The organism is Mycobacterium sp. (assembly GCF_049647605.1).
In the GTDB taxonomy this organism is placed as follows: domain Bacteria; phylum Actinomycetota; class Actinomycetes; order Mycobacteriales; family Mycobacteriaceae; genus Mycobacterium.
Window position 1 is genome coordinate 1 of record NZ_JBARXZ010000178.1, and the last position, 56,345, is coordinate 56,345.

55 protein-coding genes and 1 pseudogene (1 of these 56 running past the window's edge) are annotated in these 56,345 nt (G+C 65.5%); 39 read left to right on the forward strand and 17 right to left on the reverse strand.

Annotated features, from left to right (window positions below; all coding sequences use genetic code 11):
• Window positions 1–115: 115 nt before the first annotated feature.
• Window positions 116–973 (forward strand): carboxylating nicotinate-nucleotide diphosphorylase, encoded by an 858-nt coding sequence (gene nadC / locus WBB07_RS22640; RefSeq protein ID WP_526310950.1) that lies wholly within the window; start codon window positions 116–118, stop codon window positions 971–973.
• Window positions 974–1,062: 89 nt separating this feature from the next.
• Here the strand turns inward: nadC and WBB07_RS22645 are convergent, their stop codons facing one another.
• The 3 genes from WBB07_RS22645 to rhtB form a co-directional block, all read right to left on the reverse strand.
• Window positions 1,063–2,151, reverse strand: coding sequence for a PrsW family intramembrane metalloprotease (locus WBB07_RS22645; RefSeq protein WP_526310765.1), 1,089 nt, complete (start codon window positions 2,149–2,151; stop codon window positions 1,063–1,065).
• A complete protein-coding gene (locus tag WBB07_RS22650) occupies window positions 2,148–2,738 on the reverse strand; it encodes a hypothetical protein (protein WP_526310767.1) in 591 nt (196 codons plus the stop codon). The genes WBB07_RS22645 and WBB07_RS22650 overlap by 4 nt, the downstream gene beginning before the upstream one ends.
• Window positions 2,739–2,978: 240 nt before the next feature.
• Window positions 2,979–3,611, reverse strand: a complete 633-nt coding sequence (gene rhtB, locus WBB07_RS22655) for a homoserine/homoserine lactone efflux protein (protein ID WP_526310769.1) — start codon at window positions 3,609–3,611, stop codon at window positions 2,979–2,981.
• Window positions 3,612–3,924: 313 nt separating this feature from the next.
• Between rhtB and hisD the strand changes: the two genes are divergently transcribed.
• From hisD to hisI, 8 genes are read left to right on the forward strand one after another with little or no spacing between them, the layout of a single operon-like run.
• Complete coding sequence (hisD, locus tag WBB07_RS22660) at window positions 3,925–5,253, forward strand: histidinol dehydrogenase (protein ID WP_526310771.1); 1,329 nt, start codon at window positions 3,925–3,927, stop codon at window positions 5,251–5,253.
• Window positions 5,250–6,386: a histidinol-phosphate transaminase gene (locus tag WBB07_RS22665; protein ID WP_526310773.1), complete on the forward strand. Its 1,137-nt coding sequence runs from the start codon at window positions 5,250–5,252 to the stop codon at window positions 6,384–6,386. Before hisD ends, WBB07_RS22665 begins: the two co-directional genes overlap by 4 nt.
• Window positions 6,383–7,006 carry an imidazoleglycerol-phosphate dehydratase HisB gene (gene hisB / locus WBB07_RS22670; RefSeq protein WP_526310775.1) on the forward strand — a complete coding sequence of 208 codons (624 nt, stop codon included), beginning with the start codon at window positions 6,383–6,385 and terminating at the stop codon, window positions 7,004–7,006. The genes WBB07_RS22665 and hisB overlap by 4 nt, the downstream gene beginning before the upstream one ends.
• A 17-nt stretch (window positions 7,007–7,023) precedes the next feature.
• A complete protein-coding gene (gene hisH, locus WBB07_RS22675) occupies window positions 7,024–7,677 on the forward strand; it encodes an imidazole glycerol phosphate synthase subunit HisH (protein ID WP_526310777.1) in 654 nt (217 codons plus the stop codon).
• A gap of 17 nt (window positions 7,678–7,694) precedes the next feature.
• A complete protein-coding gene (priA, locus tag WBB07_RS22680) occupies window positions 7,695–8,423 on the forward strand; it encodes a bifunctional 1-(5-phosphoribosyl)-5-((5-phosphoribosylamino)methylideneamino)imidazole-4-carboxamide isomerase/phosphoribosylanthranilate isomerase PriA (RefSeq protein ID WP_526310951.1) in 729 nt (242 codons plus the stop codon).
• Entirely contained in the window at window positions 8,420–9,226 is an 807-nt protein-coding gene (locus tag WBB07_RS22685; RefSeq protein WP_526310779.1) for an inositol monophosphatase family protein, read from the forward strand. The genes priA and WBB07_RS22685 overlap by 4 nt, the downstream gene beginning before the upstream one ends.
• Window positions 9,223–10,014, forward strand: a complete 792-nt coding sequence (hisF, locus tag WBB07_RS22690; RefSeq protein ID WP_526310781.1) for an imidazole glycerol phosphate synthase subunit HisF — start codon at window positions 9,223–9,225, stop codon at window positions 10,012–10,014. The genes WBB07_RS22685 and hisF overlap by 4 nt, the downstream gene beginning before the upstream one ends.
• On the forward strand, window positions 10,011–10,355 hold the full coding sequence (gene hisI / locus WBB07_RS22695; protein ID WP_526310783.1) for a phosphoribosyl-AMP cyclohydrolase: 345 nt from the start codon (window positions 10,011–10,013) through the stop codon (window positions 10,353–10,355). Before hisF ends, hisI begins: the two co-directional genes overlap by 4 nt.
• Window positions 10,356–10,374: 19 nt before the next feature.
• On the opposite strand, the gene WBB07_RS22700 is transcribed toward hisI, so the two are convergent.
• A complete protein-coding gene (locus WBB07_RS22700; RefSeq protein ID WP_526310785.1) occupies window positions 10,375–10,836 on the reverse strand; it encodes a peroxiredoxin in 462 nt (153 codons plus the stop codon).
• Here WBB07_RS22700 and WBB07_RS22705 point away from each other — a divergent pair.
• The 6 genes and pseudogenes from WBB07_RS22705 to lgt all read left to right on the forward strand — a co-directional run.
• On the forward strand, window positions 10,835–12,406 hold the full coding sequence (locus tag WBB07_RS22705) for an anthranilate synthase component I (RefSeq protein ID WP_526310786.1): 1,572 nt from the start codon (window positions 10,835–10,837) through the stop codon (window positions 12,404–12,406). The two genes, WBB07_RS22700 and WBB07_RS22705, sit on opposite strands and share 2 nt — an antisense overlap.
• A gap of 43 nt (window positions 12,407–12,449) precedes the next feature.
• Window positions 12,450–13,127, forward strand: a complete 678-nt coding sequence (locus WBB07_RS22710) for a TIGR02234 family membrane protein (RefSeq protein WP_526310953.1) — start codon at window positions 12,450–12,452, stop codon at window positions 13,125–13,127.
• Window positions 13,128–13,248: 121 nt separating this feature from the next.
• Window positions 13,249–14,067 (forward strand): indole-3-glycerol phosphate synthase TrpC, encoded by an 819-nt coding sequence (gene trpC / locus WBB07_RS22715; RefSeq protein WP_526310788.1) that lies wholly within the window; start codon window positions 13,249–13,251, stop codon window positions 14,065–14,067.
• A 31-nt stretch (window positions 14,068–14,098) separates the two neighbouring features.
• Window positions 14,099–15,370: a tryptophan synthase subunit beta gene (gene trpB, locus WBB07_RS22720; protein ID WP_526310790.1), complete on the forward strand. Its 1,272-nt coding sequence runs from the start codon at window positions 14,099–14,101 to the stop codon at window positions 15,368–15,370.
• Complete coding sequence (gene trpA / locus WBB07_RS22725) at window positions 15,367–16,185, forward strand: tryptophan synthase subunit alpha (protein WP_526310792.1); 819 nt, start codon at window positions 15,367–15,369, stop codon at window positions 16,183–16,185. The genes trpB and trpA overlap by 4 nt, the downstream gene beginning before the upstream one ends.
• Window positions 16,186–16,196: 11 nt before the next feature.
• A pseudogene (gene lgt / locus WBB07_RS22730) lies at window positions 16,197–17,040 on the forward strand (prolipoprotein diacylglyceryl transferase); the annotation flags it as partial.
• Window positions 17,041–18,251: 1,211 nt separating this feature from the next.
• Here the strand turns inward: lgt and WBB07_RS22735 are convergent.
• Entirely contained in the window at window positions 18,252–18,746 is a 495-nt protein-coding gene (locus tag WBB07_RS22735) for a DUF427 domain-containing protein (protein ID WP_526310794.1), read from the reverse strand.
• A gap of 68 nt (window positions 18,747–18,814) precedes the next feature.
• On the opposite strand from WBB07_RS22735, the gene WBB07_RS22740 reads away from it, so the two are divergent.
• The 7 genes from WBB07_RS22740 to WBB07_RS22770 all read left to right on the forward strand — a co-directional run bounded on the left by WBB07_RS22740 (window position 18,815) and on the right by WBB07_RS22770 (window position 29,662).
• A complete protein-coding gene (locus tag WBB07_RS22740; RefSeq protein WP_526310796.1) occupies window positions 18,815–19,384 on the forward strand; it encodes an NINE protein in 570 nt (189 codons plus the stop codon).
• Entirely contained in the window at window positions 19,374–19,796 is a 423-nt protein-coding gene (locus WBB07_RS22745) for a DUF2752 domain-containing protein (RefSeq protein ID WP_526310798.1), read from the forward strand. The genes WBB07_RS22740 and WBB07_RS22745 overlap by 11 nt, the downstream gene beginning before the upstream one ends.
• Window positions 19,797–19,991: 195 nt before the next feature.
• Window positions 19,992–24,578 carry a glutamate synthase large subunit gene (gene gltB / locus WBB07_RS22750; RefSeq protein ID WP_526310800.1) on the forward strand — a complete coding sequence of 1,529 codons (4,587 nt, stop codon included), beginning with the start codon at window positions 19,992–19,994 and terminating at the stop codon, window positions 24,576–24,578.
• On the forward strand, window positions 24,571–26,073 hold the full coding sequence (gene gltD / locus WBB07_RS22755) for a glutamate synthase small subunit (RefSeq protein ID WP_526310802.1): 1,503 nt from the start codon (window positions 24,571–24,573) through the stop codon (window positions 26,071–26,073). Before gltB ends, gltD begins: the two co-directional genes overlap by 8 nt.
• A gap of 144 nt (window positions 26,074–26,217) precedes the next feature.
• A complete protein-coding gene (gene pyk / locus WBB07_RS22760; protein WP_526310804.1) occupies window positions 26,218–27,636 on the forward strand; it encodes a pyruvate kinase in 1,419 nt (472 codons plus the stop codon).
• A 22-nt stretch (window positions 27,637–27,658) separates the two neighbouring features.
• Window positions 27,659–28,534, forward strand: a complete 876-nt coding sequence (locus WBB07_RS22765) for an acyl-CoA thioesterase II (RefSeq protein WP_526310806.1) — start codon at window positions 27,659–27,661, stop codon at window positions 28,532–28,534.
• 186 nt (window positions 28,535–28,720) lie between these two features.
• The gene (locus WBB07_RS22770; RefSeq protein WP_526310808.1) at window positions 28,721–29,662 is read left to right on the forward strand and encodes a manganese catalase family protein; all 942 of its coding nucleotides are present in this window, start codon (window positions 28,721–28,723) and stop codon (window positions 29,660–29,662) included.
• Window positions 29,663–29,682: 20 nt separating this feature from the next.
• Here WBB07_RS22770 and WBB07_RS22775 read toward each other — a convergent pair whose 3' ends face one another.
• Entirely contained in the window at window positions 29,683–30,165 is a 483-nt protein-coding gene (locus WBB07_RS22775) for an SRPBCC family protein (RefSeq protein ID WP_526310810.1), read from the reverse strand.
• Window positions 30,166–30,212: 47 nt separating this feature from the next.
• Complete coding sequence (locus tag WBB07_RS22780; protein WP_526310955.1) at window positions 30,213–31,172, reverse strand: LysR family transcriptional regulator; 960 nt, start codon at window positions 31,170–31,172, stop codon at window positions 30,213–30,215.
• 84 nt (window positions 31,173–31,256) lie between these two features.
• On the opposite strand from WBB07_RS22780, the gene WBB07_RS22785 reads away from it, so the two are divergent.
• Entirely contained in the window at window positions 31,257–32,126 is an 870-nt protein-coding gene (locus WBB07_RS22785; RefSeq protein WP_526310812.1) for an EamA family transporter, read from the forward strand.
• On the opposite strand, the gene WBB07_RS22790 is transcribed toward WBB07_RS22785, so the two are convergent.
• Complete coding sequence (locus WBB07_RS22790; RefSeq protein ID WP_526310814.1) at window positions 32,007–33,062, reverse strand: YhjD/YihY/BrkB family envelope integrity protein; 1,056 nt, start codon at window positions 33,060–33,062, stop codon at window positions 32,007–32,009. The two genes, WBB07_RS22785 and WBB07_RS22790, sit on opposite strands and share 120 nt — an antisense overlap.
• Before the next feature lie 96 nt (window positions 33,063–33,158).
• Window positions 33,159–34,655 carry an MFS transporter gene (locus WBB07_RS22795; RefSeq protein ID WP_526310816.1) on the reverse strand — a complete coding sequence of 499 codons (1,497 nt, stop codon included), beginning with the start codon at window positions 34,653–34,655 and terminating at the stop codon, window positions 33,159–33,161.
• A gap of 93 nt (window positions 34,656–34,748) precedes the next feature.
• Between WBB07_RS22795 and WBB07_RS22800 the strand changes: the two genes are divergently transcribed.
• Window positions 34,749–36,239: an FGGY-family carbohydrate kinase gene (locus WBB07_RS22800; protein WP_526310818.1), complete on the forward strand. Its 1,491-nt coding sequence runs from the start codon at window positions 34,749–34,751 to the stop codon at window positions 36,237–36,239.
• 3 nt (window positions 36,240–36,242) lie between these two features.
• On the opposite strand, the gene WBB07_RS22805 is transcribed toward WBB07_RS22800, so the two are convergent.
• Window positions 36,243–37,265 carry a sugar-binding transcriptional regulator gene (locus WBB07_RS22805; protein ID WP_526310820.1) on the reverse strand — a complete coding sequence of 341 codons (1,023 nt, stop codon included), beginning with the start codon at window positions 37,263–37,265 and terminating at the stop codon, window positions 36,243–36,245.
• Between the two features lie 170 nt (window positions 37,266–37,435).
• Here WBB07_RS22805 and eltD point away from each other — a divergent pair, with 170 nt between their 5' ends.
• From eltD to WBB07_RS22855, 10 genes are all read left to right on the forward strand, one after another.
• On the forward strand, window positions 37,436–38,524 hold the full coding sequence (gene eltD / locus WBB07_RS22810; RefSeq protein WP_526310822.1) for an erythritol/L-threitol dehyrogenase: 1,089 nt from the start codon (window positions 37,436–37,438) through the stop codon (window positions 38,522–38,524).
• Between the two features lie 15 nt (window positions 38,525–38,539).
• Window positions 38,540–39,958 carry an extracellular solute-binding protein gene (locus WBB07_RS22815; RefSeq protein WP_526310824.1) on the forward strand — a complete coding sequence of 473 codons (1,419 nt, stop codon included), beginning with the start codon at window positions 38,540–38,542 and terminating at the stop codon, window positions 39,956–39,958.
• 14 nt (window positions 39,959–39,972) lie between these two features.
• The gene (locus WBB07_RS22820; protein WP_526310826.1) at window positions 39,973–40,929 is read left to right on the forward strand and encodes a carbohydrate ABC transporter permease; all 957 of its coding nucleotides are present in this window, start codon (window positions 39,973–39,975) and stop codon (window positions 40,927–40,929) included.
• A 2-nt stretch (window positions 40,930–40,931) separates the two neighbouring features.
• Complete coding sequence (locus tag WBB07_RS22825; protein ID WP_526310828.1) at window positions 40,932–41,810, forward strand: carbohydrate ABC transporter permease; 879 nt, start codon at window positions 40,932–40,934, stop codon at window positions 41,808–41,810.
• Entirely contained in the window at window positions 41,810–42,931 is a 1,122-nt protein-coding gene (locus tag WBB07_RS22830; protein ID WP_526310830.1) for an ABC transporter ATP-binding protein, read from the forward strand. The genes WBB07_RS22825 and WBB07_RS22830 overlap by 1 nt, the downstream gene beginning before the upstream one ends.
• Window positions 42,928–44,058 (forward strand): ABC transporter ATP-binding protein, encoded by a 1,131-nt coding sequence (locus tag WBB07_RS22835; protein WP_526310832.1) that lies wholly within the window; start codon window positions 42,928–42,930, stop codon window positions 44,056–44,058. The genes WBB07_RS22830 and WBB07_RS22835 overlap by 4 nt, the downstream gene beginning before the upstream one ends.
• Window positions 44,055–45,794, forward strand: coding sequence for a dihydroxyacetone kinase family protein (locus tag WBB07_RS22840; RefSeq protein ID WP_526310834.1), 1,740 nt, complete (start codon window positions 44,055–44,057; stop codon window positions 45,792–45,794). The genes WBB07_RS22835 and WBB07_RS22840 overlap by 4 nt, the downstream gene beginning before the upstream one ends.
• Window positions 45,794–46,258 carry a ribose-5-phosphate isomerase gene (locus WBB07_RS22845; RefSeq protein WP_526310836.1) on the forward strand — a complete coding sequence of 155 codons (465 nt, stop codon included), beginning with the start codon at window positions 45,794–45,796 and terminating at the stop codon, window positions 46,256–46,258. Before WBB07_RS22840 ends, WBB07_RS22845 begins: the two co-directional genes overlap by 1 nt.
• 322 nt (window positions 46,259–46,580) lie before the next feature.
• The gene (locus WBB07_RS22850) at window positions 46,581–47,027 is read left to right on the forward strand and encodes an MmpS family transport accessory protein (protein WP_526310838.1); all 447 of its coding nucleotides are present in this window, start codon (window positions 46,581–46,583) and stop codon (window positions 47,025–47,027) included.
• Entirely contained in the window at window positions 47,024–49,906 is a 2,883-nt protein-coding gene (locus tag WBB07_RS22855; RefSeq protein ID WP_526310840.1) for an MMPL/RND family transporter, read from the forward strand. Before WBB07_RS22850 ends, WBB07_RS22855 begins: the two co-directional genes overlap by 4 nt.
• Here the strand turns inward: WBB07_RS22855 and WBB07_RS22860 are convergent.
• The 3 genes from WBB07_RS22860 to WBB07_RS22870 all read right to left on the reverse strand — a co-directional run bounded on the left by WBB07_RS22860 (window position 49,903) and on the right by WBB07_RS22870 (window position 51,940).
• Window positions 49,903–50,370, reverse strand: a complete 468-nt coding sequence (locus WBB07_RS22860; RefSeq protein ID WP_526310842.1) for a hypothetical protein — start codon at window positions 50,368–50,370, stop codon at window positions 49,903–49,905. The genes WBB07_RS22855 and WBB07_RS22860 overlap by 4 nt on opposite strands.
• Window positions 50,371–50,421: 51 nt before the next feature.
• Window positions 50,422–51,420 (reverse strand): agmatinase, encoded by a 999-nt coding sequence (gene speB, locus WBB07_RS22865; RefSeq protein WP_526310957.1) that lies wholly within the window; start codon window positions 51,418–51,420, stop codon window positions 50,422–50,424.
• A gap of 106 nt (window positions 51,421–51,526) precedes the next feature.
• Complete coding sequence (locus WBB07_RS22870) at window positions 51,527–51,940, reverse strand: acyl-CoA thioesterase (RefSeq protein ID WP_526310844.1); 414 nt, start codon at window positions 51,938–51,940, stop codon at window positions 51,527–51,529.
• A 155-nt stretch (window positions 51,941–52,095) separates the two neighbouring features.
• On the opposite strand from WBB07_RS22870, the gene WBB07_RS22875 reads away from it, so the two are divergent.
• From WBB07_RS22875 to WBB07_RS22885, 3 genes are read left to right on the forward strand one after another with little or no spacing between them, the layout of a single operon-like run.
• A complete protein-coding gene (locus WBB07_RS22875) occupies window positions 52,096–52,659 on the forward strand; it encodes a hypothetical protein (protein WP_526310846.1) in 564 nt (187 codons plus the stop codon).
• A gap of 19 nt (window positions 52,660–52,678) precedes the next feature.
• On the forward strand, window positions 52,679–53,092 hold the full coding sequence (locus tag WBB07_RS22880) for a VOC family protein (RefSeq protein WP_526310848.1): 414 nt from the start codon (window positions 52,679–52,681) through the stop codon (window positions 53,090–53,092).
• A 20-nt stretch (window positions 53,093–53,112) separates the two neighbouring features.
• Complete coding sequence (locus WBB07_RS22885) at window positions 53,113–53,961, forward strand: LLM class flavin-dependent oxidoreductase (RefSeq protein ID WP_526310850.1); 849 nt, start codon at window positions 53,113–53,115, stop codon at window positions 53,959–53,961.
• Here the strand turns inward: WBB07_RS22885 and WBB07_RS22890 are convergent.
• On the reverse strand, window positions 53,958–54,149 hold the full coding sequence (locus WBB07_RS22890; protein WP_526310852.1) for a hypothetical protein: 192 nt from the start codon (window positions 54,147–54,149) through the stop codon (window positions 53,958–53,960). The two genes, WBB07_RS22885 and WBB07_RS22890, sit on opposite strands and share 4 nt — an antisense overlap.
• Before the next feature lie 51 nt (window positions 54,150–54,200).
• The gene (locus WBB07_RS22895) at window positions 54,201–54,446 is read right to left on the reverse strand and encodes a hypothetical protein (RefSeq protein ID WP_526310854.1); all 246 of its coding nucleotides are present in this window, start codon (window positions 54,444–54,446) and stop codon (window positions 54,201–54,203) included.
• Between the two features lie 214 nt (window positions 54,447–54,660).
• Between WBB07_RS22895 and WBB07_RS22900 the strand changes: the two genes are divergently transcribed.
• On the forward strand, window positions 54,661–55,140 hold the full coding sequence (locus tag WBB07_RS22900; RefSeq protein WP_526310856.1) for a hypothetical protein: 480 nt from the start codon (window positions 54,661–54,663) through the stop codon (window positions 55,138–55,140).
• On the opposite strand, the gene WBB07_RS22905 is transcribed toward WBB07_RS22900, so the two are convergent.
• Together WBB07_RS22905 and WBB07_RS22910 are read right to left on the reverse strand one after the other, a co-directional pair.
• The gene (locus WBB07_RS22905; RefSeq protein WP_526310858.1) at window positions 55,103–56,023 is read right to left on the reverse strand and encodes an AraC family transcriptional regulator N-terminal domain-containing protein; all 921 of its coding nucleotides are present in this window, start codon (window positions 56,021–56,023) and stop codon (window positions 55,103–55,105) included. The genes WBB07_RS22900 and WBB07_RS22905 overlap by 38 nt on opposite strands.
• A complete protein-coding gene (locus tag WBB07_RS22910; RefSeq protein WP_526310860.1) occupies window positions 55,986–56,171 on the reverse strand; it encodes a hypothetical protein in 186 nt (61 codons plus the stop codon). The genes WBB07_RS22905 and WBB07_RS22910 overlap by 38 nt, the downstream gene beginning before the upstream one ends.
• A gap of 5 nt (window positions 56,172–56,176) precedes the next feature.
• On the opposite strand from WBB07_RS22910, the gene WBB07_RS22915 reads away from it, so the two are divergent.
• On the forward strand, window positions 56,177–56,345 hold the beginning of the coding sequence (locus WBB07_RS22915) for an aldo/keto reductase (protein WP_526310862.1). Its footprint extends 914 nt past the window's final position; 169 of the gene's 1,083 nt are visible here — the first part of the coding sequence; it begins with the start codon at window positions 56,177–56,179; the stop codon falls past the right edge of the window.

Sequence of the window (56,345 nt, forward strand, 5' to 3'; positions counted from 1 at the left end):
GGGGTTCGCACCACCGCGCGGACCAACCTCTGCTCGATGACACGCAGGCCCACAGCACGGTGGTGCGTCTCATCGACGGTGAACCCGTCGTCGACACCACGGTGGTGACATGCTGATGGCGCTCACCGAACACGAACTCTCCGAAGCGCGGATCGCGATCAACCGGGCCCTCGACGAGGACCTGCGTTACGGCCCCGATATCACCACGCTGGCAACGGTTCCCGCGGACGCGCGCACCACGGCGGCCCTGATCACCCGCACCGACGGAGTGGTGGCGGGTATCGACATCGCCTTGCTGGTCCTCGACGAGGTACTCGGAGCCGACGGCTACCGGGTGCTCGGCCGCGCCGACGACGGTGACACGTTGCTGCCCGGGGATGCGTTGCTGACCATCGAATCCGAAACCCGTGGCCTGCTCACCGCCGAGCGGACCATGTTGAACCTGGTCTGCCATCTGTCCGGGATCGCCACCGCCACAGCACAATGGGTCGAGGCGGTGCGTGACACCGACACCAAGATCCGCGATACCCGCAAGACCCTGCCCGGCCTGCGCGCGCTGCAGAAGTACGCGGTCCGCGTCGGTGGCGGCGTCAATCATCGCCTGGGTCTCGGTGATGCCGCGCTGATCAAGGACAACCATGTGGCCGCTGCGGGATCGGTGGTGGCGGCGCTTCGAGCGGTCCGTGCCGCCGCACCGGATCTCCCCTGTGAAGTCGAAGTCGACTCGCTGGAGCAGCTGGACGCAATCCTGGACGAGGATGTCCAACTGGTCCTGCTGGACAACTTCGCTGTTTGGGAAACCCAAATCGCCGTGCAGCGGCGCGATTCCCGGGCCCCTGATGTGCTGCTGGAGTCCTCAGGCGGGTTGTCACTGGATGCCGCGGCGGCGTACGCCAGCACCGGAGTGGACTATCTCGCGGTGGGCGCGCTCACCCATTCGGTGCGAGTGCTCGACATCGGGTTGGACTTCTGACACACCCACAACGTCAGCAATGACTCAGCAATGACACTGCCGCCCCGGTAGACCGATCATCGGCTCCCCGGGGCGGCAGTTTTTGTCGATCAGGCGGTTTGGATGACGTCGAGGGCGCGTCTCTGGCGCCTGCGCACCGTCTTGGCCGCCGCCCACCCACCGGTGCTGCGAGCAGTCCGGCGCAGCGCACGCCGGCCCCGCCGCGTCAACAACGAATCGAGAAGTGCGGCATCAAAATCGGCCAGGAACGTGGTGCGGCCCGCCTCGATGCGTTCGTGCACCCAGTCACGTTCGTGGCGCATCAGCAGCAGCACCGGAACGAAAAAGATGACGACGTTGAGAACCACCTTGATCAGGATGGCGAGGTTGTCGGAGTCCACGAAATTGGGTGCATCCCAGAGGAAGTGCATGAGCCAGGCACTGGCCATCAGGCTGAAGGCCAGCAGCAGTCGTTTGGGCCATGACCACTGGCCCCGTTTGTGGAACCAGGGCAGCAGCACCATCACCCCCATGGTCGCCAGGGCTGTGTACGCCCAGTGCGCCGGCACGGCGGTCAGGAACCGGATCAGCAGTTCATCGTGCACGGCGGCGTAGTCGGAGTCCAGGCTCCCGAGTGCGTCATTGGCCGCATAGTCGAGATCTTCGGTGAGGTCGAAGCCGAAGCCGACGAACATCCCGAGCATCATGGCTTGCGACAGCCGGTTGAACACCGGCGCGCACAGCACCAGCACCACCAGCGCGCACATGGCCTTCGAGGCTTCCTCGATCAGTGGGGCCGACAGTGCGGCCGACCAAGCGGCCATGGTCTCCGGATCGAGCCAGCGGGACCAGATTCCGTCCATGGCACCATTGCCCATGCCGGCCATGGTGATGGCGATGGTGCCCCCCAACGCCATTCCGGCAATGAGGATCTGCGGGTATGCCCGCCCGCTGCGATAGGGATCGAACTGGAACATCAGCCACAACAGCAGCACCACAAAGGCGCCCCACAGCCACCACAGCTCGATCTGCGTCGCAAATGTTGCACCGATCGCCGAGCCGCGGTCCGAGGACAGCGTCAAGACCCCGATGACCAACGTGAGGCCGTACAACCAGAACACTGCCGACTTCGGCCGATAGATCGGAGATGTGTTGTCGGGTTTCGCCGCAGCCTTGACTTCGGCCTGGGTGGCGGTCATTCGGACACCGTCACGATCAGCGGGGCCACTTCGGCCATCGATGGGGCGGGTTCGCCGCCGTCCTCGATGTTGCTCAACGCCATCATCTCCACCACCAGGTTGTCATTGGCGAGGTAAGCGCACGTCCCGCTCATGCCCTCGAGGATGGCCACGCATGTCTTCCCCGACAATGCGCCGTCCGCGGCCTCGACCCGGCCGCCGTCGAATGCCGAGTTGATTCCACTGATGCGGTTGGCGCGCATCAGCCGGTCGGTGACGATGTCGGTGTCGCGACCGGCGCGGTCATAGACCTGGATCATGATCATCTGGTTGGGGCCGTGCAGGGTTGCGCTGTCGCCGTTGTTCTCGGGAATCCAGTCATCGGGCACGCTCACCTCGATGGCTGTCCCGGCGGTGGTGAACAGGTCCACCACTCCGTCGCCGTCATCGGCGGCACCGTCTGTCGCCCACTCCCGCTCCGGCAGCGCGACGTCGATGATCTGTGGCACCACCGGGATTGCCAGCAAGGCAAAACCCAGGGCCACGGCTGCTGATTTGTGTGTCAGCCGCTGATATTTGGCCTCATCGGCCTCGTGGACAACCGCCATCGAACAGACTCCCCGAATACATCGCGACATGTAAGCGCCCGTCAATTTGGCGCAGCCGAGCCGACAATAGGTGATCAGGTGGGTAATTGCGGATGAAAACACCGAGATTTGCGGTGAACTTATCCCTACTCGGCGGTGTGCTCGTGCCTCGCACACCTTGACTCAGGCGGGGTTGGTTTCGCCTGAGCTCGGCGGTGTGCTCGTGCCTCGCACACCTTGACTCAGGCGGTACCCCGGGACTCAGGCGGTACCCCGACGGACGAGGGACAACACCACCGCCGCGGTGGCGAACAACCCGGAGAAGGTTCGATTCACGGCGCGCTGTTGGCGTGGGCTTCTCAACCACCCCAGCACCCGCGCCGCCAACCCGGCATATCCGCCCATCACAACCAGGTCGACGACCACCATGGTCACGCCGATGGTCAGGTATTGGGGCAGCAAGGGGGCCGTCGGCACCACAAACTGTGGCAGGACGGCCAGCAGGAACACCAGTCCCTTCGGGTTGCTCAGGTTGACCAGCGTGCCGCGGATGACCATGGCCAGGGCGCCTGACTCACCGGCCGGGCCGAGTTGCGTGCGCAGGTCGACGGTGGCGCTGCGCCACTGCCGGACCGCCAAGTAGATGAGGTAGGCCACGCCCAGCCATTTGATGACGTTGAACGCGAGCACGGAGTTGGCCAGCGCGGCACCCAGGCCCACCGCAACCAGGGTGAGCTGCACCATCAGTCCGATTTGCAGCCCGAGGATGCTCCAGTAGCTGCGGCGCAGGCCGTGGGTCAATCCGGTGGCCATGGACAAGATCGCCCCGGCGCCCGGCGACACACTGATCGCGATCGACGCGCCGACGAACGCCAACCAAACTTGCCATTCCATCGCCAGAGTGTGGCAGCCGCTCCGACGTAGTTCAATCGAGTTTGACCGAGCTGGACGGGGCGGCGGCCGTCGAGTGGCTCTGTCGGCGGACAAACTTGGCGACGGCGTTGCTGAACTGGCCGGGTGGCTCCGAACGTCGCGGTGGGGCGCGTTCTTGCTGTCGGCGGAGTTTGCGGTTGCTCCGGCCGGGCTGCCGCACCGCGCCCAGGAACGCCAACCGGGAGTGTCCTGCAACGCAGGAGCGTGGCTGGCGGGTGACAGCGCAGTTCAACCAATTTTTATTCAGGTGCACCGATCAGGGAGAATCGGGGAGATGGCCAGCTTCGAGATGCCCCGGATCGACCTGCGGAACCGAACCCTGTCCGCGGCACAGTTACGTGCGGCCCTGCCGCGCGGCGGTGTCGACGTCGACGCCGTGGTTCCCAAGGTTCGCCCCATCGTCGACGACGTAGCCCACAACGGTGCCGAGGCGGCGCTGCGCTACGGCGAGCAGTTCGACGGTATCCGGCCGGTTACGGTTCGCGTTGCGGCGGCGGCGCTGCAGCAGGCGTTGCGTGACCTCGATCCCGCTGTTCGGGCCGCGCTGCAGGTGGCAATCGATCGCACTCGGGCGGTGCACGCCGATCAGCGTCGCACCGACACCACCACCGAGCTGGCGCCGGGGGCGACTGTCACCGAACGTTGGGTGCCCGTCGAACGTGTCGGGTTGTACGTGCCCGGCGGCAATGCCGTCTACCCGTCGAGCGTGATCATGAATGTGGTGCCGGCCCAGACCGCGGGCGTCGACTCGCTGGTGATCGCCAGCCCGCCGCAGGCCCAGTTTTCCGGGCTGCCGCACCCGACCATCCTGGCCGCGGCCGAACTGCTCGGCGTCGAGGAAGTGTGGGCGGTCGGCGGTGCGCAGGCGGTTGCCCTGCTGGCGTACGGCGGCACCGACACCGACGGCGCGGAGCTGCCGCCGGTCGACATGGTCACCGGACCCGGAAACATCTACGTCACCGCCGCCAAGCGGATCTGCCGGTCGCAGGTCGGGATCGACGCCGAGGCCGGCCCCACGGAGATCGCGATCCTGGCTGACCACACTGCCGATCCGGTGCACGTGGCCGCCGACCTGATCAGCCAGGCCGAACACGACGAGATGGCGGCCAGCGTGCTGGTCACCCCGAGTGCCGATCTCGGAGTTGCCGTCGACGCCGAACTCGCAGTACAGCTGCAGACCACGGTGCACCGGGAACGGGTTCTGGCCGCGCTGCTGGGTAAGCAGTCGGCGATTGTTCTGGTCGACGATGTCGAAACCGGTATCCGTGTGGTGAATTCGTACGCCGCAGAACATCTCGAGATCCAGACCGCCGACTCGCACGCCGTGGCCGACCAGATCCGTTCGGCGGGTGCCATCTTCGTCGGCGCCTGGTCGCCGGTGAGCCTCGGTGACTACTGCGCGGGTTCCAACCACGTCCTGCCGACTGCGGGTTGTGCCCGGCATTCCAGCGGGTTGTCGGTACAGACGTTCCTGCGGGGCATCCACGTTGTCGACTACACCGAGGCCGCACTCAAAGACGTGTCCGGCCATGTGATCACCCTCGCCGAGGCAGAGAATCTGCCCGCCCACGGCGAAGCTGTACGGCGGAGGTTCGAACGGTGAGTGTGCCTGGATCGCGGATCGGCCTGGCCGATCTGCCGCTGCGCGACGACCTGCGCGGGAAGTCCCCGTACGGGGCTCCGCAGTTGGTGGTGCCGGTGCGGTTGAACACCAACGAGAACCCGCATCCACCGACACAGGAGCTGATCGACGACGTCGCCGCCTCGGTACGTGAGGCGGCGAGCGAGCTCCACCGCTACCCCGACCGTGATGCGGTCGCGCTGCGCACCGATCTGGCCGCCTACGTGGCGGCGCAGACATCGGTACCGGTGACCGTCGAGAATCTCTGGGCAGCAAACGGTTCCAACGAAATCCTGCAACAGCTGCTGCAGGCCTTCGGCGGGCCGGGCCGCAGCGCCATCGGTTTTGTGCCGTCGTACTCGATGCATCCGATCATCTCCGACGGCACCCAGACCCAATGGCTGCAAGCCGCCCGTAGCGACGATTTTGGTCTCGACATCGAAGTGGCTGTGGCGGCGATCGAATCCCGGTCACCCGATGTGGTTTTTGTGGCGAGCCCGAACAATCCGTCGGGACAGAGTGTGCCGCTCGATGACCTGCGCCGGCTACTGGCCGCGATGACGTCGGGGGTGTTGATCGTCGACGAGGCGTACGGCGAGTTCTCGTCGCAGCCCAGTGCTGTCGCGCTGATCGACGAGTTCCCCGCCCGACTGGTGGTGACCCGGACGATGAGCAAGGCGTTCGCTTTTGCCGGTGGCCGGTTGGGTTATCTGGTTGCGGCCCCGGCACTCATCGACGCGATGCTGTTGGTGCGGCTGCCCTATCACCTGTCGGTGGTGACCCAGGTCGCGGCCCGCGCGGCACTGCGGCATGCCGACGACACGTTGGGCAGTGTTGCGACTCTGATCCGCGAACGGCAGCGGGTCGCAGAAGCGCTGACCAGCATGGGATTTCGGGTGATCCCCAGCGATGCCAACTTCGTGTTGTTCGGTGAGTTCGCGGATTCCGCAGCCACCTGGCAGCGCTACCTGGACGCCGGGATCCTCATCCGCGACGTCGGGATCCCCGGTTACCTGCGGGCCACCACCGGGCTGTCCGCCGAAAACGATGCGCTGCTGGCAGCCAGCGCCGATCTCGCCGCCACCGAACTGGCCCAGCCGCTAGGAGCATCATGACCAATACCCTGACCGCCAGACGTGCCCGTGTGCAGCGCACCACCCGGGAGTCCGACATCGTCGTCGAACTGGACCTCGATGGCACCGGACAGGTGCAGATCGATACCGGGGTTCCGTTCTTCGACCACATGCTGACCGCGCTGGGAAGCCACGCCAGCTTCGATCTGACGGTGCGTGCCACCGGCGACGTCCACATCGAGGCGCACCACACGGTTGAGGACACCGCCATCGTGCTCGGGCAGGCGCTCGGTGAGGCGCTGGGGGAGAAGAAGGGAATCCGCCGGTTCGGCGACGCCTTCATCCCGATGGACGAGACGCTGGCCCACGCCTCCGTCGATGTGTCGGGCCGTCCGTACTGTGTGCACACCGGTGAGCCGGAGTTCATGCAGGCGTACACGATCACCGGCTCCAGCGTGCCGTATCACACGGTGATCAATCAGCACGTTTTCGAGTCGCTGGCGTTCAATGCGCGTATTGCTTTGCACGTCCGCACCATCTACGGTCGCGATCCGCACCACATCACCGAGGCCGAGTACAAGGCCGTCGCCCGCGCGTTGCGCGAGGCTGTCGAGTATGACCCGCGGGTCAGCGGAGTGCCCTCCACCAAAGGCACACTGTGACAGAGCCTCCCACTGACATGCGTCCCACCGACATGCCGCCCTCCGGCACGTCCCCCGGGAAAAGGGTGGTGGTCTTGGATTACGGGTCCGGGAACCTGCGCTCGGCGCAGCGCGCGCTGGAGCGCACCGGTGCCGATGTCGTGGTCACCGCCGATCCAACGGCAGCGATCGAAGCCGACGGTCTGGTGGTTCCCGGTGTCGGTGCGTTCGAAGCGTGCATGACGGGGTTGCGGGCCATCGGCGGCGAGAAGATCATCGCCGAGCGTCTGCAGCTGGGGCGCCCGGTGCTCGGGGTCTGCGTCGGGATGCAGATCCTGTTCGCTCGTGGCGTCGAGTTCGGTGTCGAGTCGGTGGGTTGCGGGCAGTGGCCGGGTGCGGTGACACATCTGGACGCTCCCGTCGTCCCGCACATGGGCTGGAACGTCGTGGAAGCGGCCGAGAACAGCACCCTGTTTCGGGGCATCGATTCGCAGACGCGGTTCTACTTCGTACATTCTTATGCCGCCCAGGAGTGGGCCGGCAACCCCGATGCCAAGCTCACCTGGGCCAGGCATCATGTGCCGTTTCTGGCGGCCGTCGAAGACGGTCCGCTGTCGGCGACACAATTTCATCCGGAGAAGAGTGGCGACGCCGGTGCGACGCTGCTCGCCAATTGGGTTGAGGGACTGTGACTGTGACCAACGAACGTTTGATTCTGCTGCCCGCCGTCGACGTGGTCGAAGGCAAGGCCGTTCGTCTTGTCCAGGGGCAGGCAGGTAGCGAGACCGAGTACGGGTCAGCGCTGGAAGCCGCTCTGGGATGGCAGCAGGACGGCGCCGAGTGGATCCATCTGGTGGACCTCGATGCCGCGTTCGGTCGTGGCTCCAACCGCGAGTTGCTCGCCGAGGTGGTCGGCAAGCTCGACGTCGATGTGGAATTGTCCGGTGGCATCCGCGATGACGAGTCGCTCCAGGCGGCGTTGGCCACGGGGTGCCGGCGGGTCAACCTCGGCACCGCAGCACTGGAGAACCCACAGTGGTGCGCGAGTGCCATCGCCGAGCACGGCGACAAGGTGGCCGTCGGTTTGGACGTCAAGTTCGCTGACGGGCAGTACCGGTTGCGCGGTCGCGGCTGGGAAACCGACGGCGGTGACCTGTGGCCGGTGCTGGAACGTCTGGACGGCGAGGGCTGCTCACGCTTTGTGGTGACCGATGTCAGCAAGGACGGCACCCTCAACGGCCCCAACCTCGAGCTGTTGTCGGCCGTGGCTGCCAAGACCGAGGCCCCGGTGATCGCCTCCGGTGGTGTCTCCAGCCTTGACGACCTTCGTGCCATCGCCACCCTCACCGGTGCGGGTGTCGAGGGCGCCATCGTCGGTAAGGCGCTCTACGCGGGACGTTTCACGCTGCCGGAAGCTTTGGCTGCGGTCAGCCGATGATCGATTTCGACGCCCTGATCGCCGAGGCGTCGGCTGTTCTCGACGAGGTCGTGGCTCCGTTCCTGGACGGGCATCGGGCCGACTCGGCGGTGGCGAAGTCCGGCAATGACTTCGCGACCGAGGTGGATCTGGCGATCGAACGGCATGTGGTCGAGGCGCTCACCGCCCGCACCGGGATCGGGGTGCACGGTGAGGAATTCGGTGGCGCACCTGTCGATTCGTCGTTGGTTTGGGTGCTCGACCCGATCGACGGCACGTTCAACTACGCCGCCGGCTCCCCGATGGCCGCGATTCTGCTGGGTCTGATGCAAGACGGTGAGCCGGTTGCCGGATTGACCTGGCTGCCGTTCACCGGTCAGCGATACACCGCGTTCGTCGGCGGTCCGCTGTATTCGAACGGTGTCGCGCGGCCGCCGCTGGGGTCACCGACATTGCAGCAGTCGATCGTCGGTGTCGGCACCTTCAATGTGGACTGGCGCGGCCGATTCCCGGGCCGGTACCGGCTGGCGGTGTTGGAGAACATGAGCCGGGAGTGCTCGCGGCTGCGGATGCACGGTGCCACCGGAGTCGATCTGGCGTATGTGGCGGACGGAATTCTCGGTGGCGCGATCACGTTCGGTGATCACGTGTGGGATTACGCGGCAGGGGTGGCGCTGGTCCGGGCGGCCGGCGGTCTTGTCACCGATCTCGCCGGGCGACCGTGGACCCATGAATCGACTTCGGCGCTGGCCGCCGCACCTGGCGTACACGAGCGCATCCTCGAGATCGTGAAATCGGCTGGAGATCCGGAGGACTACCGATGAGTTCGGTCGAACAGAGCACCTTGGCCACCCGCGTCATCCCATGTCTGGATGTCGACGCGGGTCGCGTCGTCAAAGGGGTCAACTTCGAGAACCTGCGTGATGCCGGTGATCCCGTCGAGCTGGCCGCGGTGTATGACGCCGAGGGCGCCGACGAGCTGACATTCCTCGACGTCACCGCGTCGTCGTCGGGTCGAGCCACCATGCTGGAAGTGGTGCGTCGCACCGCCGAGCAGGTTTTCATCCCGCTGACCGTCGGGGGTGGGGTGCGCGCCGTCGAGGATGTCGACGTGTTGCTGCGTGCCGGTGCGGACAAGGTGTCGGTGAACACTGCAGCGATTGCCCGGCCGGAGCTGCTGGCGGAGATGTCTCGGCAGTTCGGTTCGCAGTGCATCGTGTTGTCGGTGGATGCCCGCACCGTGCCGGCGGGCGAACCGCCTACCCCCTCGGGCTGGGAGGTCACCACCCATGGGGGCCGGCGGGGGACCGGCATCGATGCGGTCGAGTGGGCCGCGCGTGGAGCCGAACTCGGTGTCGGGGAGATCCTGCTGAATTCGATGGACGCCGACGGCACCAAGGCCGGTTTTGATCTGGCGATGCTGCGCGCGGTGCGGGCCGCGGTCACGGTGCCCGTGATCGCCAGCGGCGGGGCCGGCGCGGTAGAACATTTTGCGCCGGCGGTCCATGCCGGGGCCGATGCGGTGCTGGCGGCCAGCGTCTTTCACTTCAAGGAACTGACCATCGGACAGGTGAAGGCTGCGATGGCAGCGGACGGGATTTGTGTGCGATGAGCCTGGATCCGACGATCACGGCCCGGTTGAAACGCAACTCTGACGGGCTCTTCACCGCGGTGGTGCAGCAGCGCGGGACCGGCGACGTGCTGATGGTCGCGTGGATGGATGACGACGCCTTGGCGCGCACCCTGGCCACCCGCGAGGCCACCTATTTCTCTCGCTCCCGTGGTGAGCAGTGGATCAAGGGGGCGACGTCGGGGCACACCCAGTACGTGCATTCGGTGCGTCTGGATTGTGATGGCGACACCGTGTTGCTGGAGGTCGACCAGGTCGGGGGAGCCTGCCATACCGGCGACCACAGCTGCTTCGATGCCGACGTACTTCTTGCTGCGGAGTGACTCCTCAGATCACTTGTTCCTAGCCGGCGCGGTTGCGCAGGACCTCCAAGGCTTTGTCGGCGTGGGTGTCCATGCTGATCTCGCTGGCGATCACGTCGAGGATTCGGCGATCGGTGTCGATGACAAAGGTGGTCCGTTTCACCGGCATGAATTTGCCGAGCAGTCCACGCTTGACGCCGAACGAGGTTGCGACTGCCCCGTCTTCATCCGACAGCAGCGGATAGTCGAAGTGTTGTTGCTCGGCAAAGCGTGCCTGTTTGCCCACGGAGTCGGTGCTGATCCCGACGCGCTGGGCCCCGACGGCGGCGAATTCGCCGGCGAGGTCGCGGAAGTGACAGGCCTCCTTGGTGCAGCCCGGTGTCATGGCGGCGGGGTAGAAGAACAACACCACCGGGCCCTGCGCCAACAGGTCGCTGAGCCTGCGCTCGGCACCGGTCTGATCAGGCAAGACGAAGTCGTCGATGACGTCACCGCGTTTCATGGCAAGTCACGCTACGCCGAGCATCCGCCCGGTCTGGGAGGATAGCTCCGTGCAAGCCAATATCGCTGTGACCACCACCCGGGAGGACTTCCACATCCTGGCAGCCGAGCACCGTGTTGTGCCGGTGACTCGCAAGGTGCTCGCCGACAGTGAGACACCACTGTCGGCCTACCGGAAACTGGCGGCCAACCGCCCCGGCACCTTCTTGCTGGAGTCCGCTGAGAACGGGCGGTCCTGGTCACGATGGTCGTTCATCGGCGCCGGTGCCCCGTCTGCGTTGACAGTGCGTGATGGTCATGCGGTGTGGCTGGGCGCGGTGCCGCAGGACGCACCGTCCGGCGGTGACCCGCTGTTGGCGTTGCAGGAGACCCTGGAGCTGTTGGCCACGGCGGCGATGCCCGGCCTGCCGCCGCTGTCCGGTGGGATGGTGGGCTTCTTCGCATACGACCTGGTCCGACGTTTGGAGCGGCTACCGGAACTGACCGTCGACGACTTGCAGCTTCCCGACATGCTGATGCTGCTGGCCACCGATATCGCCGCCGTCGACCACCACGAAGGCACCATCACGCTGATCGCCAACGCGGTCAACTGGGATGGCACCACCGACCGGGTGGACGGCGCCTACGACGACGCGGTGGCGCGTCTGGATGTGATGACCGAAGCGCTCGGTCAACCGTTGTCGTCCACGGTGTCTACGTTCGAGCGCCCGGTGCCGGACCCGCGGTCGCAGCGCACCGTCGATGAGTACACCTCGATCGTCGACAAACTGGTCGCCGATATCGAGGCTGGTGAAGCCTTCCAGGTGGTGCCTTCTCAGCGGTTCGAGATAGACACCAGCGTCGACCCGGTCGATGTGTACCGGATGCTGCGGGTGTCCAATCCCAGCCCGTACATGTACCTCCTGCATGTGCCCGATGATGAAGGGGGAACGGCCTTTTCGATTGTCGGTTCCAGCCCTGAGGCGTTGGTCACGGTCAAGGACGGCTGGGCCAAGACGCACCCCATCGCCGGCACCCGGTGGCGGGGAGCCACCGACGAGGACGACCAACTGCTGGCCAAGGAACTGTTGTCCGACGAGAAGGAGCGGGCTGAGCACCTGATGCTCGTCGACCTCGGGCGCAACGATCTGGGCCGAGTCTGTGTGCCGGGCACCGTCCGGGTGGAGGACTACAGCCACATCGAGCGCTACAGCCACGTGATGCATCTGGTCTCCACGGTCACCGGCTTGTTGTCCGAGGGGCGCACCGCCCTGGATGCGGTGACGGCGTGTTTTCCGGCCGGCACTCTGTCCGGCGCGCCGAAGGTACGGGCGATGGAATTGATCGAGGAGGTCGAGCTGACGCGGCGTGGCCTCTACGGCGGCGTCCTCGGGTACCTCGACTTCGCCGGCAATGCCGATTTTGCCATCGCCATCAGAACCGCTCTCATGCGCGACGGCACCGCCTATGTGCAGGCCGGCGGGGGCGTGGTGGCTGATTCCAACGGCCCGTACGAGTACACCGAATCGGCCAACAAGGCCAAAGCCGTCCTCAATGCTGTCGCCGCCGCCGAGACACTGAGAGCGCCGTAGCGTGCCCGATGACGTGACGGACCCCGACCGGCGTGCCAAGCGCATGACCCGGCTCGGGCAGCTACTGCTGGTCGTGGCGGCCCTCGGGTTGTGGATCGCTTCGCGGATGTCCTGGGTGCAGGTGACGTCGTTCGACGGCCTGGGCCAGCCGGAGGTGATCACCCTCTCCGGTGCCAGTTGGTCGACCGCGCTGGTCCCACTGGCGCTGCTGCTCGTCGCGACCGCAGTGGCGGTGTTGGCGGTACGGGGGTGGCCGCTGCGGTTGCTGGCGATCCTGGTCGCCCTGGTCAGCGGTGCAATCGCCTATGTGGCGATCGCCCAGTGGGTGGTGCGTGACGTGGCGGTCCGCGGCGCCGGTTTGGCCGAAGTTCCGGTGGCGTCGCTGGTGGCCAGCGAACGCTACTACTGGGGCGCGGCGGTTGCCCTGGTCTCGGCGTTGTGCACGCTCGTGGCGGCGGTGCTGCTGATCCGTTCCGCCGGCCGGAACAAGGCGGCCAGCACGAAGTACGCCGCGCCGGCTGCCCGCCGCGCCGCGGCCCGTGAGACCTCCAGCGAACAGCTTTTGGATGCGGGGGCTGCGGAGGCGGGGCTGTCGGAGCGGATGATCTGGGATGCGCTCGACGAAGGGCAGGATCCGACGACGGTCCCAGCCGACTCAGATGCGCTGCCTCAGGAGCCTGAAACCGGTAAGGGCGATGACGACGAGAGGGAGGGTCGGTGAACGTCCGGGGCGGCTCGACGGCTACCCTTCAGGAACAGCATCGGGTCACTGCCGGACACCATCCGATCCGGGTGGAATCTCGACTGAGAGCCCGGCGGATTATCAGAAGGGACCGGCAGTCATGAGCACGGCGACCGTCCTCGATTCAATCATCGAAGGTGTCCGCGCTGACGTTGCCGCCCGCGAGGCCATCGTCAGCTTGGCTGAGGTCAAGGCTGCTGCCGCCGACGCACCACCGCCACTGAACGTGATGGGTGCGTTACGTGAGCCGGGTATCGGGGTGATCGCCGAGGTCAAGCGCGCAAGCCCGTCCCGCGGCCAACTGGCCAACATCGCGGATCCGGCAGACCTTGCCCGGGCCTACCAGAGCGGTGGTGCCCGGATCATCAGTGTGCTCACCGAGGAGCGCCGATTCCACGGGTCGCTTGCGGACCTGGACGCGGTGCGTGCCGCGGTGTCTATCCCGGTGTTACGCAAGGACTTTGTGGTACGTCCGTACCAGATCCACGAAGCGCGTGCCCACGGCGCCGATATGCTTCTGCTCATCGTCGCCGCACTCGAGCAGCCGGCCCTCGAGTCGATGCTGGAACGCACCGAGTCGCTGGGGATGACCGCACTGGTCGAGGTGCACACCGAGGAAGAGGCCAACCGGGCGCTGCAGGCGGGCGCCAAGGTCATCGGCGTCAACGCCCGTGATCTCAAGACCCTCGAAGTGGACCGCGACTGCTTTGCCCGAATTGCCCCCGGACTGCCCAGCGACATCATCCGTGTTGCTGAGTCCGGCGTCCGGGGAACTGCCGACCTGCTCGCCTACGCCGGCGCCGGTGCCGACGCGGTATTGGTCGGCGAAGGTTTGGTCACCAGTGGCGACCCACGCACCGCCGTGGCCGATCTGGTGACTGCCGGTACCCACCCGTCCTGCCCGAAGCCCGCCCGCTAACGCGCTACTGCGTGCGCGAGAACTGAATCTGATGGCTGATCTTTCGAATTCCGAAATGCCGCGCTCCAGCGCGGCCATTGCTGAACCCACTTCGCACGACCCCGACGAGCGCGGCCACTTCGGTCGGTACGGCGGACGGTTGGTGCCCGAGGCTTTGATGGCGGTGATCGAAGAGGTCACTGCCGCCTATGAAAAGGCCCGCAACGACCAGCAGTTCCTCGACACCCTGGACGACTTGCAGGCCCATTACAGCGGCCGCCCGTCGCCGCTGTACGAGGCCAAGCGGTTGTCCGAGCACGCCGGTGGCGCACGGCTGTTCCTCAAACGGGAAGACCTCAACCACACCGGGTCTCACAAGATCAACAATGTGCTCGGCCAAGCGCTGCTGGCCAAGCAGATGGGCAAGACCAGGGTCATCGCCGAAACCGGAGCCGGTCAGCACGGCGTTGCCACGGCCACGGCGTGTGCGCTGCTGGACCTCGAGTGCGTCATCTACATGGGTGCGGTCGACACCGCGCGTCAGGCACTCAACGTCGCCCGGATGCGGCTGCTCGGAGCCGAAGTGGTGTCGGTTCAATCCGGCTCCAAGACGCTCAAGGACGCCATCAACGAGACGTTCCGGGACTGGGTTGCCCACGCCGACTCCACCTACTACTGCTTCGGCACCGCGGCGGGTCCGCACCCGTTCCCGACCATGGTGCGCGACTTCCAGCGGATCATCGGTCTGGAAGCCCGCGTCCAGATCCAGAAGCAGGCGGGGCGGCTGCCCGACGCGGTGACCGCCTGCATCGGCGGCGGCTCCAATGCCATCGGTGTCTTCCACGCGTTCATCGATGATCCCGGTGTGCGATTGGTCGGCTATGAGGCTGCCGGTGATGGTGTCGAAACCGGTAGGCACGCAGCAACTTTCACTGGTGGATCGCCAGGGGCGTTCCAGGGTTCATTCTCGTACCTGCTGCAGGACGAGGACGGTCAGACCACGGAGTCGCATTCCATCTCGGCAGGTCTGGACTATCCGGGCGTCGGCCCCGAGCATGCGCTGCTGAAGGATCTCGGACGGGCCGAGTACCGGCCGATCACCGACACCGAAGCCATGGATGCATTCCGGCTGCTGTGCCGCACCGAGGGCATCATCCCGGCCATCGAATCGGCCCATGCCGTTGCCGGCGCCCTCAAGCTCGGTGTCGAAATGGGACCCGGCGCGGTGATCGTGGTGAATCTGTCCGGTCGCGGAGACAAAGACGTCGAAACCGCGGCAAAGTGGTTTGGACTGCTCGACGAAAGTGAGGCCCAGGGCTCATGACGGCACCAGCTGGAGCCCGGAGCAAGCTCGGCCCGCTGTTCGAGGCCTGTCGCAACGAGGGACGTGCCGCGCTGATCGGGTACCTGCCCACCGGCTATCCCGATGTACAGACCTCGATCGAGGCGATGACCACTCTGGTCGACGGGGGCTGCGACCTGGTCGAGGTGGGCATCGCCTACTCGGATCCGGGGATGGACGGTCCGACCATCGCGGCCGCGACCGAGACCGCGCTCCGTAACGGAGTTCGGGTGCGGGACGCATTGACCGCGGTCGAGGCGATCAGCAACCGCGGCGGCAGCGCCGTGGTGATGTCGTACTGGAACCCGGTGCTCCGCTATGGAGTCGATGCGTTCGCCCGCGACCTCGCTGCCGCCGGTGGCGCCGGCATCATCACCCCCGATCTCATCCCTGACGAAGCCGACGACTGGTTTGTCGCGTCCGACGCACATGGCCTGGACCGGATTTTTCTGGTGGCGCCCTCGTCGACGCCGGAGCGGCTGGCAGCCACGGTGCAGGCATCCCGTGGCTTCGTCTATGCCGCATCGACCATGGGGGTGACCGGTGCTCGTGACGCGGTCTCCAACGCAGCGCCGGAACTCGTCGCGCGGGTCAAAGCGGTCTCGGATATCCCGGTCGGAGTGGGCCTGGGTGTGCGGTCTGGAGCCCAGGCGGCAGAGATCGGCTCCTATGCCGACGGCGTGATCGTCGGGTCGGCGTTGGTGGCCGCCCTCGACGGCGGGTTGCCTGCCCTGAAGCTGTTGGCAGAAGAACTCGCAGCCGGTGTCCGGCAGAAAGTCACCGAGGTTCCTGGGTGAGCACGACGCTCCTGGCCGCTTTCCCCAGCCCGTCGCAGGGTGTCTGGCATTTGGGTCCGGTACCCATCCGCGCTTACGCGCTGTTCATCATCATCGGGATCATCGCAGCGCTGGTCATCGGCGATCGCCGATGGGAAGCGCGCGGCGGTGAGCGCGGTGTCATCTACGACATTGCGTTGTGGGCGGTGCCCTTCGGTCTTGTCGGCGGGCGGCTCTACCACGTCATCACCGACTGGCCAACCTATTTCGGCGCAAACGGTGCGGGTCCGGTTGCGGCGCTGCGGATTTGGGACGGTGGCCTGGGTATCTGGGGCGCTGTTGCCCTCGGTGGTGTGGGCGCCTGGATTGCCTGTAAACGCCGCGGCATTCCGCTGCCCGCCTTTGCCGACGCGGTCGCACCGGGCATCGTGCTCGCTCAGGCGATCGGCCGGATGGGCAACTATTTCAACCAAGAGCTCTACGGTCGCGCCACCGACGTGCCGTGGGGCATGGAGATCTTCTACCGGCGTGAACCGTCCGGGGTCATCGATGTGCACTCCCTCAACGGGGTGTCCACCGGCCAGGTGGCCGCGGTGGTACATCCGACGTTCCTGTACGAGCTGCTGTGGAACCTGTTGGTGTTCGCGGCCCTTCTGTACATCGACCGACGGTTCAAGATCGGTCATGGTCGGCTTTTTGCGCTCTATGTGGCCGGCTACTGCGTGGGTAGGTTCGGCGTCGAGCTGATGCGTGACGACTTCGCCACCCTGATCGCGGGGATCCGGATCAATTCGTTCACGGCGACGTTCGTTTTCATCGGCGCGATTGTCTACTTCATCCTGGCCCCGAAGGGGCGTGAGGCACCGGACACGCTGGGCGGTAATGACACCGCGGACTCGGTGGTCAAAGACTCCGTGGTGAAAGACGCGGTGGGCGAGGTCGAGAAGGCCGCGGCTGCCACTGGTGTGGTCGCAGCGGTCACCGTCGCTGAGAAGGAATCAGAGCCCGAAGTATCCGAGCCCGAAGTATCCGAGCCTGAAGAATCTGAGCCCGAGGGGTCGGAGCCCGAAGAGTCCGAGCTCACGGTCGCTGAAGTCGAAGCAAGGTCGGAAGACGAAGCGGAATCAGAAGATGACGAAGCAACCGAAGGCGCCGACGCCGAGTTAGAAGCCCCCGATCAGGCGATCGTCGAGGCTGAGGTGACCGCCGGCAGCGGCGTGGTCACCGAAACGGAAGCCGAAGCCGAGGACGAACAGCTCATCGACGAGGACCACGATCCCGTCGATGAAGACGATCTCGAGAGCCTCCAGGAGTACGACGGAGAGGTCCCGCACGCGCCGGTGTCGGAGCAGCAGGAGGCCTTCGACAACGAAGCTCTCAGCGACGACGACGACGAAGCAATCGCCGACGACGAGGTGCAGGACGAGGCCGAGGCTGCCGACGATGAGGATGTGCCGGCGGTTGCCGAAGAAGTGGCTGCCGAAGTCGCGGATGTAGCGGTGGATGAGGCCGACGCGACCGAAGTGCCGGCTACCGAGGATGAGGCCGATGAGGACCTGGCCGAAGAGACGGCCGCCGAGGACGTGGCTGCTGAGGTTCAGGCTGCCGCCGATGAGGACGTGCCGGCGGTAGCCGAAGAAGTGGCTGCCGAGGTCGCGGATGTAGCGGTGGATGAGGCCGACGCAGCCGAAGTGCCGGCTACCGAGGATGAGGCCGATGAGGACCTGGCCGTAGAGACGGCCGCCGAGGACGAGGCTGCTGAGGTTCAGGCTGCCGACGATGAGGACGTGCCGGCGGTAGCCGAAGAAGAGGCCGTCGAGGTCGACGAGTCCGCGGATGTAGCGGTGGATGAGGCCGAAGAGCCGGCCGCCGACGACGAGGCCGAAGAGGACCTGGCAGAAGAAGCGGCGGCTGAGGACGAGGATGCCGCCGGCTCGGACGTGCAGATCGGCGAGGAATCGTCGAAAGAGCCTGAACAGGACACCTCAGAACCGGAACCTGAACCGTCCCCGGTGATCACGCCGTCCCCGGCACCGGCCCGCGGATCGCGCCTGGGTCGGCTGTTGCGCCGTCGCCGCTGAGCTGTCCTACCAGCCGAGGGACCCCGGCACTCCTTTGAAAGGCCCGACGACACGGCTGGTGATCCAGCCGCCGTAGAACCCGCCCGGTTGCGGTGTCACGATCTCGCCGTCGACGCGGCACCGGTCGACAGCGCTTGCCATCACCGCAATAGCTCCGGCGATGGCCTCGAATCCCGGGGTGGGCTGGGGATATGTCCATGCGGCGCGTGGTGCGGTTGCGGCCGCGGTGGCGAGGTCGAAGTAGCTGGCCTGTCCCTTCCACTCACACCACGATGAACCCTGGGTCGGTCGCAGTGTTCCGGTGGTGAAGGATTCGGCCGGCAGGTAGTAAGTCGGTGGGTGACTGGTTTCCAGCACCCACCAGGCTCCGACCGCGTGGGCGACTGTGACACCGCCGAGTTCGACGGTGATCGTGGCGTCGATTCTCTCTACCCGAGGTGGTCTCGGATATGCCCAGACGGACTCCTGGCCGGGGCCGGGGACTTCGGGGACTGGACGCACAACGCAACGATAGAGACGAACCCGACCGGAACCGAGATCCTTGGCCAGAATCTGGCATCCTTGGCGTTATGACGGACCCGCAGTTCGGATCGAACCCCAGCTCCAAGCCCGGCTCTGAAGCCGACGAAGGCACTCCGCCGGAGCAGTCCAGTTATCCGCCGCCGAGCGGCGATTTCCCGCCGCCGCAGGCCAGCTATCCGCCGCCGAGCAGCGGCTTCCCGCCGCCGCAGGACTTTGGGCAGTACCCACCGCCACCGAACGGTGGCTTCGCTCCGCCGCCGAATGCCGGCTATCCGCCGCCGCCGGAATACGGTCAGCCGCAGTTTGCTGGCCAGTACCCGCCCCCCGGCGCCTACTACGACCCGTCGGCACCCTATGGGCGCCACCCGGTCACCGGCGAGCCCTTCTCGGAGAAGTCGAAACTGGTGGGCGGCCTGCTGCAGCTGCTCGGACTGTTCGGCCTGGTGGGTATCGGCCGGATGTACATGGGTTACGTCGGCCTGGGGGTGGCTCAGCTGGTGGTGGGGCTGCTCACCTGCGGCATCGGGGCCGTCATCTGGGGGATCATCGACGCCATCCTGATTCTCACCGACAGGGTGCGCGACCCGCAGGGCCGTCCACTTCGTGATGGGACCTGACGCTCCGGCGCAGCCACCCACTCGCCGCGCCCAGCTCTACACCGCACTCGGTACGGGTGCGGTGTTGGCTGGGGGATTGGCCTATATCGGTGTCAACGATCCGCATCGGCCGGGTTCGATTTTTCCGCCCTGCCCGTTCCACGCGCTGACCGGGTGGTTCTGCCCGGGGTGCGGCGGATTGCGGATGACCCACGACCTGCTGCACGGCGATATCGCCGCCGCCGCCGTCGACAATGTGTTCCTGCTCGTTGCCTTGCCCGCGGTGCTGTTGTGGGTGTGGCTGCGTCGCCGCAGCCGGAAACCGATCTGGACCACCTTCTCGGTCGTGTTCCTTGTCGTGGCCGCCGTTGTCTGGACGGTGGTCCGCAATCTGCCCGGCTTTCCGCTGGTCCCGACTGTTCTCGGCGGGTAGCTGAGCGGTTGCGCTGTTAGACTTCGGAAATCGGTGGCGCACTGCTGTCGGCAGAAGTGCCACCGTGTCGGGCCGGTGCAGTCCCGCGTTTCACACGTCAGACTGCGGCCGGTACTGAGATCTGAATGCCCCTAGCGCATCCCACTAGTGCACGAGACTCTCGCCTCCCGCGGTTGCGGCCGCGGAGGTGTACGCATGCTGTTCTCGGCAGTGCCCAGGGCACAGGGACTCTACGACCCCGAGCAGGAGCATGACTCCTGCGGTGTTGCGATGGTCGTCGACATCTTGGGTCGCCGGTCCCACTCGATCGTGGCCGACGGCTTGATCGCGCTGGAGCACCTCGAACATCGGGGTGCAGCCGGCGCCGAACCCAATAGCGGTGACGGAGCAGGCATCCTGCTGCAACTCCCGGTCGACCTGTTGCGGGCCGTCGTCGACTTCGAGCTTCCTGCACCCGCCGCCGACGGCAGCAACACCTTCGCCGCGGGGATCTGTTTCCTGCCGCAAGATCCGGTGGCGCGAGCGGCGGCTCGGGACCGGGTCGAGGCGATCGCCGCTGACGAGGGCATCGACGTGCTCGGTTGGCGCACGGTCCCGGTTGATCCGGACGGCGCCGAGGTGGGCGCAACGGCGCTCGGATGTATGCCGCACATGGTGCAGCTGTTTGTTGCCGCACCGCCGGATGAACAGGGCCGCCGGCTCTCCGGCCTCGACCTGGACCGGCGGGTCTACCCGTTGCGCAAGCGCGCCGGCCACCTGACTTCGGAGATCAAGTCCACCGGCAGTGGCGTCTACTTCGTGTCGCTGTCCAGCCGGACCATCACCTACAAGGGCATGCTCACCACGATGCAGCTCCCGAAGTACTTCGACGATCTGCGCGACGAGCGTTGCACCAGCGCCATTGCGATCGTGCACAGCAGGTTCTCCACCAACACATTCCCGTCGTGGCCGCTGGCGCACCCGTTCCGTTTTGTCGCCCACAACGGCGAGATCAACACCGTCCGCGGGAACCGCAACCGCATGCACGCTCGCGAGGCGATGCTGGCCAGCACTCTGATCGGCGGTGATCTGGCCCGGCTCTCACCGATCTGTACCCCGGAGTCGTCCGATTCGGCTTCCTTCGACCAGACCCTGGAGCTGCTGCACCTGGGCGGGCGGAGCTTGCCGCACGCGGTCATGATGATGATCCCCGAGGCCTGGGAGAACAACGCGGATCTGAGTCCGCAGCGTCGCGCCTTCTGCCAGTTCCATGCTTCGATCATGGAGCCCTGGGATGGCCCGGCGTGCGTGACGTTCACCGACGGCACCGTGGTCGGCGCGGTGCTGGACCGCAACGGGCTGCGGCCGGGCCGTTGGTGGCGCACTATCGATGACCGCGTCATCCTGGCCAGCGAGAGTGGCGTGCTGGACGTGCCGTCGGCCGAGGTGGTGGCCAAGGGTCGCCTCGAGCCCGGGAAGATGTTCCTGGTCGATACCGCGGCCGGCCGGATCGTCTCCGATGAGGAGATCAAGGACCAGCTCGCCTCCGCCCACCCGTATGCCGAGTGGTTGCATGCCGGGCTGCTCGATCTCAAAACGCTGCCGGACCGGATCCGTGTCCAGCCCAATCACGAGTCGGTGGTGCGCCGCCAGATCGCCTTCGGCTACACCGAAGAGGACCTGCGGATCATGCTGACCCCGATGGCGGCTTCGGGGGCCGAACCCCTGGGATCGATGGGCACAGACACTCCCACCGCGGTCCTCTCCCAACGCTCCCGGTTGTTCTACGACTACTTCGTGGAACTCTTTGCGCAGGTGACCAATCCGCCGCTGGACGCGATCCGCGAGGAGATCGTCACTTCGATGGCGCGGGTGATGGGGCCGGAGCAGAACCTGCTGGAACCGTCGGCAGCATCCTGCCGGCAGATCCTGCTGTCCTGGCCGGTACTGGACAACGACGAGCTGAACAAGATCGTGCACATCAACGACGACAACGAGCAGCCCGGCCTGCGGACGACGGTGCTGCGCGGCCTCTACGATGTCGAGCGCGGTGGTGACGGGCTCGCGGAGGCCATCGAGGAGTTGAGGCTGCGCGCCTCTGATGCGATTGCCAAAGGTGCTCGCACCCTGGTGATCTCCGACCGCGACTCCGACCACACTCGGGCGCCCATCCCGTCGTTGCTGGCGGTTTCTGCGGTGCACCACCATCTGGTGCGCACCAAGGAACGAACCAAGGTTGCCCTCGTCGTCGAGACCGGTGATGCCCGCGAGGTGCACCACATCGCGATGCTGATCGGTTACGGCGCTGCCGCGGTCAACCCCTATCTGGCCTTCGAGTCCATCGAAGATCTGATCCGCGAGGGCGAGCTCACCGGTATCGAGACTTCCACGGCGGTACACAATTACCTCAAAGCGCTCACCAAGGGGGTGACGAAGGTGATGAGCAAGATGGGTATCTCCACTGTCGGCTCCTACACCGGGGCGCAGGCGTTCGAGGCGATCGGCCTGGACCGCGGGGTGATCGACGAGTACCTGACCGGCACCGTCAGTCAGCTAGGCGGTGTCGGCCTCGACGTCATCGCCGAGGAGGTCAAGCTGCGGCACCGGCGCGCGTACCCGGAGAATCCCACCGAGCGGGTGCACCGCCGGCTGGAGATCGGTGGCGAGTACCAGTTCCGTCGGGAAGGTGAGCTACACCTGTTCACGCCGGAAACTGTTTTCCTCCTGCAGCATTCGACGCGGACCAGAAGCCTCGAAGTGTTCCGGCAGTATTCGGATGAAGTTGATCGCCTCGCTCGCGAGGGTGGTGCCCTGCGCGGTCTGTTCACCTTCAAGGAGGGTCTGCGCCCGCCGGTGCCGCTGCACGAGGTGGAATCGGTGGACTCGATCTGCACCCGGTTCAACACCGGGGCGATGAGCTATGGGTCCATCTCTGCTGAAGCCCACGAGACCATGGCCATCGCGATGAACAATCTCGGCGGCCGCTCCAACAGCGGTGAGGGCGGTGAGGACGTCGACCGGCTGTATGACCCGCGGCGCCGCAGCGCCGTCAAGCAGGTCGCTTCGGGCCGGTTCGGCGTCACCAGCGACTACCTCGTGAACGCGAGTGACATCCAGATCAAGATGGCGCAGGGCGCCAAACCGGGTGAAGGTGGCCAACTTCCGGGATACAAGGTGTATCCGAACATCGCCAAGACCAGGCATTCGACGCCGGGCGTGGGCCTGATCTCGCCGCCACCGCACCACGACATCTACTCGATCGAGGATTTGGCGCAGCTGATTCACGATCTGAAGAACGCCAATGACCGGGCGCGCATCCACGTGAAGCTGGTCAGCTCGGTCGGGGTGGGCACCGTGGCCACCGGTGTGTCGAAGGCCCACGCCGATGTGGTCCTGATCTCGGGTTACGACGGTGGTACCGGGGCAGCTCCGCTGACGTCGCTCAAACATGCCGGGGCGCCGTGGGAGATCGGGCTGGCCGATACCCAGCAGACGCTGGTGCTCAACGGGTTACGCGACCGCATCACCGTCCAGTGCGACGGCGGGATGCGTACCGCCCGGGATGTCGTGGTGGCCATGTTGCTGGGGGCCGAGGAGTTCGGCTTCGCCACGGCTCCGCTGATCGTGGCGGGGTGCATCATGATGCGGGTCTGTCACCTCGACACCTGCCCGGTGGGGGTGGCCACGCAGAACCCGGAACTGCGGGCGCGGTTCAACGGCGAGCCGGAGTTCGTGGAGAACTTCTTCCGGTTCATCGCCGAGGACATTCGTCAGTATCTGGCGCAGTTGGGTTTCCGCAGTATCGACGAGGCTGTGGGACATGCCGAATTGCTCGATACCGCCGCCGGCGTGGCCCACTGGAAGAGCGCCGGGTTGGATCTGAGCCCGATCTTTGCGGTCCCGACCGACGCTCACGGCGCCAGACTGCCGCAACGCCGGCGCCTGCGCGACCAGGACCACGGACTCGAACAGGCCCTCGATCAGACATTCATCGCGCTCGCCGAGGGCGCGCTGGAGGACGCCCACGAGGTGGTGCTGGAGCTCCCGGTCCGCAATGTCAATCGGACGGTGGGCACGATGCTGGGCGCAGAGGTCACCCGGCGCTACGGGGCCGCCGGTCTGCCCGCCGACACCATCACGGTGAAACTTGCCGGGTCGGCCGGTCAGTCGTTGGGTGCCTTCCTGCCGCCGGGGATCACCATCGAGCTGGTCGGTGATGCCAATGACTATGTGGGCAAAGGCCTGTCCGGCGGCAAGATCGTGGTCCAGCCGCCCGACGACGTCCTGTTCCTGCCGGAGGAAAACGTGATCGCCGGCAACACACTGCTCTACGGCGCCACCTCCGGCGAGGTCTATCTTCGGGGCCGGGTGGGGGAGCGGTTCGCTGCCCGCAACTCCGGTGCGCTGGCAGTCGCCGAAGGTGTCGGCGACCACGCCTGCGAGTACATGACCGGCGGACGGGTGGTGGTGCTCGGAGCGACCGGCCGCAACATGGCCGCGGGCATGTCGGGCGGGGTCGCTTTTGTGCTCGGGCTGGACCCGGCGAAGGTCAACACCGCGATGGTCGAATTGCAGAGCCTCGACAACGAGGACCTGGTGTGGCTGCGTGAGGTGATCGCCGGCCACGCCCGGTACACCGGCAGCACGGTGGCAACGTCGGTGCTGGCTGACTGGCCAAGGCGCAGCGCACAGTTCACCAAGATCATGCCCACTGATTACCAGCGTGTGCTGCAGGCCACCCGGATGGCCGAGGCGCAGGGGCGTGACGTCGATACCGCGATCATGGAGGCGACCCGTGGCTGATCCTCAGGGATTTCTGAACGTGCCCAAGGTGGAGGCCACCAAGCGGCCCGTCGATGAACGCGTCGGGGACTGGCGTGAGGTGTACGAAGCCCAGGATCCGCATCAGCGGGCCGCGGAGGTCAGCCAGCAGGCACGGCGTTGTATGGACTGCGGTATCCCGTTCTGTCACTCGGGATCTGCTGGCTGCCCGCTGGGCAATCTGATCCCGGAATGGAACGATCTGGTGCGCCGCGGCCGCTGGGATGCGGCCAGCGACCGGTTGCACGCCACCAACAATTTTCCCGAGTTCACCGGGCGGTTGTGCCCGGCCCCCTGTGAAGCGGCGTGTGTGCTGTCCATCGCTGAACAACAGACCGGCGGCAGCGTGACCATCAAACGCATCGAGCAGTCGATCGCTGACGAAGCTTGGCTCGACGGCACGGTGGAACCTCAGCCCGCGGCCGTCAACACCGGTAGGAGGGTTGCCGTCGTCGGTTCCGGTCCGGCGGGATTGGCTGCGGCACAACAACTCACCCGGGCGGGACACCACGTCACCGTCTACGAACGCGATGACCGCCTCGGCGGCCTGCTGCGCTACGGGATTCCGGAGTACAAGCTGGAGAAGTCGACCCTCAACCAGCGCTTGGCGCAGATGCGGGCCGAAGGAACTCACTTTGTCACCGACTGCGAGGTCGGAGTCGATCTGGACGTCGAGGAGCTGCGGTCCCGCTTCGATGCGGTGGTGCTGGCGGTGGGGGCGCTGCGCGCGCGGGACAACGATGTCGACGGCCGTCACCTCAACGGGGTCCATCTGGCGATGGAACACTTGGTGCCGGCGAACAAGGAATGTGAAGGCGACGGTCCTTCGCCGATCTCGGCGAAGGGCAAGCATGTGGTGATCATCGGTGGCGGGGACACCGGGGCCGACTGTCTGGGTACTGCGCACCGGCAAGGTGCGGCGTCGGTGACTCAGCTCGACTACAACGCCGAGCCTCCCGGGATGCGCGACGACGAGCGCAGCCCGTGGCCGACGTGGCCGCTGGTGTTACGTACCTCACCCGCACATGCAGAGGGGGGACTGCGCCGCTACGAGGTGGCGGTGCAGCGTTTCCTGGGAGACGACGACGGCAATCTGCGTGCCATGGAGGTCGCCGAGGTTCGGGTCACCCGGGACGCCGACGGCAGGCGGGTCATCACCCCGGTCGGGGAGTCGCTGGTGCTGCCGTGCGATCTTGCTTTGCTGGCGATCGGATTCGAGGGGGTCGAGAAGATGGCTTTGCTCGACGGCCTCGGATTGGACCTCAATCCCCGTGGGGCGCTGCCGTGCGGATCGGACTGGCAGACCAGCGCGCCCGGGGTGTTCGTGTGCGGTGACGCACATCGGGGTGCCTCGCTGGTGGTGTGGGCAATCGCGGAGGGCCGTTCAGCGGCTCACGCGGTCGACGTGTATCTGATGGGGGAGTCGGACCTGCCCGAGCCCGTTCGGCCGTCGGCATTGCCGCTGGCTGTGATCTAGGCCGATGTGTCGTCATCCGGGCACCCAGACAGGTGCCCTGCCAGGGTTCATCTCGACGTCTCGGGGGTATCAGCAAAGTGACCGAAACGCCAACACATCTGTATCGGTCGAGATGCCGTTTGACTGCGACTATGCTGGGGCGCCGTGACTAGACGCGGCAAGATCGTTTGCACTCTCGGGCCTGCAGTTGGGACAGACGAGCAAGTCAGAGCGCTCGTAGAAGCGGGCATGGACGTCGCCCGACTGAACTTCAGCCACGGCGACCACAGCGACCACGAAGCCAATTACAAGCGGGTCCGCACGGCCTCCGATTCGTCGGGCCGGGCAGTCGGCATTCTGGCCGACCTGCAGGGCCCGAAGATCCGTCTCGGCAGGTTCTCCACCGGCGCCACTCTGTGGGCGACGGGCGAGACCGTGCGGATCACGGTCGAGGACTGCATGGGCGTCCACGACCGGGTGTCCACCACCTACAAGCAACTTGCGCACGATGCGTCCCCCGGCGACCGGTTGCTGATCGATGACGGCAATGTCGGTTTGGTGGTCGAGAGCATCGACGGCGACGATGTCGTCTGCCGGGTGACCGAGGGCGGCCGGGTCAGCAACAACAAGGGGTTGTCGCTGCCCGGGATGAACGTCTCGGTGCCGGCTCTGTCGGAGAAGGACATCGCCGACCTGAAATTCGCGCTGAATCTCGGCGTCGACTTCATCGCGCTGTCATTTGTGCGCTCACCGGCAGATATCGAACTGGTGCACGAGGTCATGGACCAGGTCGGACGCCGGGTGCCTGTCATCGCCAAATTGGAGAAGCCGGAGGCCATCGACAACCTCGAGGCCATCGTGCTGGCGTTCGACGCAATCATGGTGGCTCGCGGTGACCTGGGCGTCGAACTGCCCCTCGAAGAGGTTCCGCTGGTGCAGAAGCGTGCCATCCAGATGGCCCGTGAGAATGCCAAACCGGTGATCGTCGCGACCCAGATGCTGGAGTCGATGATCGAGCACTCCCGGCCCACCCGTGCCGAAGCTTCCGACGTGGCCAACGCGGTGCTCGACGGCGCCGACGCGGTCATGCTCTCTGGTGAGACGTCGGTGGGCAAGTACCCGCTGGAGGCGGTCCGCACGATGGCCCGCATCGTGTCCGCAGTGGAGGAGAATTCCACTGCCGCACCCCCATTGACCCACGTACCGCGCACCAAGCGTGGCGTGATCTCCTATGCCGCCCGCGATATCGGCGAGCGCCTCGACGCCAAGGCCCTGGTGGCGTTCACGCAGTCCGGTGACACGGTGCGCCGGCTGGCCCGGCTGCACACCCCGCTGCCGCTGCTGGCGTTCACGGCCTTGCCGGAGGTTCGCAGTCAGCTGGCGCTGACGTGGGGGACCGAGACGTTCATCGTGCCGACGATGGACACGACGGACACGATGATCCGCCAGGTGGACAAGTCGCTGCTGGAGCTCGGTCGGTACAAGCGGGGTGACCTGGTGGTCATCGTCGCGGGTGCCCCTCCGGGCACAGTAGGCTCGACCAACCTGATCCATGTGCACCGGATCGGCGAGGACGACCACTAACGGCGACCAGGAGTATTCAGCGATGACACGGCCGGCGAGCTCAGATTTCAACGAACTCCTGGCCGTGTTGGAGCTGCGTCCGGCCGGGGACGATGTGTTCGTCGGCGGGCATCCCAGCAAGAACCCGATCCGCACGTTCGGCGGTCAGATGATGGCGCAGGCCTTTGTCGCGGCCAGCCGCACGGTGGCCCGCCAGCTGCCGCCGAACGCGCTGTCGGTGCATTTCATCGCCGGTGGCGATCCGGCCAAGGACCTCGAGTTCACCGTGGTGCGGATGCGTGATGAACGGCGTTTTGCCAACCGGCGGGTGGATGTCTCCCAGGACGGTCAGTTGCTCGCGACGGCCATGGTGTCGTTCCTCGCCGGCGGCCGCAGCCTCGAGCACGGTGTCACGATGCCGGATGTGCCACCGCCACACGATCTTCCGAAGATCAGCGATCTTCTGGAGGGATATGAGTCGGTGGTGCCGCTGTTTTTCGAGGCTCTCAAGCCGATCGAATGGCGTTACACCAATGACCCGGCCTGGGTGATGCGAGACAAGGGTGACCGGTTGGACCACAACCGGGTCTGGATGAAGACCGAAGACCCGATGCCGGAGGATCCGGTGCTGCATCACGCCGCCCTGGTGTACTCCTCGGACACCACGGTGCTCGACTCGATCATCACCACCCACGGACTGTCGTGGGGTTTCGACCGCATCTTTGCGGTCACCATCAATCATTCGGTGTGGTTTCACCGCCCGGTGATCTTCGACGACTGGCTGCTCTACTCGACCACGTCCCCGGTGGCGTCGGATTCCCGAGCCCTGGGCACGGGACACTTCTTCGACCCGAACGGCGGTATCGTCGCGACCGTGGTGCAGGAAGGCATCGTCAAACACTTCCCCGCCAAGGGCTGAGCCCACTCACCCGGGTTGGTCAGTGACGTTTGGGCTCCGGTTCCCGGGGCACTCCTGCCAAGCCGACGCTTCAAGTAGCTGGAGTTTGTGGTCCCTTCGACCCGGTCGGCCCTCGAGTATCGACAACTCGCCCGGAAACGTCTGGTTTCAGGTTGTCGGCGCTCACCTCGGGAACCAAGGAGAGCCATGTATTCACACACCGAACAACTCATCAACAAAATCGCTGTCGACGAGCCGGATCCGGCTGCCGCGAACGCTCTCCAGGAGGGCCTCGGAGGACAGTTCGGCGAGATGCGGACGATGATGCAGTATCTGTTCCAGAGCATGAACTTCCGTGGGGACGCCGCCGCCAAGCCGTACAAAGATCTGCTTCAGGGAGTCGGTACCGAGGAGATCAGCCACGTGGAACTCATCGGCACCACCATCTCGCGTTTGCTGGATGGTTCACCCGGATACCAGGGCAGGAAGACCGATCCGGTGGACAAACCGGGCGCCAAAGGCGCAACGCCGTTGAAGATCGCCTTGGATCACAGCAACATTCACCATTATCTCGTTGGTGCCCAGGGTGCCCTTCCGGTGGATGCGGCCGGCAATCCGTGGTCGGGTTCCTATGTGTACAACAGCGGCAACCTCGTTCTCGATCTGCTGTACAACTTGATGCTGGAGTCCACTGGGCGTCTCCAGAAGTGCCGCATCTACGAGATGACGGCGAACAAAGCGGCCAGATCCACCATCGCCTACCTGATCGTCCGTGATCAGGCGCACGAGAATGCGTTCGCCAAGGCTTTGGAAACCCTTGGGGTCAACTGGGGTTCGGTGCTTCCGATCCCCAAGACCAACGCGGAGAAGTTCCCGGAAGTGAAGAAGCTCCTCGATCTGGGTTTGCAGAGCATCCAGTACAGCTTCAGCGCCGACGACCAAAGCCAGGCAGCCAAGCTGTACCGGGGTGCATCTCCGTCCAACGACGGAACCGAACTCAGTACAGCCGTGATGCCCGAAGGCGTGCCCATGACCATGTCCCCGGAACGGCGCGAGGAGTTCGCGCCGGGTCTGGACGCCGAGCTGTTGGCGCTGATCCAGGCGACGGCAGAGGCCGAGGTGGCCGCCGTTGACGATGCCGGGAAGTAGAGTCCGATCGCCGCTGGCGGCTATGCGATGTCGTCGGGGGTCCGGTGTTCGGCGATGGCCGCGAGTCGGCGGGTGCACTCCCGGTTGCGCGGATATGCCAGGGCCAGCGCGACTCGACGCGGCACCCACCCCATGGGGGCGCCCACTGGTTCTTCGGCCATGGTGATGCGGCAGCCGCCGCCGTCGACATCGTTCAGCCGCAGAGAGATTCGCGCTTTGCCGAAGGGTCGTCCCTTGGCCAGTAGCACCAGCTGTTGCTCTGGCCGGCACTCTTCGACCGCGGTCAGGTCATCGAGTAGGGCCGGCCAGACACCGATCGAATGCCGGATGGTGGTGCCCACTTCGGGCCACTTCCGGTCGACAGCCCGCATTCTGCTGTTGCCCACCACCCACTGCGAGTATGTCCAACCGTCGGCCAGCACGGCCCAGACCTGTTGACGGGTGGCCCTGGTGTCTTTATGCACGGTCAGGGGGCCGTCTGTGTTCTCAGATTGCTCGGTCACGACTGTCCCTTTGTGATCTGCGGTGCCGGACGGCCACTTCCGGCTGTCTACGCTCCCATCTCGGTGCTACCCGTGGCGGCGCTGTCGAAACCCGTGACCGCCGTGGACCTCGGCCACTGCGGGAGCGCCGGAACGGTGTTGTTGCCAGGGCGCAGCCGGTTGAGGATGAGGGCAAGTGGTGGCCATCCGGCCCGTCCCCGGCGGGTGACGGCGTAGGCGGTCAACGTCACCGCAGGCTCACTGAGCGGCAGTATTCTCAGGCCGTCGAGTGTCGGGCGTTGCAGCGGTAGCAGCCCCACCCCGTATCCGGACCGGATCAATTCCTCCACCAGGTTCAGGCTGTCGATCTGATGTGCGATGCGCGGCCGGAAGCCGGCCAGCGCCGCCAGCGTCCGAACAGCTTGTTCGTCAGCAGTGTTGCGGGAGTTCACAATCCACGTCGCATCCGCGTAGTCGGCCAGCTCGCTTCCGCCGGGGCCGCCGGCGGGCACCGCCAATCCCCAGGGCGCCGTCCACAGCGGTACCGCTGCGAGCGCTGCGTCCGGGGCCGCGGGCGCCAAGTTGTAGTCGTAGGTGAGGGCGAGGTCCAGTTCGTCACCGACCAGCAGCCGGAACGCCTCCACCGGCTCGAACTCGCTGATGATGACGTCGACATCGGGGTCGGTGTAGGCCAGTTCGTCGAGGACGGGCAGAAGTGACGCCCGGATTCCGGTGGCAAACCCGCCGACACGCACCGTGCCGACGGGTTCGGCACCGGGGTCCAGGTCGAGCCGTGCCGCGTCGACGGCGGCCAGGATTCTCACCGCGTGATCGGTGAGCCTGCGACCGGCCGGGGTGAGGCGCACCCGGCGGCCGTCGGGCTCGATCAGCGCGGTCCCGGCTTCCTTGGCCAGTGCGGCGATCTGCTGCGACACCGACGAGGTGGTGAGTCCGTGGGCTTGGGCGACGGCCCGCATCGAACCAAGCTGGGACAGTGCCAGCAGCAGCTGTAGCCGGCGAGGTTCCATCCGCCAATTGTTCATGATGGATGAACGGTATGTCCGTATTTATCACGTGGACGTGAATGGTCATCGTCTTCTTGAATGGACTCCATGACTGACAGCCAGGCCCGCGGCGGCACCGTCATGGCACTGGGCGCGATGCTCTGTGTACAGATGGGACTGGCCATCTCGGTCATGCTGATCGACCGGATCGGCGCCGATGGCGCGGCGTTCCTGCGTCTGGCATGGGCGGGCGTGCTGATGGTGCTGATCGTGCGGCCGCGGCGCAGCGCGTTCACCCGTCGCTCATTTCTGTACTGCGTGGCCCTCGGTGTGGTGACCGCGGCAGTGACGCTGCAGTTCATGGCAGCGGTGGAACGTATCCCGCTGGGGACGGCCAGCGCACTGGAGTTCCTGGGGCCCCTCGGGGTGGCTGTGGCGACCGCCGGTGCGGGCCGCCGGATGCTGTGGCCGGCGCTGGCCGCGATCGGCGTCCTGCTGCTGACCCAGCCGTGGACGGGTCAGGTGGACTCGATCGGGGTGCTGTTGGCCCTCGGTGCCGCACTGTGCTGGGCTGCCTACATCCTGCTCACCCAGCGGGTCGGCGACGACGTCGCCGGTGTCAACGGCCTCGCGGTGTCGATGCCGACTGCCGGTCTGGTGGCAACCGTTGTCGCCGGGCCGGCGACATTTGCTCACCTCACCCCGGGACTGATGCTGATCGGGTTGGGATTGGCGATACTGCTGCCGCTGGTTCCGTTCACCCTGGAATTCTTGGCGCTGCGCCGCCTCACCACGTCGGCTTTCGGGACGCTGATGAGCTTCGAGCCGGCATTCGCCCTGCTCATCGGTCTGCTGGTGCTACACCAGGTCCCCGGCCCGGCCGCGGTGTTCGGGATTGTGTTCGTCGTCGCCGCCGGGATCGGTGCCGCCCGTGCCGGGGCTCGGGTCGCACCGGTCGCCACCGACGCCGCCCGGTGAGTCGAAGGTGACCTCCACCCGCTGAAAAGGCTTGGCCCGCTGCGCCTGTGCCTGCCCTTCGTACATCTTGCGGTCGGCGGCCGTCAGATCGACATCGTCGGTGAAGGGGGTCAGCAGCGCCCGCGGGTGCAACCTGTCGACCCGCACCACATTGATCTCCGCGCAGATCAGCAGGCTCGTCGATACCAGGTAGAGAAAGGCGATCATGCCGAGCACCACGGCAAAGACACTGTTGATGACGCTTGCCGTGGCCACCACCCGGGCGACGTAGCCGGCTCCGAACCACTGCAACAGCTGCCACACCGCGGCCGCGGTCACCGCCCCCGGGAGCACCTCGGCGTAGGTGAGTGGACGGGTGGTGGTGACCCGGAACGCCACGGTGCACACCGCCGCATTGAGGGCAAACGCCGCAACCACCACCCCGACCGTGCCCGCGGCGCCAAAACCACGCCCCATCGCGACCAGCAGCGTTGTGGTCACCAATGCGGTGCCCATCACCAGCAGTAGGACCAAGCTGCGCAGGCGTGACCGGAACGGGTCGGGACGCAGGTGCCGTGGTACCGCCCAGACGGTCTCCATGGCGTTCTGGACCGCCTGACCGACCCCCAGACCGCCGTACAGCGCGACGGACACACCGATGACCACCCCGGCGGTACCACCGCTGAGTGCGCTCGGTTCGCTGAGCTGGTCGCCGATCAACGGGAACTGCGCGAGTGCCGAGTCGTAGATGGCGGCTCGCCATTCCGGGCGCCCGGCCAGCACGACGCTCAGCACTGTCGTCAGCAGCATCAGCAACGGGAACAACGAGACAAAGGCGTAGTAGGCCACCAACGCGGCCAGATATCCGGCCTGGTCGTCAATGAACTTGTAGACCACTGCGATCGCGAAGCCGGCCGTCGGGCTGCGCTGCTGCAACCGGTCCAGCCATCCGAGCATGACGACCTCCGTGTGAACCGAACCGACCGGGCCGTCGGACTCCGGCGAGTGCATACCCGATCAGGGCGCCGATCCCACCGAAACCCGAAGTGACGGTCATCCCCACTCGTGGTTCATGGCGCGGGAGTCGACGGTGCCGTACCGCGGCTGGTCGGGCCGTCCCCGGTGCCGTGACAGCGCGATCAGGATCGTCGCCAGCGCGGCCGTCACGGCACCGGCGGCGAAGATGATGATGTAGGCACTTTCAGGAGGCTGCCCGGTCTGTGCCGACGGGTGACCGAGCAGGACCGCCACGATCGCCGCGGCGACGGCGCTGCCCACCGTGCGGGCGATGGCATTGAGGCCGGTCGCCACTCCGGTTTCACCGCGGGCGGCTTCGCTGACGACCAGAGCGGGCAGTGCACCGTAGGCGAGGCTGATGTAGGCGTTGGTGAAGATGCCGGCCACGATCACCTGCCACGGCTGGGAATGTGCAACGGCCAGACCGATGAATCCCACGATGCCGGTGAGCGCTCCACACACCAGCACCGGTCGGGCACCGAAGCGGTCGATGAACCGTCCACTCACCACCGCCATCACCAGGCCGGCGAATGCGCCGGGCAGCAGGTAGACGATGCTGGAGTAGAGCACGCTGGCCGAGAAGCCGTAACCGGCGATGTCGCGGGGCGCCTGTACGAACGCGGTCAAACCGAGGAATCCGAAGTACAAACCCATGCCGACGAACACGGTGGCGAGGTTGGTCAGCAGCATCGATCGCCGGGTCAGCAAGGAGATCGACACCAGCGGATGTTGCCGCCCGCGCTCCCAGAGCCCCCAGAGCCCGAGGACCACAGCTCCGCCGGCCGCGGTGCCGATGGTGATGGGGGAGGTCCAGCCCCAGGTATTGCCCTGGGTGATCGCCAACAGGACTGCGCTCAGTCCGGCGGCCAGCCCTACCGCTCCCCACCAGTCGACACTGCCCTCACCCCTGCGTTGCCGTGACGGGACCACAAACACCACCACCAGGATCACCGCCAGGGTGAAGACGGTGGTCAACCAGAACACCCGGTGGTAGTCGGCGTCCCCGTCCACCAGGAGGCCGGTTGCGACCAGGCCCACGCCGCCGCCGAAGCCGAGGATCGCCGACAGGACTGCCAAGGCTCGGACCACCCGGGTCTCGACGAGCTCTTCGCGCAACACCGCTACGCAGATCGGGTACAGCGAGTACGACACCCCCTGCAGTGCGCGGGCGGCAATGAGCACTGGCAGCGAGCTGGTGGTGGCGGCGATGATCGATCCGATCAGGACGACTCCGAGCACACCGAGCAGCACGTGCTTCTTGTTGTAGAGATCGGCCAGCCGGCTCAACAACGGGGTGGCTGCCGCCGCAGCCAGCAGGTTGGCGGTGACGGTCCAGCTGACGGCGACGGATGAGGCCTGGAGTTGATGGGCGATCAGGCCCAGCACCGGAACGACAGCGGTCTGCAGCACCGCGACGGTGAGTGCGACGACGCTCAGGGCTGCGATCAGGAGCCGGGGGGAGGGACCGGCCTTGAGCAACGTGCCTCCTCGTTCGGAACCGGCGGGCCGGGCGGAACTCTTGTCGAGAAACATATCGAATATCGAATTATCGCAGGGTGCCCGAGTGTCCCGGGATGGCGGGCGATGCGGTCCGTGTGACGGCGACGAGGCCGTAGGGTGAGGTCCGTGGACTTGCTCCTGGGCATCGACATGGGCACCGGTAGCTCAAAAGGTGTGCTGGTCGATCCGGATGGTGTGGTCCTGGCCGTCGAAACAATCGCCCACGCCGTGGAGTTGCCGCGGCCGGGCTGGGCAGAGGTCGACGCCGAGGCGATGTGGTGGGGTGAGGTCTGCGCCCTCAGCCGTGCCCTGGTGGACCGGTTGCCTGCCGGAGCGCGTATCGCCGCGATGGGTGTCAGTGGTGTGGGCCCGTGTCTGGTGTTGTGCGATGCGGCACTGCGCCCGCTGCGACGCGCGATCCTCTACGGAATCGACACTCGCGCCGAGGACGAAATCGCCTTTTTGACAGCAGAATTCGGCGCTGATGCGATTCTCGATCGGGCCGGTACCGCGTTGTCGAGCCAGGCGGTGGGCCCCAAGATCGAGTGGGTCCGCCGCAACGAGCCCGAAGTGTTCGGTCGCGCCACCGGCTGGTACGGCTCGAACTCCTATATCACCGCCAAGCTCACCGGCGAGTACGTGATGGATCATCACACCGCCAGCCAGTGCGACCCGCTGTATGCCACCCGCACGTTCGAGTGGAATACCGAGTGGGCACAACGCATTTGTGGACATCTACCGTTGCCCAGGCTGGTCTGGCCCAGCGATGTGGTGGGGACCGTGCACGCCGAGGCGGCCGTCGCCACGAGGGTACCGGTGGGCACACCGGTGGTGGCGGGCACCGTCGACGCCCTGGCCGAGGCTTTTTCGGTCGGCGTGCGCCATCCCGGGGACCAGATGCTGATGTACGGCTCCACGATGTTCCTGGTACAGATCATCGATGAGTACCACTGTGATCCGGCATTGTGGACGACGGCCGGCGTCGAGCCCGGCACTCATGCATTGGCGGCCGGAACGGCAACGGCGGGCAGCCTGGTGAAGTGGTTGCAGGCCACCACGGGTGGCGCCCCGTTCGACATCCTGATGGCGGAGGCGTTGGCGGTGCCGCCCGGCAGCGAAGGCCTGGTCGTGTTGCCGTATCTGGCGGGTGAGCGCACCCCGGTGTTCGATCCGCGTGCCCGCGGCGTGTTCGCCGGACTGACCTTGCGACACGGCCGCGGCCACTTGTTCCGCGCTGCCTACGAAGGGATTTCGTTCGGTATCCGGCAGATTCTGGAGAAGTTCGACGATGGGCACGGGGCGGACCGAGTGGTGGCGGTCGGCGGCGGGTTGCGCAGTCCGATCTGGGCGCAGACCCTGACGGATGTCACCGGGCGCGCCCAACTGGTCCCGGAGCAGGCGATCGGGGCCAGCTACGGTGATGCGCTACTGGCTGCCATCGGCGCGGGTGTGGTTGCCCCGGATACCGATTGGGCCCGGATCTCCCGGGAGATCACTCCTGATCCGGCAAATGTGGCCATGTACGACGACCTTTACCAGACCTGGCGCGAGTTGTATCCCGACACCCGTCACCTCGTGCACCGGCTTGCGGAGAACCCGGCACCGGTCTCGCGGTGAGTGTTATTCCGCGCCCATCCGTTCCAGGAGGGCTTCGGCCGTGGCCGGGTCGGTCACCAGCTGATTGAAGTATCCGCCGCGGGCGCCGGCGATGATCGACTCCACCTTGTCCACGCCCACCGCCACACCGATGGTGACCGGAATATGGCGCAGCACTTCGAGTTCCACCGCGATCAGCCGGTCGACACCTTCGAACTGGACCTCGTGGCCCTGGCGATCGAAGAATCGTGAGCACACGTCGCCGACCGCGTCGCGTAGTGAATTCGATCGGGTCGGTACGAACTGCGGGATGTCGCTGCGCAGCAGCGGCGGTGCACCGATTCCCATCAGGGCGCAGCGGGCAACCGGCCACAGGTGCAGGACTCGCTGGATGCTCGGATCCTTCAACAGCGACGGATACAGATCATGGCCGGGCAGTGCGGGTGCAAACAGGTAATTGGCCCGGCCGCCAACTCTGTTCGCCACCAACCTGGTGATCTCGTTGGTTTGATACCACTCGTCGGGCTGGTCGTTGCCGCCGACGGTCGGGGCCACCAGGACCCCGGGCAGTGGTGGTAGGTCGTGCTGGGCGACCTCGTAGACGGTGCGACCGGAGGACACCAGCAGAGTGTCACCGGGAAGTAGGCCGGAGGCGGTCAGTGCTCGGCCGACGGCTGGGGCGAGGACGCCTCCCATCACGTCGACCACTTTCCGTCCCGGGCCGGGATTGGGCATCGGCAGGCTCAGGAACACGGTGGTCAGCGCCAGTGCCCGGGCCAGACGGTCGGCGAGGTCGCTCGAGGACACCTCTGCCGGGGCTACCACCTCGATGCGGACGATGCCCCGCCGTTTGGCTTCGGCCAGGAGTCGGCTCACGGTGGCTCGGCTGCAACCGAGCTGGGCCGCCACGTCGGCCTGGGTGGCGTCCTCGGTGTAGTACAGCTTGGCCGCCGAGTACAGCAGCGACGCCGAGAAGTGGCCGACGTCGCCATCGGAAGGCGAGGTCTCCACAACGGGTGGGCTGGGGGATTGTGCGGGGCGGGGCACGAACAGAGTATGCCATTGAACACTTGTGCATCGTCAGTGTTCTGTGAACATTCGTTCTGGACAAAGATGCACTAGGTCGCATACTGTGACTCCACCCACACCATTCGACCTGGTGTGAACCGGGGAAGACCACCGTGATCCCGGATGTCCAATTGCGCAGGAGCTAGCTGATGGCCGATCGAATTCCCGAAAAAATGCAGGCCGTGGTGTGCCATGGCCCCAATGACTACCGCCTCGAAGAGGTGTCCGTCCCGCAGCGTGGCCCAGGGGAGGCGCTGATCCGCGTCGAGGCCGTCGGCATCTGCGCCAGCGACCTGAAGTGCTATCACGGTGCCGCCAAGTTCTGGGGCGACGAGAACCGGCCCGCCTGGGCGGAGACGATGGTGATCCCCGGGCATGAATTTGTAGGCGTGGTAGTCGAACTCGACGACGAGGCGGCACAGCGATGGAACATCGAGGTCGGTGACCGAGTGGTTTCCGAGCAGATCGTCCCGTGCTGGGAGTGCCTCTTCTGTAAGCGTGGCAATTACCACATGTGCCAGCCTCACGACCTCTACGGGTTCAAGCGCCGCACCCCCGGGGCGATGGCCTCCTACATGATTTACCCGGTGCAAGCGTTGGTACACAAGGTCTCCAAGGACATCGCCCCCGCTCACGCAGCGTTTGCCGAACCCCTGTCCTGCTCGTTGCATGCGGTCGAGCGCGCCCAGATCACGTTCGAGGACACCGTCGTGGTCGCCGGCTGCGGACCGATCGGTCTGGGCATGATCGCCGGCGCCAAGGCCAAGAACGCCATGCGCGTCATCGCCTTGGACATGGCGCCCGAGAAGCTGGAGCTCGCCAAGAAGTGCGGCGCCGACCTCACCATCAACATCGCCGAACAGGACGCAGTGCAGATCGTCAAAGATCTCACCGACGGCTACGGAGCCGACGTCTATCTGGAGGGCACCGGGCATACCTCGGCGGTGCCACAGGGACTCAACCTGCTGCGCAAGCTCGGCCGGTACGTCGAGTACGGCGTGTTCGGCAGCGACGTCACCGTCGACTGGAGCATCATCAGCGACGACAAAGAGCTCGACGTGCTCGGCGCCCATCTGGGCCCGTACTGCTGGCCCGCGGCCATCAAGATGATCGAATCCGGCGTTCTGCCGATGGACGAGATCTGCACGCACCAACTGCCGCTGACCGAATTCCAGAAGGGTCTGGACCTGGTCGGCAGCGGCCGCGAATCGGTCAAAGTGTCCCTGATCCCGGCCTGACGGAGGGTTGCATCCATGCGCGATTTTCGTGGACCACAGCTATCCCGGCGAAACATGTTGGCGGCCATGGGCCTTGCCGGTGCGGCGGCGGTCGGCGCGCCCATCCTGTCCGCCTGCGGTGTAGGCGGAACACCACCTGCACCCAATGGCGCCGGCGAGGTCACCGGTGGCTTCGACTGGCGCAAGGCGTCGGGGCAGACCATCAACATCCTCCAGACCCCGCATCCGTACCAGTTGTCGTATCAGCCGCTGCTCGCCGAGTTCACCGAACTCACCGGCATCACTGTCAACGTCGACCTGGTACCGGAGGCCGACTACTTCACCAAGCTCAACACCGAGTTGGCCGGCGGCTCCGGTAAACACGACGCGTTCATGCTCGGCGCCTACTTCATCTGGCAGTACGGCCCCCCGGGCTGGGTCGAGGACCTCAAACCGTGGCTGGAAAACACCGCGGCAACCAGTGCCGAGTACGACTTCGAGGACATCTTCGAGGGCCTGCGCACCTCGACCCGCTGGGATTTCACGTTGGGAAACCCGCTGGGCACCGGTGGTCAATGGGCCATCCCGTGGGGATTCGAGAACAACGTCGTGGCCTACAACAAGCGGATCTTCGACGAAAAGGGCATCACCAGACTGCCCGACAATCTCGACGACTTCATCCAGCTGGCCGTCGATCTGACCGACCGTTCGCAGAATCGCTACGGTCTGTCGACCCGCGGCTCGAAGTCGTGGGCCACCATCCATCCCGGCTTCATGACGCAGTACACCCGCCAGGGCGCGGTGGACTACAGCTGGAACGGCCAGGAACTGGTCGCCGAGATGGACAGTGCCGCGGCCGTCGATTTCACCGAGAAGTGGATCGACCTGCAGCATCGGGCCGGACCCACATCGTGGACCACGTATGACTATCCCAACGCGACCGGCGATCTCGGCGATGGCACCGCGATGATGGTGTTCGACGCCGACAGCGCCACCTACCCCAAAAACAAGCCCGGCGCCAGCAAAGAAGCCGGCAACATCGCCTGGTATGCGGGCCCCGCCGGGCCCGACGGCAACTACAAGACCAACCTGTGGACGTGGAGCTGGGCCATGTCGGCGAATTCCCGAAACAAGTTGCCGGCCTGGTTGTTCATCCAATGGGCCACGGGCAAGGAGTCGATGAACAAGGCCGTCGAGGGCGGCACGTACGCAGATCCGGTGCGCCAGTCGGTGTTCGACACCACGTTCAAACGGGTGGCCGCCGATCAGCACGGCTATCTGGAAGCGTTCGAGACCGTCATCGGCGAATCGAAGATCCAGTTCACCCCGCAGAAGAAGTTCTTCGACACCACGCAGAACTGGGCGGTCGCCCTGCAGGACATCTACGGCGGAGATGACGCCAGATCCCGCCTGGCCAGCCTCGCCAAGACCAACACCTCCAAGGTCAACCTCTAGGAACCGTGGCATCCATGACAACTCAGACGTCCAAGGCTCCGGCGACATCGCCGGAGCAGCCGGGCTCCGCGCGCGGCCAGAACTTGTCCGAGGTACCGATCTGGCGGCGCCGGCTGCGGCCGTACCTGCTGTCGGTGCCGGCGGTGGTGATCGTGATCGGGATCCTGTACCCGTTTGCGGTCGGCGCCTACTACGCCTTCCTCAACTACGCGGCCGTCAACCCCAATCCGCACTTCGTCGGGTTCGAGAATTTTGTCTCGGTGCTCGGCGATCAGGTGTTCTGGAAGAGCGTTCAGGTCACGGCGACCTTCGCCGTGCTGGCCACCTTCATCGAGACAGTGCTCGGGGTCGGTCTCGCGCTGCTGCTCAACCGGTCGTCGTTCATCGGCAAGATCTTCGAGAAGGTCCTGATCCTGCCGCTGATGATCGCGCCGGTGATCGCGGGCGTGATCTGGAAACTGATGTTCAACCCGCAGTTCGGTGTTCTCAATCATGTTCTGGGGCTGGGTAATACATTTGACTGGCTGTCGGCGGGAAATGCCCTGTTCTCGGTGATCCTGGTCGATATCTGGATCTTCACCCCGTTTGTCGCCATCCTGGTGCTCGCCGGTATCCGTTCGCTGCCACGGGAGCCGTTCGAGGCTTCCGAAGTCGACGGCGCCAGTTGGTTCTACATGTTCCGCAAGCTCATGCTGCCGATGCTGTGGCCCTACATCCTGGTGGCTGTCATCTTCCGGTTCATGGACAACCTGAAGGTCTTCGACCACATTTATGTGCTGACCGCAGGAGGGCCCGGCGTGGCCACCCGCACCTTGCAGATCGGGGCGTTCGAGGACTCGATCATCAACCTCGACTACTCGCGCGGCAGCACGTACATGCTGCTGCTCTGGGTCATCGTGTTCATCACCGCGCGCTACCTGGTGAGCGTGCTCGGCAAGGCGCAGCGTCGTGCTGCCGGAGCGGAGTCCTAGACATGGCACTGTTCACTAAAGCCGAACTACTGCCCGGCCAGAGGCGCTGGTCCATCGGCTCGGTGGCCGCCGACGTGGGGCTGGTCTTCTGGTTCCTCTTCTCGCTGTTCCCGATCTTCTGGATGCTGATGCTGGCACTGAAGAACGCCGAGGAGCAGACCACCACCTACTTCGCATTCAGCCCCACCTGGTCGAACTTCGCAACGGTGCTGTCCGACAAGGGCACTGAGATGACGAGTGTCGACTTCACCTCGGCGATGCTGACCAGCTTGCTGAACTGCGGTGGTGCGGTCCTGGTATCGCTGATCATCGGCATCCCGGCCGCGTACGCTGCCGGCCGGTGGCAGTACAAAGGCTCCAACGACCTGATGTTCACCATGCTGTCCTTCCGTTTCGCGCCGGAACTGATGGTCATCGTGCCGTTGTTTGTCATCTACAACCAGATCGGGCTGTTCGACACCAAGGTCGGCATGATCTGGGTGCTGCAGCTGGTGACGATGCCGCTGGTGGTGTGGATCCTTCGGTCCTACTTTCAGGATCTGCCGGAGGATCTGGAACAGGCGGCACTGTTGGACGGCTACACCCGCACCAGAGCTTTTGTGATGGTCGCCCTGCCGATCGTCAGGCCGGGGATCGCGGCGGCGGCGTTGTTGGCGTTCATCTTCGCCTGGAACAACTACGTCTTCCCGCTGATTCTGGCTGACAGCAACGCCGGCACCGTCACCGTCGCGATCACCAAGTTCCTCGGCGGCGGCGGGCAGGCGTACTACAACCTCACGGCGGCGGCGGCCCTCATCGCCGCGCTGCCGCCACTCATCCTCGCGCTCACCATCCAGCGGTACCTGGTGCGGGGCCTATCCTTCGGGGCGGTGAAATCCTGATGGCGACCATCTCAGCCAGCGGCGTGCAGAAGGCGTTCGGCAAAGTCGCAGCAGTGGACGGCGTGAGCGTCGACATCGCCGACGGCGAGTTCTTCGTGATCCTGGGACCCAGCGGTGCGGGCAAGACCACAACGCTGAAATCCATTGCGGGACTCGTGGACATCGATGAAGGATCTGTGCACATCGGCGGCGTCGACGTGACCATGGTCGAGCCGTACAACCGCAACGTGGCGATGGCCTTCGAGAGCTATGCGCTCTATCCGCAGAAGACCGTCAGCCAGAACTTGGCGTCGCCACTGAAATCGGGGCGTACCGGCAAGTATTCGGAGGCGCAGCGGACCGAACGCATCGACCAGGTGACCAAGACCTTGGGTATCAACCACCTCTTGCAGCGATTGCCGCGCGAGCTGTCCAACGGTCAACGTCAGCGCGTCGCGCTGGGTCGGGTCCTGGTTCGCCCGGCCGATGTGTACTTGCTCGACGAGCCGCTCAGCCACCTGGATGCGAAGCTGCGGGCCCAGATGCGTGCCGAGCTCAAACAGCTCGGCGCCATGAGTAACACGACGACGATCTACGTCACCCACGATTACCAGGAGGCGCTGGCGCTCGGTGACCGGATCGGGGTCATGCGAGCCGGTCGCCTCGTCCAGGTCGGCACTCCCGAGGAGATCTGGCGCCGGCCGGCCGACACCTTCGTCGCCAAGGCTCTGGGGCAGCCGGAGATCAACATCATCGACGGTGTGCTCGACGACAACCGGATCAGGCTGGGAGGAAACGACCCAGGGAGTCCGTCGGTACCGCTACCTGCAGCACTGGAGGCCCAGCGGGGTGACCGAGTGCGAGTCGGGCTGCGGCCCTCCGATATTCACGTCACCTCCGGAGAGGGGTCGCTGCGTGGCCGGGTATTGCTGGCCGAGCGACTGGGCCGCAACATCGAGCTGACAGTTGATGTGGGCGGTGCCCACCTGATCGTGCTGACCTCCGGACGTCACGGGGTCGGCGAAGGCGACGAGGTGACGATGACCATCGCCGACAGCGACGTGCACGTCTTCGCCGCCGGCGACGGAGACACCGCTCGTTTGACCACCACCAGCCCTACCACTCTGGAGGCCGCACAGTGACCGTCACAGCGGAACGGAGCAGCACCGCGCAGAGCCTCACACTCTCGGACCTGGTCAAGACCTACGCCTCCCGCGGGCGGGACCGGGTGACCGCGGTCAAAGGTATCGATCTGGCCATCGAGCCGGGGGAGCTGGTGGCGCTGCTGGGGCCTTCGGGCTGCGGCAAGACCACCACGCTGCGAATGATCGCCGGGCTCGAGACCGTCACCAGTGGGTCCATCAAGATCGGGGACCGCGAGATCTCGCAGCTGCCCGCCGCCAAGCGAGGGATCGGTGTCGGTTTCGAGAGCTACGCGCTGTACCCACCGATGTCGATCCGCGACAACCTGCTCTACGGCCTGAAGGCGCGCAAGGTCAAAGGCGCCGAAACGATGGTGTCCGCCATCTGCGACCGGCTCGAGATGAACGACCTCCTGGAGTTGCGACCCGCGGGGCTCTCCAGCGGGCAGAAGCAGCGGGTCGCGTTGGCCCGTGCGCTGGTCCGCAACCCACCGGTGTTGCTACTCGATGAGCCGTTGAGTCACCTCGACGCCTCCGCGCGCCAGCGGGTGCGCCGGGAACTCAAAGTGCTGCAACGTGAATTCGGTTACACCACAATCGTTGTCACCCACGACCAGGTGGAGGCGCTGTCGTTGGCCGATCGGCTGGCGGTGATGGACGCCGGAGTGGTGCAACAGTTCGGCACCCCCGACGAGGTGTTCGACGATCCGGCGAATCTGTTTGTTGCCACGTTTGTCGGCGAACCGCAGATCAACGTGCTGCACGGGACCGCACGAATTCACGACGGCCGAGTCCGCGTGCAGATCGGCAACAATGCCGGTTACCTGGAGGCCAGTGCGCGCAACGTGGCGGACGGGGCCCCGGTGACCGTCGGAATCCGGCCGCAGGACTGTGCGCTCGGCGCCGGTGAGCCCGCCGGTGCGGCAGGGCTCACAGCTACCGTTGCTTACTTCGAGCACCTGCTCGAGTTCGGGTTGGCGACAAGTACCGTTGCGGGTATGGAAGACGGAATCGTGGTGCAGACCCCGGCCCAACAGAGCTATGAGCCCGACCAGCGGGTGACTGTCACCGCCCCAGCGGAGCGGGTTTATCTCTTCGACGCCGACAACGGGGACCGGATCCGATGACCAAACTCTTCAATGATCCGGCCCGGTTCACCGAGGACATGCTCGTCGGGTTTCTGGACGCCAACTCCCGCTACGTCACCGGCGTGCCCGGCGGTGTGGTCCGGGCAAACAAGACCGCTCCGGGCAAGGTCGCCGTTGTCATCGGCGGCGGGTCGGGTCACTACCCGGCGTTCTGTGGCACCGTCGGACCGGGCTTTGCCGACGGCGCCGTTGTCGGCAACATCTTCACCTCCCCATCGGCGCAGGAGGCGGCCTCGGTGGCCCGCGCCGCACACGGTGATGCCGGCGTGCTGTTGACCACCGGCAACTACGCCGGTGACGTGATGAACTTCGGGCTGGCGGTCAACCAGCTGCGCAGCGAGGGTATCGAGGCCGTCTACTTCGCCATCACCGACGACGTGGCCAGCGCCCCGAAGGGCGAGGAAGCCAAAAGGCGGGGTATCGCAGGGGATTTCACTGTCTTCAAGTGTGCCAGCGCTGCGGCCGAGGATGGTCTCGACCTGGCCGGGGTGGTTCGCATCGCAACCGCGGCCAACGACGCCACCCGGACCCTGGGCGTGGCCTTCGACGGCTGCACCATGCCGGGAGCCGACCACCCGCTGTTCACGGTGCCCGAAGGCCACATGGGTCTGGGGCTGGGAATCCACGGTGAGCCCGGCGTCGCCGATGAGCCGATGCCGTCGGCAGCAGATTTGGCCAAGACCCTGGTCGAAGGTGTCCTCAACGATTTTCCGGAGAATCCGTCCAAGCGGATCGCGGTGATCCTCAACGGCCTGGGCCGCACCAAGTACGAGGAGCTGTTCGTGGTGTGGGGCACGGCCGCTCAGCTGTTGCGCGATAAGGGCTTCGAGATCATCGAGCCCGAGGTCGGTGAGCTGGTGACCAGCCTCGACATGTCGGGCTGCTCGTTGACCGTGATGTGGCTCGACGAGGAACTCGAGAAGTATTGGACGGCGCCGGCTGACAGCCCGGCATACCGCAAGGGTGCCACCGCGTCCGCGCTGCAGGGGGAGCGGCGAACCGATGCCGCCTCCGATGCTGCTGCCGATGCCGTCGTGTTCTCGGAGCTCTCCGATGACGACGGTCGCGGCTGCGGACAGTTTGTCGCCGGCGCCATCGCCGCAATCGCCGAGATGCTCGCCGGCGCCGAGGATGAGCTCGGTCGGATCGACGCGGTGGCCGGTGACGGTGACCACGGCCGCGGCATGGTGAAGGGCTCGTCGGCGGCGCGCACCGCTGCCGACCGTGCTGCCGCCGATGGGGCCGGTACCGGTTCGGTCCTGGCCGCCGCCGGCAGTGAATGGGCGGCGAAGGCCGGTGGCACCTCCGGGGTGCTCTGGGGCGCAATGCTTTCGGCCTTGGGTACTCGACTGGGCGACACCGGACGTCCGGATGGGGCTGCCGTGGCCGCTGGAATGCGCGACGGCTATGACGCGCTGATCCGACTCGGCGGTGCATCACCGGGGGACAAGACGATGCTCGATGCCTTGCTGCCGTTTGTCGAGGAACTGGAACGACAGGTCGGCGACGGACAGAGCTGGCAGGACGGGTGGCGCGTGGCGGCGGGGGTGGCCACCGACGCCGCCCGGGCCACTGCGGATCTGCGACCCAAGGTCGGGCGTGCCCGGCCGTTGGCCGAACGTAGTATCGGTACCCCGGACGCCGGCGCCACCTCACTGGCGATGTGCGCGGTTACCGTCGCCGAAGCTTTCCCGATCTCTGAAGGAGACAAGTAGTGCCGTCGAATCTGCGGATCGTCGTCGGTTCCGACGACGCCGGATACGAGTACAAGGAAGCCCTCAAGGGTGATCTGCGCGCCGACAACCGGGTAGCCGAGGTCACCGATGTCGGAGTCGGCACCGACGAGGACACCGCCTACCCGCACGTGGCGGTGGCGGCGGCCCGTCTGGTGGCCGAGGGCAAGGCGGATCGTGCCTTGTTGATCTGCGGTACCGGGCTCGGGGTCGCCATAGCCGCCAACAAAGTGCCCGGCATCCGCGCGGTGACCGCCCACGACGGTTTCTCGGTGGAGCGCTCGGTGCTGTCGAACAATGCGCAGGTGTTGTGCATGGGGCAGCGCGTGATCGGGCTCGAACTCGCGCGCCGCCTGGTGCGGGAGTGGCTGGAGTACGAATTCGATCCGTCCAGCAAGTCCGCCGACAAGGTCGAGGCCATCTGCAGCTATGAATCGGTGACCTGACAGTCGGTCTTTGCATCCTTCTACTTCGTGCGGTCTTCCCTTCGCGGGACGGCCGCACGAAGTCGTTTCACCGGGTGTGCACCCTGTGTAGCCGGCAAAAGGGTTGTCTCCAAGTTGATTTGAAATCACCAGAGCAAGACCCGCATAGTTTCCTGTGTATCTACAACGGTGATCGTGGCGCCACTGCACCGGCACCGTGCGCGCCGGCCGATGAACTGTTGTGGAGTCCGGCTACTTGTCGTACCGTCATCCTCATTGCTTAGCCGCACTAGAAGAATCGTCTGATCGTCCGCGCCTGTCGCCGTTCAGGGGAGGGTCACGGATGCAGCGGGTTTCGGTGAGACGGCGACTCGGCCGACACTGGATGCTGCTGGTGACCGTGGTTGTGCTCGTGGTGGCCGGATTTGCCGTCTACCGGCTGCACGGCGTCTTCGCCTCACAGGATGTCACGTCCACCCCAAGTGGATCCGACACCGATATCGTGCCGTTCAACCCCAAGCGCGTGGTCCTGGAGGTGTTCGGCCCACCCGGCACGCTGGCCACCATCACCTACCTGGATATCGATGCCCAACCACAGCGCGCCGATGCCGTCGCGCTGCCCTGGTCTTATGACACCACCACCACGCAGCCCGCGGTTTTTGTCAACGTCTCCGCGCAGGGGGACCGTGACTGGATCGGCTGCCGCATCACCATCGATGGTGCGGTCAAGGACGAGAGAACCGTGAATGCCTGGCACGCCTTCACCTACTGCCTGGACAAGTCCGGATGAGTGCCACGCGGGTTCCGGACTTCATCCGGCGGTACTCGGTGATCATCGCGCTCTTCTGGCTCGCGCTGGCGGTGCTGACGAATGTTTTTGTGCCCCAATTGGAAACTGTCGCCGAATCGCACAATGTTTCGCTGAGCCCGAAGGATTCGCCGTCGCTACAAGCCAGCAAGCGCATCGGAAAAGTGTTCGGCGAGTTCGACTCCGACAGCTCGGCGATGATCGTCCTGGAGGGCGATCAACCACTCGGCGCTGACGCCCACCACTACTACGACAGCCTGATCCAGGAACTGTCCCAGGACACCGAGCACGTCCAGCACATCCAGGACTTCTGGGGGGATCCGCTGACGGCAGCGGGATCGCAGAGCTCCGACGGCAAGGCAGCTTTGGTCCAGCTGTACCTGGCCGGCAACCAAGGTGAGTCATTGGCCAACGAGTCCGTGGATGCGGTGCGTGAGATCGTCGATCGCACACCGCGACCACCGGGTCTCGAGGCCTACGTCACCGGTGCCGCTCCGCTGGTCACCGATCAGTTCGAAGTGGGCCGGCACGGCACCCTGAAGACCACCTTGATCACCATCGGGGTGATCGCGTTGATGCTCTTTGTGCTCTACCGACGTCTCACCACCGTCATCTTCGTGATCTTCACGGTGATGATCGAGCTGACCGCATCGCGCGGCGTGGTCGCCGTGCTCGCCAACGCCGGCATCATCGAGTTGTCGACCTACTCGACCAATCTGTTGACGCTTCTGGTCATCGCCGCCGGCACCGACTATGCGATCTTCATCCTCGGCCGTTTTCACGAGGCACGTCAGTCCGGGCAAGATCGGGTGTCGGCGTTCAACACGATGTACCGCGGAACGGCGCACATCATCTTGGGTTCAGGTCTGACGATCGCCGGCGCGGTGCTCTGCCTGACCTTCACCCGGCTCCCGTACTTCCAGAGCTTGGGTGTCCCCGCCGGGATCGGTGTTCTCGTCGCAGTGGTGGCGGCGTTGACCTTGGCGCCGGCGCTACTGATCATCGGCCGCCATTTCGGGCTGTTCGAACCCAGCCGGCCGATGCGTACCCAGGGGTGGCGTCGCATCGGAACGGCTGTCGTCAGGTGGCCCGGTCCGATCCTTGCAGCGACGATTGCCGTCGCCCTGATCGGTCTGCTGGCGCTGCCGCGGTACACCACCAGCTACGACACCCGGCCTTACATGCCCGCCGACGCCCCGGCCAATGTGGGTTACGCCGCCGCGGAACGCCACTTCTCACCGGCGAGGTTGAATCCAGAGCTGCTGATGATCGAAGCCGACCACGACCTACGCAATTCCACCGACATGATCCTGCTGGAGCGGGTCGCCAAGGCGGTCTTCCACACCGACGGTATCGCGCAGGTGCAGTCGATCACCCGGCCGCTGGGCACGCCGTTGGACCATACGTCGATTCCCTTCCAGATCAGTGCCGGCAGTGCCGCTCAGCTCAACAACCTGCCTTTCCAGCAAGCGCGTGGTGCGGACTTGCTCAAACAGGTTGACGTGATCAACAACTCGATCGACATTCTTCGGCAGCAGTATGCGCTCCAACAACAATCCAGTGCGATCACCGACGAGCAGTCCAAAGCCTTCCAGGACACGGTGGCCACCACGCAGGACTTGCGGGACAAGATCGCCAACTTCGACGATTTCTTCCGGCCGCTGCGTAACTATTTCTATTGGGAGCCACACTGTTTCGACATCCCGATCTGTTGGGCCCTGCGGTCCCTGTTCGACGCGCTCGACGGTATCAACGCACTGACCGAACAACTGGCCGATGTCGCCGGCAGTATCGCCAAACTGGATGAGCTGCAACCCAAGCTGCTCGCGCTGATACCGCCGCAGATCGCCAGTCAGCAGGCCAACCGCGACCTCACCCTCACCAACTACGCCACCACTTCCGGCCTCAACGACCAGGCTGAGGCGGCACTGCAAAACGCCACCGCCCTCGGTCAGGCATTCGACGCGTCGAAAACCGATGACTCGTTCTACCTGCCGCCGGAGGCGTTCACCAACCCCGAATTCCTGCGTGGGCTCAAACTGTTCCTCTCGCCGGACGGAACGGCGGCCCGCATGATCATCACCCACGAGGGCGATCCCGCTACACCTGAAGGCATTTCGCACATCGAAGCCATCAGGAACGCCGCGCAGGCCGCCGTCAAGGGCACGCCACTGGCCGGATCCCACATATACATCGCCGGCACTGCCGCCACCTACAAAGACATTCAGGAGGGCGCCAAATACGATCTCATGATCGCCGCGATCGCGGCGGTGAGCCTGATCCTGCTGGTCATGATGTTCATCACCCGGAGCATCATCGCCGCGTTTGTCATCGTGGGCACCGTGGCACTGTCGTTGGGGGCCTCTTTTGGGCTCTCGGTGTTGATCTGGCAAGAAATCCTTGGCATTCAACTGTATTGGATCGTCCTGGCGCTGGCTGTCATCTTGCTGTTGGCAGTGGGGTCGGACTACAACCTGCTGTTGATCTCCCGATTCAAAGAGGAGATCGGCGCCGGCGTGAACACCGGCATCATCCGGGCGATGGCCGGGTCCGGTGCCGTGGTCACGGCAGCCGGGCTGGTGTTCGCCGCCACCATGGCCTCCTTCCTGTTCGCAGACTTGCGGATTCTGGGCCAGATCGGAACCACCATCGCCCTCGGCCTGTTGTTCGACACGCTGATCGTTCGTTCGTTCATGACTCCGGCGGTCGCCGCATTGCTGGGCCGCTGGTTCTGGTGGCCGCTGAGAGTGCGCCCCCGCCCCGCCAGCCAGATGCTCCAGCCTTACGGCTCACGCGCCGCGGTCCGTCAGCTACTGCTGTGGGAAGACGACGATCCAGTGGTCCGGTCAGGTTCCGGCTAACGGGCCGAGCTGCCGGCAGGCTCCGGCTGCACCACCGAAATGTTCTGCAGCTTGGCTTTCAATCCCGCAACCCTTCTGAGCTGGGCGGCCATGTTCATCGACGTCAACATCGGAATGCCGCCGATGAAGGTCCGAAAGGACGGATGACCGCCGTGGAGGTGCAGCACATACAGACAGCCGACGACGTAGAAGAGGCCGATGCAGAAAAGTGCGGCCGGGATGGCGTAGGCCAGCGGTGAGCGAGCGTCGGCAACCAGCTCCCTCGCATAATCCACTTCGTCCTGCGACATCGGTTGGGATTGGCGGAGTTTGGCAAGCACGGCTTTGTGGGCGCCCACCTTCTCGCCCAGTGGATGAGAGCGGCGCTTCTCCAGTCTGCTGATGAACACGAATACGCAGATGGCGAAGCCGATTTCGAGTACCGCTGTCAGTATCGTCAGCTCGCCCCACAGGCCGAGATTCACGCTGCCGCTCCTCTGCTCCACTATCGGCCGGATTCACACCGGCGGTGCCGTCTATCCAGGTCGATACGCGGGATGCCCGGGACTGCCCCCGGCAGCATCCCGTCGGCGGGCCGCCATCCCGGCCAGTGCTTCGAACACCACGCGGTGCGCGGCGTTGACCGTCAGTTCGGCATGGTCGTAGGCGGGTGCCACTTCGACCACGTCCACACCTGCCACGTCATGTTCGTAGCAGAGTTGGCGGACCATACGCAGCAGGTCGGCGCTGGTGATGCCGCCGGGTTCGGGAGTGCCGGTACCGGGGGCGTGCGCCGGGTCCAGTACATCGATATCAACGGACACGTACAGCTTTTCGGCCTTCGCCAGCGCCTCGTCGACAGCCGACTTCATGACTGCCTTGAAGCCGCGCTCCCAGATCTCCTGCATGGTGTGCCATGTCATGCCCTGCTCGAGCATCCACTCGAAGGTGTCCTGAGGCGGCCAGTAGCCGCGCAAACCCACCTGCACGAAGTGGGTGCCCGGGACTGCCCCGGATTCGATGAGCCGGCGCATCGGCGTGCCGTGGCTGGCCAGGTTGCCCTCGATGATGTCGGCAGTGTCGGCGTGCGCATCGAAATGCACGATGCCGACATTGCCGTAGCCGTGCACGTCGGCGACCGCGGTGGCCGACGGCCAGGTGATCGAATGGTCACCACCGAGCACCACCGGCACGACGCCGCGGGATGCCACCGCATGGACTCGTTCCCGGATGTTGGCGTGGGACACCTCGGTCTGCCCATGTGGGCAGTAGGCATCGCCGAAGTCCACCACCTCGAGCCAGTCGAAGATCTCCAGTCCCAGATCCAGGTGGTAGGTGCCTGGTTCGTAGGCCGTCGCCCGGATCGCCCGCGGCCCGAACCGGGCACCCGGGCGATTGGTGGTCGCGACGTCGAACGGCGCGCCGATGATCGCCACATCGGGTTGCCAGCTCTCGAGCTGGTCGATCTCGGTCAGGAACGGGCGATGCCCGAAGGAAGCCAGGCCCGCGTACGGCAGGTCGAGTTGCTCAGCCATGCCCGGCGGGAGATCCCGCTGCGGTCCATGCTCGTGGGGTCCCATGGGCTGACACTACTGCTGGTCCGCGCCTGCCGGAGTCAAACGAAAGGTGTTGCAGGCCCGCTCAGCTGAGGTCGGTTCCGATTCGCTCCCGGAGCCGCTGCCGGATCCAGTCCGGCCAGGGTTGCTTCCGGTAGTTGGTGGTGTCGACGCACACGTGGGTCATCACGCATTCGGCGATGACCGCATCGGGGTCCCCGCCGTCGCGGACGATGGTGAATTCGCTGCGCAGGGAGCTGTTTCCGGGTTGTTGGAACCGCACCTGCACCAGCAGTCGATCATCGAAGGTGACCGGACGGCGGAATTGCAGCTCCGCCGCGGCGACGACGAAGTCGACCCCGGCGTCGGTCACAGTGCGATAGTCACCGATCAGCTCACCCAGGGCCTCGGTATGGGCCATGTCCACCCAGGTGAGGTAATGCCCGTTGAAGGCCCGGCCCTGCATATCGCATTCGACGTAGCGGACTCGCAGGGGCATCTGGAAATGTGGGACCGACATCGGCGGCCTTTCGATCGGGTGGCGGATCATCAGTATCTCGGTGCGGCGCCGGCAGCCGGGTCGAGCCGGCTCAACCGGTGCTGCGCGCGCCCTTGGCGCACCAGTGTCATGGACTGTGAGAACGTAGGGTCACCATGGATTCGCAGGACTACCTCACCTATGAGCGGTGGGGACGCAATTTCTTCGAGGTCGCAGTCACCGAGGAGCGAGTCGCGGCGGCATTTGCCGATATCGCCGGCGACGAGCTCCAGATGGGCCCGATGGCGCAGGGACCAGGCGGGCTGGCCCGGGTCACCGCCAGAGTCAGGATCCAGCAGCCGCGAGCCAGCCGTCACCTGGGTGAGACCATCACTTTTTCGATCCGGATTCCGCTGGAGATCGATCTGTTGGTCGATCTGCGCTTGGACAAGCAGCGGTTCACGGTGGCTGGCGAGATCGCGCTGCGGGCCACCGCCCGCGCAGCTGAACCGCTGCTGTTGATCATCGACGTCGCCAAGCCGAGGCCGACGGACATCAGTGTGCACGTATCGTCGAAATCCATTCGCGGTGAACTGGTGCGCATCATCGGCGGCGTGGACGCCGAGATCAGGCGGTTCATCGCCGCGCACGTCAGTGAGCAGATCGACGCGCCGGAGTCGATCAAGGCCAAGGTGATCGACGTGGCCGAACGCCTCGATGAGGCGTGGACCGGGGTATGAGGCATGGCACGATGAGCCGGTGACCACAAAACTGGATCTGCTCAGCCCCAACGTCGAAGTGGCTGTGGTGACCACCGACCTCGATGCGATGATCGAGTTCTACGAGAATTTCCTGGGTCTGGAGTTCCAGGCGGAAATCGACTTCCCCGGCGGCTCGCAGCGTCGTTATGCCCTGGGCAGCAATGTGGTCAAGCTTGTCACCTACACCCCGCCGCCGTCGGAGCCGACGGCCCAGGGCGGCGGCCGGGTGCAGGCGGGGATCAAGTACTTCTCGTTCAGCGTCAAGAATCTCACCCAGCTGGCCGACCGTGTTGCCGCCTCGCCCTATCAGCTGGTCGAGCCACTCACCGAGTTCGAGCCGGTGCCGGGGATGGGGTGGCTGTTCGTGGCCGACCCCGATGGCAACTGGATCGAGTTCTTCGGCACCTTGTGAGTGCCGTTCGGGTGGGGTGTGTGTACCGGCCCCAACACGCGCCGGAACTGCTGTGCGACGCTGCTCGGGCAGCAGACGAGGCCGGTCTCGACGAGCTTTGGGTGTGGGAGGACTGTTTCCTGTCGGGAGGCATCTCGGCGATCGCGGTGGCCCTGGCGAGCACTCGACGCTTGACGATTGGTGTCGGGGTGTTGCCGGTGCCGATGCGCAATGTTGCGGCGACCGCCATGGAGATTGCCACCTTGTCGAGGGCGTTTCCGGGCCGGGTACGTATCGGGGTGGGGCACGGGGTCCAGGACTGGATGGCGCAGATCGGCGCCAAGGTGTCCTCGCCCATGACGCTGCTGCGTGAGTATCTGAGCGCCTTGCGGGCGTTGCTCGACGGCCACCGAGTCACCGTCGCGGGTACCTACATCCACCTCGACGAGGTACAGCTGGAATGGCCTCCTGCGCCGGGGATTGAGTTACTTTGTGCTGCAACAGGTCCCAAAACTCTGCGACTGAGCGGGGAGTTGGCCTCGGGCACCGTCATCACGGGTGGCACCACCGCGCAGGCCCTGCGCTCCGCAGTCGCTCACATCCGCCAGGGGAATGCGGCCGGCACGCCACATTCGGTGGTGGCCTACATTCAGTGCACGGTCGGTGCCGACGCGAAAACTCGAGCCGCACAAGAGCTTCAGAAGTGGGGATTGGATCCCGAATCCGACGCCGCTGTTTACGGCAGTCCGGAGGAGATCGCTGCGGGGGCCCGTCGGTGGATCGATGCCGGTGCCGACACCGTTGTGTTCCAGCCCGCTGCCGACGTCGATTTCGCCGACTTCGCGACGGTGATCGCCAACCAGGTGCAGCCGCTGATCGGTGACCGTTAGCGCTGGCGGAGTCGCCAGCCGAAGTACGCCATGGCGGCACCGCTCACTGCGATTACAGGACCCAGCACGGACCAGGTGGTGGTGTTGCTCATCGGGCTACCTTGGACCACACCGAATCCCTGCAGCATGAACAGCACCCCAAAAAGGGCGATGATCACGCCGAACAGGATGAGAAGCGCGCTACGCATGCCCCGACTGTAATCCCCACCGGGCCGTCGTTCTGAGGAACTGGCCCCCGGTCACTTGCCGGCCGGGCGCTGGGCCATCGGCAAGGTTCGGCGCTGACGCCGCCCCTCTGCGGTCAGGTAGGCCAGACCCGCTGCCGATGACAACAGTGCGACGATGCCTGCCCACGTCCCGAAGCTCACCCAGCCCAGTGCAAACCCCACCACGCAGGCGACGAACGCAACGACGCCGGTGCCGATCAGCAGTGCGCCCAACACTGAAACGCTGCTGTTTGCGGTGTGCTGCGGCGACCTGGTCATGTCTGTCTCTCCTGTCTGTGGCTCGCCGGATCTCGACCGGGGTGGGTATCTCCTGGTAGGGACGGTGATACCCCGGTGTTGGCAACACCGAAACACCCAGTGGGGAATAGCCGGCGGGGTTTGTCGCTTTGCATTCACGGGTACCGCTTCGAACGTCAGCCAATCGCAGTGCTGGTGGTCGAGGCATCACCGCGGCACGTTAGGAGGCGACCAGATGTCGGGTAACCACCGTTTCGACCCCGATCGCCGGGCCACGTCGGCTCCCGCGAGCGAGCGTCGATCCACCATCGGCGCGATGGCGTTTCCGGTGGCCATCGCCCTGTCTTTTGCCGGCTTTTCGGCCGCTGTCCTGGTGGCGCATGCCGACTCTGGTGCGGCCATTCCGGCGCCACAACCGCAGGCACATGTTGTAGTCCAGTCGCAGCCGGTCAGTCAGCACGGCACGATCGTTGCCGTCACCGGCGATTCGCTCACCGCGCGCAGCGCCGACGGGCACACCCAGACGTATCGGCTCACCCCCGATACCACCGCCGTCACAGGTATCGGCGGCCAGTCATTCACCAGGGCAACGCCTTTTGCCGTCAATGACGAGGTAGCCATCCATGCGACCGTGACCGGTGAGCTGGCCACTGCGACCGTGGTGGCCGACCGCGCGGTCATCGGTGAGTATGGCCGAGCGATGGACTCGCAGTAGCCCGCAGTTCTGTGGCGTGCTGGCTGGGTGGCGCGCCGAACAGCCGGCGGTATTCGCGGGTGAATTGGGACGCGCTGTCGTAGCCCACGGCATGCCCCACTCCGGCGATGTCGCCGGGGCGCGCCAACAACAGCGTGCGGGCCTGCTGCAAGCGGATCCGTTTCTGGAATTGCAGCGGGCTCATCGCAGTCACCGCCCGGAAGCGTCGGTGCAGGTGCGACGAGCTCATGCCGGACAGCCGGGCCAGGTCCTCGATTCTCATCGGCTCGGCATAGTGGTCGCGAATCCAGGCGATCGTTCGGCTGATCAGCGCCAGATCACTGTCGCCGACCCCCACTTGTCGGACGGTTTCACCCAACGGCCCGGTCAGTAACCGCCAGACGATCTCCTGTTCCAGTAGCGGCGCCAGCACCGCGGCATCGGCCGGCCGATCGAGCAGCTGGAGCAGTCGGGCGAGGGCATCGAGCAGATCATGATCGGCCCAGGTGGTCGCCATGGCTACCGGGCCTGGGCCGGTGTGCGAGCGCTGGACGGGAAGCCGCAGTTGGAGGGCGGCCACTGTCTCGGCCCGCAGCACCACACCCATGGACAGGGACGGAGTTCCAGGTGTGATGTCGATGTAGTGGCCGGTCACCGGGAGCTCGGCGGTGACCACCAGACATTGACCGGCGCGATACTCGTGCACCTGGTCTCCGAGTGACAGGCGCTTGCCGGCCTGCGCCATCAACACCAGTAGCGGCTCGGTGAGCGAGTACTCCGGCGCCGCATCGGCTTTGGTGACCTTGGACAGCAGCAGACCGTCGATGGGGGTGTGCAGGTCCTGGCGGGCGTGCGCTGAGATGCGATCACAGATCCATGCCAGCAGCTCCGGTGTCGAAGGCATGCCCCAACTCAACCATTTCCGGTGCACTCGATGCGTCTGATACGCGCAGATCGAGCAGGATTGTGCAAGCTTGCGCCGGGATCACGCTACCGCGGGCGCCGCCGCCGAGGTTTGCTTGATACATCATCAGCTCACCACGGAGGTTCACCCGATATGTCCCTGGATCACTACGTCACACTCGGCCGTTCAGGTCTACGCGTCAGCCCGTTTGCGCTGGGCGCCATGACATTCGGAACGGATGCAGGTGGGGCGGGCAGCAGTGTGGAGGAGTCCGAACAGATCTTGTCCGCCTATCTTGATCTCGGCGGCAATTTCATCGACA

What these genes read in the sequence shown, in the direction of transcription:
- trpA (WP_526310792.1), top strand. Translation starts at nt 15,367, where the DNA reads ATGACGGCACCAGCTGGAGCCCGGAGCAAGCTCGGCCCGCTGTTCGAG.
- gltB (WP_526310800.1), top strand. Translation starts at nt 19,992, where the DNA reads ATGCTGTTCTCGGCAGTGCCCAGGGCACAGGGACTCTACGACCCCGAG.
- WBB07_RS22840 (WP_526310834.1), top strand. Translation starts at nt 44,055, where the DNA reads ATGACCAAACTCTTCAATGATCCGGCCCGGTTCACCGAGGACATGCTC.
- WBB07_RS22705 (WP_526310786.1), top strand. Translation starts at nt 10,835, where the DNA reads ATGGCAAGTCACGCTACGCCGAGCATCCGCCCGGTCTGGGAGGATAGC.
- WBB07_RS22780 (WP_526310955.1), bottom strand. Translation starts at nt 31,172, where the DNA reads ATGGAACCTCGCCGGCTACAGCTGCTGCTGGCACTGTCCCAGCTTGGT.
- hisD (WP_526310771.1), top strand. Translation starts at nt 3,925, where the DNA reads ATGGCCAGCTTCGAGATGCCCCGGATCGACCTGCGGAACCGAACCCTG.
- WBB07_RS22825 (WP_526310828.1), top strand. Translation starts at nt 40,932, where the DNA reads ATGGCACTGTTCACTAAAGCCGAACTACTGCCCGGCCAGAGGCGCTGG.
- eltD (WP_526310822.1), top strand. Translation starts at nt 37,436, where the DNA reads ATGGCCGATCGAATTCCCGAAAAAATGCAGGCCGTGGTGTGCCATGGC.
- WBB07_RS22855 (WP_526310840.1), top strand. Translation starts at nt 47,024, where the DNA reads ATGAGTGCCACGCGGGTTCCGGACTTCATCCGGCGGTACTCGGTGATC.
- WBB07_RS22745 (WP_526310798.1), top strand. Translation starts at nt 19,374, where the DNA reads ATGGGACCTGACGCTCCGGCGCAGCCACCCACTCGCCGCGCCCAGCTC.
- hisI (WP_526310783.1), top strand. Translation starts at nt 10,011, where the DNA reads ATGAGCCTGGATCCGACGATCACGGCCCGGTTGAAACGCAACTCTGAC.
- WBB07_RS22710 (WP_526310953.1), top strand. Translation starts at nt 12,450, where the DNA reads ATGACCCGGCTCGGGCAGCTACTGCTGGTCGTGGCGGCCCTCGGGTTG.
- WBB07_RS22645 (WP_526310765.1), bottom strand. Translation starts at nt 2,151, where the DNA reads ATGACCGCCACCCAGGCCGAAGTCAAGGCTGCGGCGAAACCCGACAAC.
- WBB07_RS22900 (WP_526310856.1), top strand. Translation starts at nt 54,661, where the DNA reads ATGTCGGGTAACCACCGTTTCGACCCCGATCGCCGGGCCACGTCGGCT.
- WBB07_RS22765 (WP_526310806.1), top strand. Translation starts at nt 27,659, where the DNA reads ATGACACGGCCGGCGAGCTCAGATTTCAACGAACTCCTGGCCGTGTTG.
- WBB07_RS22685 (WP_526310779.1), top strand. Translation starts at nt 8,420, where the DNA reads ATGATCGATTTCGACGCCCTGATCGCCGAGGCGTCGGCTGTTCTCGAC.
- hisB (WP_526310775.1), top strand. Translation starts at nt 6,383, where the DNA reads ATGACCAATACCCTGACCGCCAGACGTGCCCGTGTGCAGCGCACCACC.
- WBB07_RS22740 (WP_526310796.1), top strand. Translation starts at nt 18,815, where the DNA reads ATGACGGACCCGCAGTTCGGATCGAACCCCAGCTCCAAGCCCGGCTCT.
- WBB07_RS22700 (WP_526310785.1), bottom strand. Translation starts at nt 10,836, where the DNA reads ATGAAACGCGGTGACGTCATCGACGACTTCGTCTTGCCTGATCAGACC.
- WBB07_RS22790 (WP_526310814.1), bottom strand. Translation starts at nt 33,062, where the DNA reads ATGCTCGGATGGCTGGACCGGTTGCAGCAGCGCAGCCCGACGGCCGGC.
- WBB07_RS22795 (WP_526310816.1), bottom strand. Translation starts at nt 34,655, where the DNA reads ATGTTTCTCGACAAGAGTTCCGCCCGGCCCGCCGGTTCCGAACGAGGA.
- trpB (WP_526310790.1), top strand. Translation starts at nt 14,099, where the DNA reads ATGGCTGATCTTTCGAATTCCGAAATGCCGCGCTCCAGCGCGGCCATT.
- WBB07_RS22820 (WP_526310826.1), top strand. Translation starts at nt 39,973, where the DNA reads ATGACAACTCAGACGTCCAAGGCTCCGGCGACATCGCCGGAGCAGCCG.
- hisF (WP_526310781.1), top strand. Translation starts at nt 9,223, where the DNA reads ATGAGTTCGGTCGAACAGAGCACCTTGGCCACCCGCGTCATCCCATGT.
- WBB07_RS22905 (WP_526310858.1), bottom strand. Translation starts at nt 56,023, where the DNA reads ATGCCTTCGACACCGGAGCTGCTGGCATGGATCTGTGATCGCATCTCA.
- WBB07_RS22895 (WP_526310854.1), bottom strand. Translation starts at nt 54,446, where the DNA reads ATGACCAGGTCGCCGCAGCACACCGCAAACAGCAGCGTTTCAGTGTTG.
- nadC (WP_526310950.1), top strand. Translation starts at nt 116, where the DNA reads ATGGCGCTCACCGAACACGAACTCTCCGAAGCGCGGATCGCGATCAAC.
- WBB07_RS22815 (WP_526310824.1), top strand. Translation starts at nt 38,540, where the DNA reads ATGCGCGATTTTCGTGGACCACAGCTATCCCGGCGAAACATGTTGGCG.
- rhtB (WP_526310769.1), bottom strand. Translation starts at nt 3,611, where the DNA reads ATGGAATGGCAAGTTTGGTTGGCGTTCGTCGGCGCGTCGATCGCGATC.
- WBB07_RS22875 (WP_526310846.1), top strand. Translation starts at nt 52,096, where the DNA reads ATGGATTCGCAGGACTACCTCACCTATGAGCGGTGGGGACGCAATTTC.
- WBB07_RS22770 (WP_526310808.1), top strand. Translation starts at nt 28,721, where the DNA reads ATGTATTCACACACCGAACAACTCATCAACAAAATCGCTGTCGACGAG.
- WBB07_RS22870 (WP_526310844.1), bottom strand. Translation starts at nt 51,940, where the DNA reads ATGCCCCTGCGAGTCCGCTACGTCGAATGCGATATGCAGGGCCGGGCC.
- WBB07_RS22890 (WP_526310852.1), bottom strand. Translation starts at nt 54,149, where the DNA reads ATGCGTAGCGCGCTTCTCATCCTGTTCGGCGTGATCATCGCCCTTTTT.
- WBB07_RS22830 (WP_526310830.1), top strand. Translation starts at nt 41,810, where the DNA reads ATGGCGACCATCTCAGCCAGCGGCGTGCAGAAGGCGTTCGGCAAAGTC.
- speB (WP_526310957.1), bottom strand. Translation starts at nt 51,420, where the DNA reads ATGGCTGAGCAACTCGACCTGCCGTACGCGGGCCTGGCTTCCTTCGGG.
- WBB07_RS22785 (WP_526310812.1), top strand. Translation starts at nt 31,257, where the DNA reads ATGACTGACAGCCAGGCCCGCGGCGGCACCGTCATGGCACTGGGCGCG.
- hisH (WP_526310777.1), top strand. Translation starts at nt 7,024, where the DNA reads ATGCGTCCCACCGACATGCCGCCCTCCGGCACGTCCCCCGGGAAAAGG.
- trpC (WP_526310788.1), top strand. Translation starts at nt 13,249, where the DNA reads ATGAGCACGGCGACCGTCCTCGATTCAATCATCGAAGGTGTCCGCGCT.
- WBB07_RS22850 (WP_526310838.1), top strand. Translation starts at nt 46,581, where the DNA reads ATGCAGCGGGTTTCGGTGAGACGGCGACTCGGCCGACACTGGATGCTG.
- WBB07_RS22650 (WP_526310767.1), bottom strand. Translation starts at nt 2,738, where the DNA reads ATGGCGGTTGTCCACGAGGCCGATGAGGCCAAATATCAGCGGCTGACA.